This window comes from Domibacillus sp. PGB-M46 (genome assembly GCF_022668875.1).
Lineage (GTDB): Bacteria > Bacillota > Bacilli > Bacillales > Domibacillaceae > Domibacillus.
This window is the reverse complement of sequence record NZ_JAKGCR010000014.1, coordinates 1-57,671: the sequence shown is the minus strand read 5'-3', so window position 1 is coordinate 57,671 and position 57,671 is coordinate 1. Positions and strand designations below refer to the sequence as shown.

General features: G+C 42.0%; 48 protein-coding genes and 5 pseudogenes (1 of these 53 running past the window's edge). 44 read left to right on the top strand and 9 right to left on the bottom strand.

Annotated features, from left to right (window positions below):
• Positions 1 to 263, bottom strand: the 5' portion of a protein-coding gene (locus tag L2D08_RS15540; protein WP_242234963.1) for a very short patch repair endonuclease. The gene continues 154 nt to the left of window position 1, outside the view; 263 of the gene's 417 nt are visible here — the first part of the coding sequence; its start codon is at positions 261 to 263; the stop codon falls past the left edge of the window.
• 90 nt (positions 264 to 353) lie between these two features.
• Here L2D08_RS15540 and L2D08_RS15535 point away from each other — a divergent pair, with 90 nt between their 5' ends.
• The 5 genes and pseudogenes from L2D08_RS15535 (at position 354) to L2D08_RS24310 (ending at position 3,489) form a co-directional block, all read left to right on the top strand.
• Positions 354 to 1,244, top strand: a complete 891-nt coding sequence (locus L2D08_RS15535) for a SinI family restriction endonuclease (protein WP_242234962.1) — start codon at positions 354 to 356, stop codon at positions 1,242 to 1,244.
• A gap of 184 nt (positions 1,245 to 1,428) precedes the next feature.
• A complete protein-coding gene (locus tag L2D08_RS15530; RefSeq protein ID WP_242234960.1) occupies positions 1,429 to 1,788 on the top strand; it encodes a hypothetical protein in 360 nt (119 codons plus the stop codon).
• A gap of 68 nt (positions 1,789 to 1,856) precedes the next feature.
• Positions 1,857 to 2,558 (top strand): annotated as a pseudogene (locus L2D08_RS24315) (JAB domain-containing protein).
• Between the two features lie 107 nt (positions 2,559 to 2,665).
• Positions 2,666 to 2,917, top strand: coding sequence for an ArdC-like ssDNA-binding domain-containing protein (locus L2D08_RS15520; protein ID WP_242234958.1), 252 nt, complete (start codon positions 2,666 to 2,668; stop codon positions 2,915 to 2,917).
• On the top strand, positions 2,899 to 3,489 hold the full coding sequence (locus L2D08_RS24310) for a zincin-like metallopeptidase domain-containing protein (protein WP_242234957.1): 591 nt from the start codon (positions 2,899 to 2,901) through the stop codon (positions 3,487 to 3,489). Before L2D08_RS15520 ends, L2D08_RS24310 begins: the two co-directional genes overlap by 19 nt.
• A gap of 384 nt (positions 3,490 to 3,873) precedes the next feature.
• On the opposite strand, the gene L2D08_RS15510 is transcribed toward L2D08_RS24310, so the two are convergent.
• A complete protein-coding gene (locus tag L2D08_RS15510) occupies positions 3,874 to 5,055 on the bottom strand; it encodes a macrolide family glycosyltransferase (protein ID WP_242234955.1) in 1,182 nt (393 codons plus the stop codon).
• The gene (locus tag L2D08_RS15505) at positions 5,052 to 5,492 is read right to left on the bottom strand and encodes a helix-turn-helix transcriptional regulator (RefSeq protein ID WP_242234953.1); all 441 of its coding nucleotides are present in this window, start codon (positions 5,490 to 5,492) and stop codon (positions 5,052 to 5,054) included. Before L2D08_RS15505 ends, L2D08_RS15510 begins: the two co-directional genes overlap by 4 nt.
• A 711-nt stretch (positions 5,493 to 6,203) precedes the next feature.
• On the opposite strand from L2D08_RS15505, the gene L2D08_RS15500 reads away from it, so the two are divergent.
• The 9 genes from L2D08_RS15500 to L2D08_RS15460 all read left to right on the top strand — a co-directional run bounded on the left by L2D08_RS15500 (position 6,204) and on the right by L2D08_RS15460 (position 22,414).
• Complete coding sequence (locus L2D08_RS15500) at positions 6,204 to 7,964, top strand: sensor histidine kinase (RefSeq protein ID WP_242234951.1); 1,761 nt, start codon at positions 6,204 to 6,206, stop codon at positions 7,962 to 7,964.
• 3 nt (positions 7,965 to 7,967) lie between these two features.
• Positions 7,968 to 9,452 carry a response regulator transcription factor gene (locus tag L2D08_RS15495; RefSeq protein ID WP_242234949.1) on the top strand — a complete coding sequence of 495 codons (1,485 nt, stop codon included), beginning with the start codon at positions 7,968 to 7,970 and terminating at the stop codon, positions 9,450 to 9,452.
• Between the two features lie 135 nt (positions 9,453 to 9,587).
• On the top strand, positions 9,588 to 10,895 hold the full coding sequence (locus tag L2D08_RS15490; RefSeq protein WP_242234947.1) for an ABC transporter substrate-binding protein: 1,308 nt from the start codon (positions 9,588 to 9,590) through the stop codon (positions 10,893 to 10,895).
• A 66-nt stretch (positions 10,896 to 10,961) separates the two neighbouring features.
• Positions 10,962 to 11,828, top strand: a complete 867-nt coding sequence (locus tag L2D08_RS15485) for a carbohydrate ABC transporter permease (RefSeq protein ID WP_242234946.1) — start codon at positions 10,962 to 10,964, stop codon at positions 11,826 to 11,828.
• 8 nt (positions 11,829 to 11,836) lie between these two features.
• Positions 11,837 to 12,721, top strand: a complete 885-nt coding sequence (locus tag L2D08_RS15480) for a carbohydrate ABC transporter permease (RefSeq protein ID WP_242235054.1) — start codon at positions 11,837 to 11,839, stop codon at positions 12,719 to 12,721.
• 124 nt (positions 12,722 to 12,845) lie between these two features.
• Positions 12,846 to 15,722 (top strand): alpha-L-rhamnosidase, encoded by a 2,877-nt coding sequence (locus L2D08_RS15475; protein ID WP_242234944.1) that lies wholly within the window; start codon positions 12,846 to 12,848, stop codon positions 15,720 to 15,722.
• Between the two features lie 129 nt (positions 15,723 to 15,851).
• On the top strand, positions 15,852 to 17,420 hold the full coding sequence (locus L2D08_RS15470; protein WP_242234941.1) for an alpha-L-rhamnosidase-related protein: 1,569 nt from the start codon (positions 15,852 to 15,854) through the stop codon (positions 17,418 to 17,420).
• Positions 17,421 to 17,622: 202 nt separating this feature from the next.
• A complete protein-coding gene (locus tag L2D08_RS15465) occupies positions 17,623 to 18,741 on the top strand; it encodes a response regulator transcription factor (RefSeq protein WP_242234939.1) in 1,119 nt (372 codons plus the stop codon).
• A 274-nt stretch (positions 18,742 to 19,015) separates the two neighbouring features.
• A complete protein-coding gene (locus L2D08_RS15460) occupies positions 19,016 to 22,414 on the top strand; it encodes a glycoside hydrolase family 3 protein (protein WP_242234937.1) in 3,399 nt (1,132 codons plus the stop codon).
• A gap of 84 nt (positions 22,415 to 22,498) precedes the next feature.
• Here the strand turns inward: L2D08_RS15460 and L2D08_RS15455 are convergent, their stop codons facing one another.
• A complete protein-coding gene (locus L2D08_RS15455; protein WP_375337596.1) occupies positions 22,499 to 25,204 on the bottom strand; it encodes a family 78 glycoside hydrolase catalytic domain in 2,706 nt (901 codons plus the stop codon).
• Between the two features lie 138 nt (positions 25,205 to 25,342).
• On the opposite strand from L2D08_RS15455, the gene L2D08_RS15450 reads away from it, so the two are divergent.
• The 13 genes and pseudogenes from L2D08_RS15450 to nikR all read left to right on the top strand — a co-directional run bounded on the left by L2D08_RS15450 (position 25,343) and on the right by nikR (position 38,104).
• A complete protein-coding gene (locus L2D08_RS15450) occupies positions 25,343 to 26,185 on the top strand; it encodes an AraC family transcriptional regulator (protein WP_242234933.1) in 843 nt (280 codons plus the stop codon).
• A 76-nt stretch (positions 26,186 to 26,261) separates the two neighbouring features.
• The gene (locus tag L2D08_RS15445) at positions 26,262 to 26,498 is read left to right on the top strand and encodes a hypothetical protein (RefSeq protein ID WP_242234931.1); all 237 of its coding nucleotides are present in this window, start codon (positions 26,262 to 26,264) and stop codon (positions 26,496 to 26,498) included.
• Between the two features lie 31 nt (positions 26,499 to 26,529).
• On the top strand, positions 26,530 to 26,820 hold the full coding sequence (locus L2D08_RS15440; RefSeq protein WP_309241378.1) for a Fic family protein: 291 nt from the start codon (positions 26,530 to 26,532) through the stop codon (positions 26,818 to 26,820).
• Positions 26,778 to 26,944 (top strand): annotated as a pseudogene (locus tag L2D08_RS15435) (NAD(P)-binding domain-containing protein); the annotation flags it as partial. The gene L2D08_RS15440 and the pseudogene L2D08_RS15435, both read left to right, overlap by 43 nt.
• 184 nt (positions 26,945 to 27,128) lie before the next feature.
• On the top strand, positions 27,129 to 28,127 hold the full coding sequence (locus tag L2D08_RS15430; protein WP_242234930.1) for a TRAP transporter substrate-binding protein: 999 nt from the start codon (positions 27,129 to 27,131) through the stop codon (positions 28,125 to 28,127).
• Positions 28,120 to 28,608: a TRAP transporter small permease gene (locus tag L2D08_RS15425; RefSeq protein ID WP_242234928.1), complete on the top strand. Its 489-nt coding sequence runs from the start codon at positions 28,120 to 28,122 to the stop codon at positions 28,606 to 28,608. The genes L2D08_RS15430 and L2D08_RS15425 overlap by 8 nt, the downstream gene beginning before the upstream one ends.
• Positions 28,605 to 29,900 (top strand): TRAP transporter large permease, encoded by a 1,296-nt coding sequence (locus L2D08_RS15420; RefSeq protein WP_242234925.1) that lies wholly within the window; start codon positions 28,605 to 28,607, stop codon positions 29,898 to 29,900. Before L2D08_RS15425 ends, L2D08_RS15420 begins: the two co-directional genes overlap by 4 nt.
• Positions 29,901 to 30,092: 192 nt before the next feature.
• Positions 30,093 to 32,489 (top strand): glycoside hydrolase family 31 protein, encoded by a 2,397-nt coding sequence (locus L2D08_RS15415; protein WP_242234923.1) that lies wholly within the window; start codon positions 30,093 to 30,095, stop codon positions 32,487 to 32,489.
• A gap of 268 nt (positions 32,490 to 32,757) precedes the next feature.
• The gene (locus L2D08_RS15410; protein ID WP_242234921.1) at positions 32,758 to 33,720 is read left to right on the top strand and encodes an ABC transporter permease; all 963 of its coding nucleotides are present in this window, start codon (positions 32,758 to 32,760) and stop codon (positions 33,718 to 33,720) included.
• Positions 33,720 to 34,574, top strand: a complete 855-nt coding sequence (locus L2D08_RS15405) for an ABC transporter permease (RefSeq protein WP_242234919.1) — start codon at positions 33,720 to 33,722, stop codon at positions 34,572 to 34,574. Before L2D08_RS15410 ends, L2D08_RS15405 begins: the two co-directional genes overlap by 1 nt.
• Positions 34,550 to 36,133, top strand: coding sequence for a nickel ABC transporter ATP-binding protein NikE (gene nikE, locus L2D08_RS15400; protein WP_242234917.1), 1,584 nt, complete (start codon positions 34,550 to 34,552; stop codon positions 36,131 to 36,133). Before L2D08_RS15405 ends, nikE begins: the two co-directional genes overlap by 25 nt.
• Positions 36,120 to 37,691 carry an ABC transporter substrate-binding protein gene (locus L2D08_RS15395; protein WP_242234915.1) on the top strand — a complete coding sequence of 524 codons (1,572 nt, stop codon included), beginning with the start codon at positions 36,120 to 36,122 and terminating at the stop codon, positions 37,689 to 37,691. The genes nikE and L2D08_RS15395 overlap by 14 nt, the downstream gene beginning before the upstream one ends.
• Positions 37,688 to 38,104: a nickel-responsive transcriptional regulator NikR gene (nikR, locus tag L2D08_RS15390; protein ID WP_242234913.1), complete on the top strand. Its 417-nt coding sequence runs from the start codon at positions 37,688 to 37,690 to the stop codon at positions 38,102 to 38,104. Before L2D08_RS15395 ends, nikR begins: the two co-directional genes overlap by 4 nt.
• 115 nt (positions 38,105 to 38,219) lie before the next feature.
• On the opposite strand, the gene L2D08_RS15385 is transcribed toward nikR, so the two are convergent.
• The gene (locus L2D08_RS15385) at positions 38,220 to 39,383 is read right to left on the bottom strand and encodes an ROK family protein (RefSeq protein WP_242234911.1); all 1,164 of its coding nucleotides are present in this window, start codon (positions 39,381 to 39,383) and stop codon (positions 38,220 to 38,222) included.
• Between the two features lie 517 nt (positions 39,384 to 39,900).
• Here L2D08_RS15385 and uxaC point away from each other — a divergent pair.
• The 10 genes and pseudogenes from uxaC (at position 39,901) to L2D08_RS24295 (ending at position 48,865) form a co-directional block, all read left to right on the top strand.
• Positions 39,901 to 41,391, top strand: a complete 1,491-nt coding sequence (gene uxaC / locus L2D08_RS15380; RefSeq protein WP_242234909.1) for a glucuronate isomerase — start codon at positions 39,901 to 39,903, stop codon at positions 41,389 to 41,391.
• The gene (locus tag L2D08_RS15375) at positions 41,318 to 42,586 is read left to right on the top strand and encodes a nickel pincer cofactor-dependent isomerase, group 22 (protein ID WP_242234907.1); all 1,269 of its coding nucleotides are present in this window, start codon (positions 41,318 to 41,320) and stop codon (positions 42,584 to 42,586) included. Before uxaC ends, L2D08_RS15375 begins: the two co-directional genes overlap by 74 nt.
• A gap of 18 nt (positions 42,587 to 42,604) precedes the next feature.
• Positions 42,605 to 43,375, top strand: a complete 771-nt coding sequence (locus tag L2D08_RS15370) for an SDR family oxidoreductase (RefSeq protein ID WP_242234904.1) — start codon at positions 42,605 to 42,607, stop codon at positions 43,373 to 43,375.
• 18 nt (positions 43,376 to 43,393) lie between these two features.
• A complete protein-coding gene (gene larE / locus L2D08_RS15365) occupies positions 43,394 to 44,224 on the top strand; it encodes an ATP-dependent sacrificial sulfur transferase LarE (RefSeq protein ID WP_242234902.1) in 831 nt (276 codons plus the stop codon).
• Positions 44,206 to 45,681 carry a gluconokinase gene (locus L2D08_RS15360; RefSeq protein WP_242234900.1) on the top strand — a complete coding sequence of 492 codons (1,476 nt, stop codon included), beginning with the start codon at positions 44,206 to 44,208 and terminating at the stop codon, positions 45,679 to 45,681. Before larE ends, L2D08_RS15360 begins: the two co-directional genes overlap by 19 nt.
• Positions 45,682 to 45,874: 193 nt before the next feature.
• Complete coding sequence (gene larB / locus L2D08_RS15355; RefSeq protein WP_242234899.1) at positions 45,875 to 46,621, top strand: nickel pincer cofactor biosynthesis protein LarB; 747 nt, start codon at positions 45,875 to 45,877, stop codon at positions 46,619 to 46,621.
• Positions 46,618 to 47,919: pseudogene (gene larC / locus L2D08_RS15350) on the top strand (nickel pincer cofactor biosynthesis protein LarC). The gene larB and the pseudogene larC overlap by 4 nt, the downstream one beginning before the upstream one ends.
• A 283-nt stretch (positions 47,920 to 48,202) precedes the next feature.
• On the top strand, positions 48,203 to 48,391 hold the full coding sequence (locus L2D08_RS24305) for a hypothetical protein (protein ID WP_309241374.1): 189 nt from the start codon (positions 48,203 to 48,205) through the stop codon (positions 48,389 to 48,391).
• Positions 48,364 to 48,738, top strand: a complete 375-nt coding sequence (locus L2D08_RS24300; RefSeq protein ID WP_309241377.1) for an MFS transporter — start codon at positions 48,364 to 48,366, stop codon at positions 48,736 to 48,738. Before L2D08_RS24305 ends, L2D08_RS24300 begins: the two co-directional genes overlap by 28 nt.
• Positions 48,728 to 48,865, top strand: a complete 138-nt coding sequence (locus L2D08_RS24295; protein WP_309241373.1) for a hypothetical protein — start codon at positions 48,728 to 48,730, stop codon at positions 48,863 to 48,865. The genes L2D08_RS24300 and L2D08_RS24295 overlap by 11 nt, the downstream gene beginning before the upstream one ends.
• Here L2D08_RS24295 and L2D08_RS15340 read toward each other — a convergent pair.
• Positions 48,814 to 49,092, bottom strand: a pseudogene (locus L2D08_RS15340) (transposase); the annotation flags it as partial. The gene L2D08_RS24295 and the pseudogene L2D08_RS15340 sit on opposite strands and share 52 nt — an antisense overlap.
• A gap of 166 nt (positions 49,093 to 49,258) precedes the next feature.
• Between L2D08_RS15340 and L2D08_RS15335 the strand changes: the two are divergent.
• Positions 49,259 to 49,588: an MEDS domain-containing protein gene (locus tag L2D08_RS15335; protein WP_242234897.1), complete on the top strand. Its 330-nt coding sequence runs from the start codon at positions 49,259 to 49,261 to the stop codon at positions 49,586 to 49,588.
• 172 nt (positions 49,589 to 49,760) lie between these two features.
• Here L2D08_RS15335 and L2D08_RS15330 read toward each other — a convergent pair whose 3' ends face one another.
• The gene (locus L2D08_RS15330) at positions 49,761 to 49,916 is read right to left on the bottom strand and encodes a hypothetical protein (RefSeq protein ID WP_242234895.1); all 156 of its coding nucleotides are present in this window, start codon (positions 49,914 to 49,916) and stop codon (positions 49,761 to 49,763) included.
• Between the two features lie 144 nt (positions 49,917 to 50,060).
• Here L2D08_RS15330 and L2D08_RS15325 point away from each other — a divergent pair, with 144 nt between their 5' ends.
• The 3 genes from L2D08_RS15325 (at position 50,061) to L2D08_RS15315 (ending at position 52,744) form a co-directional block, all read left to right on the top strand.
• The gene (locus L2D08_RS15325; protein WP_242234893.1) at positions 50,061 to 50,369 is read left to right on the top strand and encodes a hypothetical protein; all 309 of its coding nucleotides are present in this window, start codon (positions 50,061 to 50,063) and stop codon (positions 50,367 to 50,369) included.
• Between the two features lie 134 nt (positions 50,370 to 50,503).
• Positions 50,504 to 51,346 carry an STAS domain-containing protein gene (locus L2D08_RS15320; RefSeq protein ID WP_242234891.1) on the top strand — a complete coding sequence of 281 codons (843 nt, stop codon included), beginning with the start codon at positions 50,504 to 50,506 and terminating at the stop codon, positions 51,344 to 51,346.
• Between the two features lie 375 nt (positions 51,347 to 51,721).
• Positions 51,722 to 52,744, top strand: coding sequence for an STAS domain-containing protein (locus tag L2D08_RS15315; protein WP_242234889.1), 1,023 nt, complete (start codon positions 51,722 to 51,724; stop codon positions 52,742 to 52,744).
• A gap of 400 nt (positions 52,745 to 53,144) precedes the next feature.
• Here the strand turns inward: L2D08_RS15315 and L2D08_RS15310 are convergent, their stop codons facing one another.
• A complete protein-coding gene (locus L2D08_RS15310) occupies positions 53,145 to 53,837 on the bottom strand; it encodes a hypothetical protein (protein WP_242234887.1) in 693 nt (230 codons plus the stop codon).
• A 482-nt stretch (positions 53,838 to 54,319) separates the two neighbouring features.
• On the opposite strand from L2D08_RS15310, the gene L2D08_RS15305 reads away from it, so the two are divergent.
• The 3 genes and pseudogenes from L2D08_RS15305 (at position 54,320) to L2D08_RS15295 (ending at position 56,555) form a co-directional block, all read left to right on the top strand.
• Positions 54,320 to 54,871: a hypothetical protein gene (locus L2D08_RS15305; protein WP_242234885.1), complete on the top strand. Its 552-nt coding sequence runs from the start codon at positions 54,320 to 54,322 to the stop codon at positions 54,869 to 54,871.
• 251 nt (positions 54,872 to 55,122) lie between these two features.
• Positions 55,123 to 55,562 (top strand): annotated as a pseudogene (locus L2D08_RS15300) (NAD(P)-dependent oxidoreductase).
• 42 nt (positions 55,563 to 55,604) lie between these two features.
• Complete coding sequence (locus L2D08_RS15295; protein WP_242234884.1) at positions 55,605 to 56,555, top strand: ribose-phosphate pyrophosphokinase; 951 nt, start codon at positions 55,605 to 55,607, stop codon at positions 56,553 to 56,555.
• A 108-nt stretch (positions 56,556 to 56,663) separates the two neighbouring features.
• Here the strand turns inward: L2D08_RS15295 and tnpB are convergent.
• The coding region (gene tnpB, locus L2D08_RS15290; protein ID WP_242234882.1) for an IS200/IS605 family element RNA-guided endonuclease TnpB at positions 56,664 to 57,671 on the bottom strand (1,008 nt) is incomplete at its 5' end.

Sequence of the window (57,671 nt, the reverse complement as noted above, 5' to 3'; positions counted from 1 at the left end):
TTCCTGCCCAATTTTTTAATCCAAAATTCTTCATTGGTTTTTGGGATTTTTCCATGTATAGGGCAACTGTGCCAGAAGCAGGAGTCAATAAAAATTACAATCTTATACTTTGTAATGGCAATATCAGGTGTGCCAAAAAGTTTGACGTTTTTACGAAACCTAATTCCTTTTTTCCATAATGCCTTTGATACTTTATTTTCAAGCTGTGATTGTGAACGAATATTCTTCATGTGATTGGTATTTTTAGGAGTGCTTTTATCCATCTTTGTCACCCATCCTTTATAATTATCTATACCCATTAGATATAAAGAAAATGATTACTTTAGAAGACTTTAGAAGAGGAGGTAATTGAATTGTCCTTACAACCCGTAAATTTGAATCATCTTTTGGATTCAATCCCTCAAAAAAAAGAAGATATCATTAATGATTTAAAAGAATTTTATGCTGGCGATTTAACTAAAGACCAACAATTAACCTTAAATACTTTAATTGATTGGATAGTAGAGTTTAAATACATCCCGGCGCAAAAGCCGTCAAAAAATATTAGTGAAAAACCTTTGGACGAGCAAGTTTTGCCATTACTTAAGAAATGGTTAAGTAACTATATAAATTCTCTGAAAAATCCTTTGGCTAACCGTAAAGCCAAACCATTATCTGAAAAGGATATTGTGAAGGATCCGGCCCTGGGGTATATGCTGTCACTTTATTATGAAATAGTTAGTGGCCGGCCAGTTGAAGGGGAAGATATTGAACAGGCCTTACAAGCCCACCAAATCTTAATGGCCATTGAGTATGTCCAAGGAAACTTTCTAGAGGGGTATATTGCCAGTGTAATTTGCAAAGATCCATATAACTTTATATGGTGCGACGGGCAAACCCTTAAAGCCGCTGATTTTTGTAAGCGCATTGTTGGGGAGGGTGGGCAGCCTGAATTAAAGCTTATTCAAGTTAAGAATAAACACAATACCGAAAACAGCTCCAGTAAAACAGTAAGAAATAATACGACAATTGAATATTGGTTCAGGCTAGGGAAAAGAACGGGTAAGAACAAAAATAATATACCTGTTTATAAGTGGGATAAACTAAGTAAAATGGTTGAGGATATTACAGGGCACAATCCCAAGCTAAATGAAGAAGACTATATAGGCTTTCTAAAGGACATAATTTCTAAAAACCCCTATGTTCTTTATAATCAAAAAGGTAAAGGTAGGTTCATTAATAAAAATTTAGGAAGTTTCGAATAAATTATTTATTAGATACTAAAAGGAATAAATTGAAAGTTTACGAGTAAAGGGATGGCTGTTAGACAGGTGCAGCAGGCGCCATTAAAACCAGGGTGGTGCGAACTGTTCCATACAAAGGAGGAGTATTCATGTTAAAAAGGATGAATACTGGACATGGAGCACATCGAAAGTACGGTGATCCGTTATGTTAATGGCTGTTCCAAAAATCAAATCTGCAAAGGGTGCGGTCGAGCTTGCTGCGGAAGTTGAGCGCATGGAATCGTCGCTAAAGACACTGAAAGCGGAACTGAAAAGGTTTGTAGACCAGAACGGTGCGATTGAAACGAAAGAAAAAGTGTGGAATTATAATGTGGCGGTCTCCTGGGAGTTTCACGAGTCCGGCCTGAGAGACATGGCAGACCAGTTGGCGATTGAAGGGGTGAACCCGTGGAAGTTCATGACGATCTCTGCGGCAAACCTGAAAAAAATCGGCTGGAGTGAAGAGGTGCTGCGCCAATTTGGGCAAAAAAAAGAGACGAAACGATTTTCGTCCCAAACGAAATAAATAGAGGTAACGACAGTATAACATACAAAAAATAAGCCTTCCACCCCGGGCATATACAAAGCGGTGGCATGAATCCTCGTGCCGCCGCGGCACGGGGGCTCATGGAAAGGAAAAAAATAATGGAGAAAAAATATATTGAAACAGCGCATGAAGTCTTGTCCACTTACGGTTCTGGGCAGGGAGTAGACCTGCAGCATTTGCTGGCGGTTTTAATCGGACCGAAAGCCACGCCGGAGCTGTGCGGCCGTCTTTGTGCCAAAGGGCTTCAAGATCTGGCTGACCTGACAGAGCATGAGCTGCATGAAGAAGGGCTGACCCTTACGCAGGCTCAGCGGGTCATGGCTGGATTTCAAGTCGGCAGAAAGTGGAGTTTCATTTCGGCGGCTGAGCAGCGTTTTCCAGTCCGCAGCCCGGAAGATGCCTACAGCTACCTGCGTGCAAAAATTGCTTATGAAAAGCAGGAAGTGTTTTACATGCTTTATCTAAACACTAAAAACCAGGTGATTTATGAGCGGGCTGTCTTTAAAGGAAGCTTAAATGCTTCGTTAGTGCACCCGAGGGAAACTTAGCGCTTTGCGATCCAGCATGCGGCTGCCAGCATTGTCTGCGCGCACAACCATCCCTCGAATGATCCCACGCCAAGCCGTGAAGATCTTAATATCACCAAGCGGCTGGTGGAATGTGGCAAGCTAATGGGGATTGAAGTTCTTGACCACCTGGTGGTCTGCTCAGAAAAGTATATTTCCCTGAAAGAAAAAGGCTGCCTATAAACCGGCCTTAATTTTATTAAAAACCAACAGCGACCTATTAAAGCCAAATCCATTCTCGGATTTGGCTTTTTGTCTTTTCAAAATTCTACACAAAGGAGTATACAAAAATGAGCGACACAATTTATCAAATGGTTACAAAACGCATTATCGAGCAGCTAGAAAAAGGAGTCGTACCATGGCGCCGCCCGTGGAGTAATGGTACGCCAGTAAATTGGGTAACCCAAAAGCCGTACCGCGGCATTGATTCTCTTCTCTTGGAGCCGGGAGAATATTCGACCTTAAAGCAGATCAGGGAAGCCGGCGGCAAAGTCCGTAAAGGTGAAAAAAAGGACATATCGTCGTGTTCTGGAAGTGGGTAGAGCGCGAAAATGAAGAAACCGGCGAGAAGGAACAGATCCCCTTTCTTCGCTATTACAAAGTGTTTAATGTGATCAAGCAGGCAGAGGGCCTTCAAAGCAAGCGGGAGACAGAAACATTTGACCATGATACGATTGAGTCTGCCCAGCAGATCGTGCGTGGATACAAGGATTCACCTGTTATCCATCATCATTCCGGGCGTGCTGTTTATTTTCCTGGGTTGGATCGTGTCAGCGTGCCACCATTAAAGGACTGTCGCACAGCAGAAGAGTACTACTCGGTCCTGTTTCATGAAATGATCCACAGTACGGGCCATAAAAGCCGCCTTGCCCGCAAAGGGATTACACAAAGCGGCGTGTCGTTTGGAGATGAAGTCTATTCTAAAGAGGAATTGGTTGCGGAAATTGGGGCAGCGATGCTATGCGGGGTAGCAGGCATCGAAAATACGATAATTAAGAACAGTGCGAGCTATGTACAATCCTGGCTTCGTGAGCTTAAAGAAGATTCTAAACTGATTGTGCAGGCAGCAGCACAGGCCCAAAAAGCAGCTGATTATATTAGGCCATCAAAATAAAATCGTGTGTTATTAACGACAATCAAAAAGTTATTAATCATAGGTGTACTTAATCAAAAGTGTACTTTAGCAAAGGTATATGTTTGCTAAAGTACACTTATATTATTAAAAGGTATTCCCGATATTAAGGGAATCAAAAGGTTGGTAATCATAAGTGTACTTAAACAAAAGTATACTTTAGCAAAAGTACACTTTTGTTGTTAATGAGGTATCTGTATCCAAAAGATTTTTTGTAAAGTTATTCCATATCACTACAAACGCTATATTGTAGCCCAGTAGTCCAAAAACAAAGGATATTCTTGTGGTTTATGAAAATTAACCGTGAAAAACGGTTAAGAAGCCGTGCAAGCCTAATAATTGATCCTCAACAAGTTTTTTAGCTCTTCAGGATTTTTCCTCTATTTTATCCAGGATTACATCAACTGCTTCTGCTGCTCCTCCTGCATTTCGAAAGGACTCTGACAGTTTTTGCGCCTTTTCAAGGTAGCTTGGATCTGCTAGTAATTCAGCTGCTGCTTTTCTAATATGTTTAGGCTTGTTTCCTTTTAGTTTGATTCCTGCTCCAAGCTCGGCTGCTCGGTCAGCCACTACTCTTTGTTCGCTATGCAGCGGATATAAAACCAGTGGAACTCCATAATATAGGCTTTCATTTACACTATTCATCCCACAATGGGTAATAAATACGTCAGCCTTCTGTAAAACGGCAATCTGATCTACATAGTTTTTCACTGTGAAGTTGTTCGGTACGCGGCCAAGCGAAGCCATCTCTGTTTTTTCACCAATCGACATTACAATATCATAATCACAGCCAGCGAATGCCTGGATACAACTTTGGTAAAACTCCTTGTTTTGATTGAGTATTGTTCCTAGTGAAATATAAATGACTTTTCTGTCGTTTTTACCAACCTGCACTTCAGGAGACTGTCGGATGGAAGGGCCAACAAAGGCATATCTGTCAGAAAAGGTTTCCGCCAATGGCTGGAACTCTTTTGTCGTATATACAATGGTATCCGTTTCATTATCATTTTGAATAATCGATATGAAACTATCCGCTTCATATCCGTAATCTCTTAACAATTGCATTTTTTTATTAATGCGCCGCATGTCCATGATCATTCGAAACACTTCTCTTATGCCGCGTTTCATCAGTTTTGTTGTATGTTGATTAAATGCAAAGGATGTTGTTGAACAGACATATGGGATGCCTAATTTCTTGGCAAATAATTTCCCCCAAAAGCATAAGGAATCCGATACAATGCAATCCGGCTGAAACCCTCTTAATTCTGTACATACCTTTTCATCTAAAGCAATGGTTGTATCCACAACCATTTCAATCAAAGCCGCAAAATCTTTTCCAGCTTTACGATTTAATTCTTCTTCTGATATCGGGGGCAAGAATTTATCACAGGAAATAAACTTGGCTCCGGTTTCCTCTATTTTTTTCTGGAATTCCGAAAATGAATAGTACCAAACTTTATGGCCTCTTTTTACTAATTCTGATACAACCGGAAGTGTTGGATTGGTGTGGCCATGGGCGGGAATCGAAAAGAACACAATTTTACTCATTCTGGCTCCTCTCCGGCCGATTCGGCGTTACGAATCATATCTGCAAACTCTAAAAAACGATCGCTTTTTAAGATGGCAAGCCCTTTTGCAGCATCGTCCCCCAGCACAACAAGCTTATCACCTGCATGAATCTGATACATTTCCCGTGCCTGTTTTGGAATGACTATTTGTCCCCGCTCGCCTACTTTCACAACACCGAAGAACTGTCTACCCTTGGGACCAAGCTGTTTTACATCTTCTATACTCATATCATCGGATAATTGATCCAATGTTACCTGAAAGATATCAGCTAACATTTTCCCTTTATGTATATCAGGCAGCGCCTCCTCGCTTTCCCATTTTGCGACGGTCTGACGAGATACGTTTACCTTCTCCGCTAACATTTCCTGGCTCATTTTGTGCTTTTTACGTAGAACACGTATATTCATACCAATCATATTTTCACCTCTGTATAGAATTAACTATATAGAAAGAATTGGATAAATTCTATCGACAAACGATAACATTTTATGTTAAAAATTGTGTCAGTAATGTAGAGCCCTCCCTGCTACAGATGCTGTGCGGTGTGACCGGTATTGAGAATGTGACGACCAAAACAGTGACAGCTATATACAGTCCTGGCTGCAGGTACTGAAGGAAGATTCCAAGCTGATTATCCATGTGGAAGCACAGGTTCAAAAGCAACAAATTATATTTAAATCTGGACTTGGGGAAGATCTTTAAAATTAGAGATAAGGCGGATCATGTTCATCGAGCTGTACCGATAAAAGAAGCCTGGCTGGATGAAGTAAAACAATACGATGAATTGGTATTATCAAAACGTTTATCCGCCGAACCAGAGGCTTGGGCTCAGTACTCTGGTTCTTTGTGGATTTCATTTAGGTATATTATACTAGATCATAAAGTTTGATATTTTTATAGTAGTAGGAGGGTACCGGGATATAAAGAAAGCTTACTTAAAAGAAAGGAAAGGGGGTGACGAAGAGCTTTTGCTTTTAGCGAGAAATTTGGCGTTACTTCGCGTGAAGGAATTTTGAATATGCTCATTTGATTGATCTGTAAATACGACATAAATAAATGAGAAACAAGCATTGACAATAGACTGTGAAAAGTGGTCTATTTGTTTTACCATGGGAAGGAGGCTGGTAATGAATATATGGGCTGGATTAATGAAATGGATGGGCCTTAGAAAAATACGGCAGAAATATTTTATTATAATGCTGCTCATCTCTATTTTGCCGATTGCGTTTCTCGGCTTTATTTCCTACAGTATTGCGAAAGATACGCTGGCGGACAACCAGCTTCAGGCGACAGCCGAACATTTGAAAACATCAAGTGAAAGTGCTGACTTACTATTACGAAATGTCATCAATCTAGAGCGTCTCATGTCCTGGAATCCGGATCTTCAAGAAGAGCTGGAAAGAAATGCTGCCAATAATGATATGACAGAAAGTACACTTAATAACGAAGCACTAAATCGAATTGACTCAATTATATACAGCTATTTTATCGATACACAGGATATCGACTCTGTTTGCTTGTTTGATATGCGCCACCGTCCGTATTGTTATGGACAGTCAAACAGCATCGGGATATACGATAATGGCGGTTCATTTCCTGAAATTGTTGGAGAAAAGTGGTATCAACAGGGGATAGATGAAGAAGGGGGCATTTCTTTTTATAGCTGGAATGTCCTCGTTGGCAGCCAATCAGAGGATACTTTTTCGTCTGTGAAGCTTCTTAGAGACGTAGACGGAATTTTTGAAGAACAGAATCTAGGCATGCTGGTCGTTAATGTGAAAAAAACATTGTTTAATAGAGCTATTAATGAAAGCGCCAACAGTCAGACGATAGTGCTCGATGATTATGGCTCTGTCGTCCGCAATGTGTACAGCAACCCGGCAGTCATTGAGCCAGACGCTCGACATTACAATACGATTCAAGGAAAGATAAAAAGTTTAAAAGAAGACGGAAACCTTGTGAGCAGCTACCGGAATGAGACAACTGGCTGGACATTTGTGCACGCCATTCAAGAAGAAATATTACTTGAGCAGTCGACCGGCATTCGAAAGGTGACAGTGTTGCTTGCTATATTAATGGTCATCGTTTCACTGTATTTGTCTTTTTTAGCATCCGGCCGCCTGACACGGCCATTTCTTCAGCTTAAAACACTAACAGCGGACTGGAGTGGACGAAAAGCGGAAGAGGGAAGCAGACCAAGAGATGAGATAACTGAAATAGGTGAAACCTTTAAACGGGTCACGACGGAGAATAAAGAGCTGAGTGCTGAACTGATACGTGCCCAGCTGAAAGAAAGAGAAGCAGAATTAAAGGTGCTTCAGGCACAAATAAAGCCCCACTTTTTATACAATACACTGGACTCCATGTACTGGATGGCCACGATTAATAACAATCCGGATATTGCCAAAATGGCACTTGCTTTGTCTGAGAGCTTTAAAATCAGTTTAAGCAAGGGGAAAGAACAAATTTCAGTTGCAGATGAGTTAACTCATATCCAGCATTATATGACGATTCAAAATTTACGCTTTCAGAACCGGTTTACATATGTGGAAGAGGTGGAACCCGCCATTATGCACAAGCCGATGCTCAAGCTTCTGCTGCAGCCGCTCGTCGAAAATGCGATTTATCATGGCTTGGAGCAAAAAGTGGGAGACGGAACGATCAAGGTAACTGGATGCCAGGAAGAGGAGACGCTTATTTTCACAGTGGAAGATGACGGTGTTGGCATTAAAGATTGGGATAAAACAAACCAAGGGTTTGGCATGGGCAACGTGAAAGAGCGGCTTACGCTGTTTTACGGTCCGGAAAGTACGTTCCATGTGACAAGCGAGGTTGGTAAAGGGACAAAAATTGAACTGCGTTTCCCAGAAAAGAAGGGGGAAGACTAAGGCATGCTGAAAGCGGTCGTATTTGATGATGAGTATATTGTTTTGCAGGGGCTCAAGATGATGATTGACTGGAGCAGATATGGGATTGAGCTAGCTGGCACAGCCTCTGACGGGTTAGAAGCACTGCGCTTATTTAAAGAAGTGCAGCCAGACATCGTCCTCACTGATATTCGGATGCCAGGATTGGACGGTCTAGAGGTGATTGAAAAAATTATGGACGAAGCACCCGGCACTGTTTGTATTGTGTTCAGCGGTTTTAATGAAGTGGAATATTTAAAAAAAGCGATTAAGCTTGGCGTTATAGATTATTTAGAAAAGCCGGTGACACTATCGATGGTCGAAGAGGTTCTTACCAAAACAATTAAAAAAATAAATGAGCAAAAAAGAATGGAAAAGCTACAGGTTGAATGGGAAGGAACAAAAATGGATCGTCTTGAAAAAGCAACACTCGACTTGCTTTTAACAGGTTCAAATGCAGAAGAAAAGTGGAGACAGGAATTTGGACCAAATGTGGACCGCATTAAAGCTGTAACGATACTGGCACTCTCCGATGAATGTACATTTACACCCAATCAGCCGGATTATGAGCTCGTTTATATTCGAAACGGTCATGAGCGGCTCATTGCCGTTTTTCACTATACAGAGAATCCAGAGGAGTTAATTCAGCAGCTGATTTCCTGGCCTGGGAACATCACGATTGGGTCTGGACGTACGTATTCAGAAATCACAAGTGCACCAAGAAGCTACGGAGATGCCCAGCATGCACTTCGGTACGGCTTATTTATGGAAGAGTCAGGATGGATTCGATTCGAAGATATCGGAGAAAATACACGGCTGCCACGCCAGTTATCGCAGTATGAAAAAAATATTATTTTTAACATGCGAACTGGAGACGAGGCAGGTCTGCTTTCAGAACTTGAACAGTTTATCAGAGAGTTGGAATCACAAAAACTGAACCCGGATGTACTAGAAAGTGAGGTGTTAAAATTAATTTATCTGGCGCAGGAAGTCGCAAAAGAAACAGGTGAAGATATTCACCAGCTGAAAGAAGGCGGCTATTTTCCACAGCAGGATATTCGTGCTATTCAAACAAAAGAGCAGCTGTTTCACTGGTTGTATGCGCAAATGAACTTAATCATGCAATGGATTTTGCGTATTCGTACTTCGGAAAAGCAGGGAGCCGTTGAACGAGCCTGCAGCTACATGGAAAGCCGGTTTGACCAGGATATTACACTACAGGAAGTGGCAGAGTACGTTGGGATGAACAGTACGTACTTTAGTCTGCTGTTTAAAGAAAAGGTGGGCAAATCCTATATTAAATACTTAACGCATATTCGGATGGAACGAGCAAAAGAGCTGCTGTTAGCAGGGGGAAAAGTAGCTGAAGTCAGTGAGAGAGTCGGTTATCGCAGCTACCGGCATTTTTCAGAGCTTTTTAGAAAACATACCAGTGTAAATCCAGGTCAGTACAAGGAGCGTTCCACTTAATTGAGTGGAACGCTTTTTTTGTAAAGCTAAAAAAAAAGGACGTCAATACAAATTATGAGTACTTATTTTTTTGTTTGTAAGCACTTACAATAAAGCTATCAAAGAAATACAAACCGATTAAAGGGGGCAGCAAAAATGAGAAAGAAAAAGATCTTTTCGCTTTTAGGAAGCACTGTACTTATGGCTGGTTTACTTTCAGCATGTGGAAGTGAAGAGGGAAGTTCAGCCGGCGGCGGCAGTTCTGAACAGACCACACTTACTCTTTTAAGAGATACGCAGTCTTCCCAAGAAGGAATGAACGCGGTGGCAAAACTCGTTGAAGAAAAGTACGGCATCAAAACAGAATTTGAAACAAGACCCGGCGGTACAGAAGGGGATAATATTGTGAAGACCCGGCTGGCTACAGGGGATATGGCAGATATCGCTTTCTATAATTCAGGATCTTTAATGCAAGCGCTTAACCCGGAGAAGAATTTTGTAGATTTAACGAATGAGCCTTTCATGGAAAATGTAATGGATTCTTTTAAGGAAACCGTGACAGCGAACGGAAAAGTATATGGTGCTCCTGCTCTGCCGGTTTCGGTTGGAGGCTGGTTTTATAACAAAAAAGTTTATAAAGAACTTGGCTTGTCTGTCCCTAAAACATGGGATGAGCTAATGGCGAACAACGAGAAGATTAAAAAATCAGGCAAAACAGCGGTAATTGGTTCTTATAAAGATACATGGACATCACAATTAATTGTTCTCGCCGATAATCATAACGTGATTGCAGAAGATCCATCCTTCCCTGAAGAATACACAGCAAATAAAGCGAAAATGGCGACAACACCGGCTGCGCTGAAAAGCTTTGAAAAATTACAGGAAGTACACGATAAAGGTTATATGAATGAGGACTTTTTAGCCACTACTTATGATAACGCGCTTAAAATGCTGGCTGAAGGAACGGGTGTCCATTATCCAATGCTGTCACAAGTCATTCCTTCTATTGAGAAAAACTATCCTGAGCTGGTGGAAGACATCGGTGTATTCCCACAGCCGGGTGACAGTGCCGAGAAAAATGGTTTCACAGTTTGGATGCCGGCCGCTTTTTATGTCAACAAAAACAGCGAGAATGTAGACGCGGCTAAAAAATGGCTGGAAGTTTACTTATCACAAGAAGGTATTGAAACTTACTTGTCAGCAACTAAACCAGAAGGTCCATTTGCCGTAGAAGGTGTCGAGCTGCCGGATGATGTATATGGAGCTGTAAAAGACATGATGCCATACTTTGATTCTGGAAAAACAACTCCTGCTCTTGAATTCTTGAGTCCGATCAAAGGCCCTAACCTGCAGCAAATTACAACAGAGGTAGGAAGCGGAATTAAATCGGCCAAAGAAGGAGCAAAATCGTACGATACCGATGTTGAAAAACAAGCTAAGCAGCTGGGACTTGAAGGCTGGTAAAAAAAAAGAGACTCTGCCGTATAAGGCAGAGTCTTCTCCAAAACTAAACGAAAGGATGGTAAATCGATGAATACTCTTACGAACCGCTCATATACGAATTTATTTCTGCTGCCAGCAGGGATCGTTTATTTCGTCTTTTTCCTTCTACCAACGATTCTATCCTTCTTTTTCAGTATGACCTGGTGGACCTTAACAGACTGGAAGTTTATTGGGCTCGAAAATTTTAAAACCTTCTTGTCTGAAGAATCCTTAAATATTGGTTTTAAAAATACGATCATTTATGCCGTTGTCACCTGTGCACTTAAAGTTATTCTTGGACTGCTGTTAGGGGTCTTCCTCAGTTCGCGCCTCCGCACAGTTGGCTTTATCCGCTCTATGGTATTTTTTCCAACCCTACTCAGCACTGTTGCAGTAGGCATTGCTTTTTCCACGCTGATGCACCCTTCACAAGGAATGATTAATGCAGCCCTCGCTGCGATTGGTATAGCTGGGCCTGATTGGCTGGGTGATATTCAAATTGCACTTCTTTCTGTTGCACTGGTGGATGTCTGGAAAGGTGTCGGCCTGGCAACCGTCATTTTTATCGCCGGAATCATGTCTATCCCAGAAGACTATTATGAAGCTTTAATGATCGACGGAGGTAACACATGGAACAAGTTTTGGAATATTATCGTACCGCTCAGCAGACCAGCTATGAATACTGTTATTATTCTCGCCTTTATTGGCGGCCTGCGCTCATTTGATTTAGTCTGGGCAATGACTAAAGGCGGCCCAGGATTTTCGACCGATTTGATTGCTTCTATTATCTACAAACAGTATCAGGCCGGGTTTTATGGATTATCTACTGCTGGAAATGTAATTTTATTTATTCTTGTTTCACTGCTGGCTTTTCCGCTTTATGCTTACTTAAATCGAAAAGAGGTGGATTTATAATGAGCAAAATGACAAATTCAGCTTCAACAGTACAGCCGACTTTGCATAAGCATTCTAATCGGCTTGCAGGGAAAAAGGCCAAAAAAGTTTTAGCGGAAATTGTAGCTGTCCTTTTGACAATCATTTTGTTTGGTGTGCCTCTTTATTTCGTGTTTGTCAATGCAGCCAAGGATACACAGGAATCGTCCCTGCTGAATATGTCCTGGCCGACTTCTTTTCAATTAATTGAAAATATACAGGCCGTTTTTTTGGCGGAAAACGGAATGATCATCCGGGCTTTTATGAACAGCATGATCATTACCGGTGCCTCCATTGCTTTATTAATCTTGTTTGGTTCGATGGCTGGCTTTGTTTTACACCGCAAAGTCAGTAAACTCTCTCCATTCTATAACTTTTTAATTTTGGCTGGGTTAATTATTCCGCCAGCGATTGTACCGACGATCTGGGTCCTTGAAAGCATCGGCATGTTTAAAACCCTGCCGGGCATTATTTTGGTTGAGGTTGCGCTTCATCTGCCATTCACCATTCTTTTATATAAGGGTTTTATGGCTACTATTCCTAAACAAATCGATGAGGCTGCTTTAATTGATGGATGTGGAAAATTCAAGTTATTTTTTTCAATCATTTTCCCATTGTTAAAGCCAGTTTCGGCAACGGTAATCGTTCTTACAGCGGTTGGTGTGTATAACGATTTTGTAAATCCGCTGTATTTCTTCCCGGGAGCGGATAATGCGACACTGCAGCTGACACTTTATAACTTTACAAGCTTGTACAGCACACAGTGGAACCTGTTGTTTACGAATATCTTATTAATCTCGCTTCCACCGCTTGTCTTGTTTATTTTCTTTAATAAACAAATTGTAGCTGGAATGACGGCTGGATCGGTAAAGTAAAAGAATACCTCTGTTTAAAACAGAGGTGTTTTTATATGTAAAAAGAGCACTTTCTTATGAGATTGTGTCATTGTTCCTTACGAAAGAAAGCGTTTTAATAAAATGAAGCACATGGAGGGGTCTTATGATTATTTCAAAACTTCGCACAAACCATATCGAAAATCCGATTGGGTTTGAATTAAAAGATGTTCGCTTCTCATGGATTGTAGAGTCGGAAACGGACCAGTACCAGACAGAAGCGCGGCTAGAAGTGGCAAAGGACCAATCGTTCCAGAATATTCTTTTTGACAGCGGCAAACGCAGTGATATTAACAGCTTATCGTTTAGTCCTGAACTCCAGTTAACTCCGCGTACACGATATTTTTGGCGCGTGACGGTATGGGGAGATCAGGGAGGCAAAGCTGTGAGTGAACCGGCCTTTCTTGAAACAGCGAAAATAAATGAGCCTTGGCAGGCAAAATGGATTGCCGCCGACTTCGATAAGGATATTCACCCGCTGCTCCGGAAAGAATTTGATGTTCCAGTTGACTTTGTTTCAGCACGTGCTCATGTTTGCGGGCTTGGGCTTTATGAATTATTCGCAAACGGAAGAAAAGTTGGCGATGAATATTTAGCGCCGGGCTTTCATGCATATGATTTTTGGCAGCAGTACCAGACGTATGACATTACGGATTCCCTGCGGCCTGGGAAAAACGTTATTGGTGTTATGCTTGGAAATGGTATGTATAAAGGGCGCTTTGGCTTTGAGGGAGGATACGAAAATATTTACGGCGATCAGCTGGCGTTTATTGGCGAGATCGTCCTGACGTTAGCTGACGGTTCAGAACTGCGAATTACAACAGATGAAACGTGGCAGTCTGCGCCATCACCGGTCACATTCAGCGGTGTATATGACGGAGAAATATACGATGCAAATAAGGAAATGGAAAACTGGGCTTCTGCGGGGGCAAAAGTTGACTGGCACGGTGTTCAAAAAGTAGAGCTCGACAAAGAGAAGCTGGCGGCCCGCCTCAGCCCGCCGGTGAAAATCATGGAAGAAATCAGGCCGATCGGGATCATCCACACGCCTGCCGGCGAAACAGTGCTGGATATGGGGCAAAATATGACCGGATGGATTCGCTTTAAAACCAATGCACCAGCTGGAACGAAGCTGCACTTGCAGTTCGGCGAAATTTTGCAGGAAGAGAATTTTTACCGGGATAACCTCCGGACAGCGAAAGCAGAGTATACGTATATATCGGATGGGAGCGAGCGGGAAGTTCAGCCGTTTTTCACGTACTTTGGCTTCCGTTATGTGAAAGTGAAGGGCTTTGATCAAGTAAATATCGATGATTTTATTGGCTGCGTTCTTTACAGTGAATTAGAAGAAACAGGCCATATTGAAACATCAAATCCAGATGTGAACCGCTTATTCTTAAATGCGATGTGGGGTCAAAAAGGCAATTTTCTTGATGTGCCGACCGACTGTCCGCAGCGTGATGAGAGAATGGGGTGGACAGGAGATGCACAAATTTTTGCTTCAACAGCCTGCTACAACATGTATTCACCAGCTTTCTACCAAAAATACATGCGGGACCTGCGTGAAGAGCAAGTTCGCTTAAATGGCTCGGTTCCATTCGTTGTGCCGACAATTAAGCCGAAAGACGCTCAAAATATGTTTGCAATGAACGGATCGGCTGCATGGGGAGACGCGGCAACGGTTATTCCTTGGACCCTTTACATGCATTATGGTGACAAGGAGCTGCTTCGCCAGCAGTTTGACACAATGAAAGATTGGGTGGATCACATTAAGCGTGTGGATGATGAATCAGGCGGCAGCCGTCTTTGGAAAGCAGGCTTTCACTTTGGAGACTGGCTGTCACTTGATGTGAAAGATCCATCTATTTTAACAGGCGGTACCGACAGCTATTATATTGCATCTGCTTATTATTGCTACTCTGCCCAGCTGGTCGTAAAAGCAGCCCGGGTACTTGGGTACACAGCGCTGGCAGATGAGTACACAGCGTTAGTTGATGAAATTAAAGAAGCCATTCAAAAGGAATATTTTACGGCCAATGGCCGGTGTGCCATTCCTACTCAGACGGCGAAGATTGTTGCATTGTATATGGATCTGGTTCCAGCATCATACCGCCAGCGTTTGATTGAAGACTTGAAGCTGCAGCTGCGTGACGATGACATGCATTTAACAACAGGATTTGTTGGCACACCATATTTTTGTCCGGTTCTATCGGAAAGCGGTGCCAATGAATATGCATATGAGCTCTTGTTAAATGATGACTATCCGAGCTGGCTGTATGCAGTGAAAATGGGTGCAACAACGATCTGGGAGCGGTGGAATTCAGTGCTTCCAGACGGCAGCATCAGCGACACCGGTATGAACTCATTAAATCATTATGCATACGGCTCGATCGCTGAGTGGATGTACCGCTGTATGTGCGGTATCACACCCATTGAAGACTCGCCTGGCTTTAAACGGTTTGAACTGAAGCCGCAGCCGTTTGGCAGGCTGTCTTACGCAAAGGCATCCTTCCAGTCAGCATCTGGCCTGATTAAAAGCGAATGGAAGATTGAAAAGGATGGCTCTTTGACATTTGGTTTTACCATTCCATTTAATACAAAAGCGAATATTATACTGCCGGATGCAGACCTGCAAACCGTGCAATTAAACGGCCAGCCGCTTTCTGAAGGAAAGCAGGAGGGAACAGCTGTCGCCATCACGCTTGGCGCCGGACATTATGTCTTCACGTATAGGCCAACCAAAACCTATCTGCTTATGTACAGTACAAACGATACGGTGCGGGACTTGCTTGAAAATGAAGATACAAAGGAAGTACTGCTGGGTGTTTTGCCGGAAATCAACGAAAATCCGATGATACTAAAGCAGGTTTTGAAAAAAACGGTGAAAGAAATGCAGGAATCTCCTTTTGTTTCGCATTTAGTAACGGAAGAAAAAATAAAAGCACTTGATGAACAATTAGGCCGTGTTCTTGTCCGCGTTTAAAAAGGAAAGTTGATGAACAACGCATTAACTCATAACATCAGTCGTGAGTTAAGACAAGATTTACCCGCAAATCCGGGCCGAAATTGATGCCCGCTATGCAAAAAAAGATGAAAAAAGGGGAGTAGCTCTATGAATATTCAAAAAATAAAAGAGCATGTAATCGTTCGAAACGAATTGTTTATTGACAAAGCGGAAGAACTAAAACCGGCCCTGCACACGAAAACCATTTATCCTATCTCCCTTGTAGAAGTGATGCAGGATGAAAAAGCGATTCATGGATGGAGTATGGCATTTACGGCTCCCTACTCTTCTTTAAAAGAACAAGCTTTTGGAAAAAAAGAAGCTTTTATTCTGGATTTTGGTGATCATCAGGTTGGCTATTTAGCTTTTGATATTCGTCCGGCAGGCAGCCCTCCTGATGCACCATTAAAACTAAAACTAACTATCGGAGAAATGCCGGTTGAAATGGCAGAGCCTTTTGATTCATATGACGGCTGGCTCGCCAGTTCCTGGCTTCAGGAAGAAACGCTGTTTGTGGATGTTCTGCCAGGTCGAGTGGAGCTGCCACGTCGTTACAGTTTTCGCTATGTGAAAGTAGAAGTGCTTGAAACGTCGCCGAAATACAAAGTGGTATTCGAAAACATTGAATGTTCAGCCGTAACATCGGCTCATTGTGAAAAGGTCGAGCCGCTTGGGCATCAAGATCCTCTTCTTCAAAAAATGGATGATATCAGCATCAAGACACTGGCCGACTGCATGCAGGATGTTTTTGAAGACGGGCCGAAGCGGGACCGTCGCCTCTGGCTTGGTGACCTTCGCCTGCAGGCGCTGGCAAACTATAAAACATTCCAAACCAATGACCTGGTGAAACGCTGCTTGTATTTATTTGCCGGGGTGCCAAACGATAAAGGACAGGTAACAGCGAACGTTTTCGTGAAGCCTGAACTAATCGCGGATGATACACTGCTCTTTGATTATTCCTTGTTTTTTGTCTCTACCCTATATGATTACTATGAAGCAACGAAAGACATGGCAACGTTAATTGACCTTTGGCCGACAGCTCTCCGGCAAGTGGAACTTGGTCTTGAGCGGTTAGACGAACGGCATGTTGTTATAGACTCAGAAGAGTGGTGGTCATTTATTGACTGGCAGGAAGGCTTGAATAAGCAGGCACCGTCACAAGCTGTCTTAATTTATGTTCTGAAACAAGCGATTCACCTGGCCGACGTATTACACACACCTGAAAAACCTATGCTGGCATCACGCCTGAGGGATGCAGTAGAAGCTGCCAAGCAGTTTTTATGGGATGAACAACAGCAGTTTTTCATCAGCGGGGCAGATCGGCAGGTTTCATGGGCGAGCCACGTGTGGATGGTATTAGCGGATATTCTGCCAAAAGAAGAAAACCAGGCATTACTAAACCGGCTGTTAACGGCCGACGAAGCTGTTGGGATGGCTACCCCTTATATGTACCATCATTATGTGGAAGCCCTTCTGCTTTCAGGAGAAAGAGAAAAGGCCATTGAGCAAATGAAAGTGTATTGGGGTGGTATGCTGGAGGATGGAGCGGATACTTTCTGGGAACTGTATGATCCTAATGATAAAAACTTTTCGCCATATGGCAGCCATTTGATCAACAGCTACTGCCATGCGTGGAGCTGTACACCAACCTATTTGATTCGAAAATATAGCCTTTAAAAGCAGAAAAACAGCCGCCTTCAAACGAAAGCGGCTGTTTTCATCACAACAAGAGCTTGAACAAAAATTAGTGCCTAACCCCCACTAAACCAGAGACTTTGAAGGGTAATGCAGAGCTAACTTTTTTTAAAATAAAAAATATTTCTTGTTCATTTAAATAAAAAAAGATTATCAAACTTTTACATAGTGAGGGGATGAGAAAATGTTAAAGGCTGTTGTATTTGACGATAACTTGGCTGTAGTAGAGGGAATGAAACACATCATTAACTGGTCGGAATACGGCATCAAGTTAGTCGGAACTGCTCACGACGGAAAAAGCGCACTTTCTCTTTTCTATTCTTTGAAACCAGATATCATTCTCACAGATATTGAAATGCCTGGAATTACAGGCTTACAACTAATTGAAGAAGTAATGAAAACAGTTCCAAGTACGGTGTGTGTTGTTTTTAGCGGGCATCGAGAATTTGACTATGTAAAACAGGCGTTGAAGCTGGGAGTAACCGATTTCTTAGAAAAGCCTTTGACTATTGCCATGATAGAGGACACCCTTTGCAAAGTAAAGACACGGATAAACAGTCGTGAAGCAACAGATGTACAGAGTATAGAAGGATTAAACATTGCTGACCATAAAGACTTTATAAAATATAAAAGTGCTGCCAGAAATACGGCTGTACCACTGTTTGTTCAAGAGGATGCAATCATACAAGCAATTCAAGGAAGAGACAAATTAAAACTTAATCAGGTGCTTGATCAATACACAAGCTGGTTTGAAAAGGAAGAAATAGACCGAGATGAAATGGAAGGTGAATTATTGAAGCTCGTTTATCGCGGCACAGATGTTGTAGAAAATACATGGGGATTGGACCGTTTATCTACGATGAAAAGGGATTTTCCTCATATAGAAATCCGTCAAATAAAGACGAAGAGTGAAATGGTAAACTGGATTCGTAATCGCTTAAACAGTTTGATAGACTTAATGCCCAACTTGCCATTAAACAGAAAACATACAGCTGTCGAGAAAGCTTGCACATACATTGCTGAGCATTACGACAGGGATATTACTCTTCACGAGGTGGCGGATATCGTCGGTCTAAACCCCAATTATCTTAGCCTTTTATTTAAAGAAGAAATGGGGACCACCTATATAAAATATTTAACGGAGTTAAGAATGGAGAAAGCAAAGCTTATGCTTCAAGATGGGCACAGGGTAATGAAAGTAGGGGAAAAAGTAGGCTATTGCACGTACCGGCACTTCTCTCATCTTTTTAAAAAATATGTTGGGGTTTCTCCAGGACAATTTAAAAAATCATTAGGCAGTTGAAATGGATATTTCGAAAGGAATATCCATTTTTCATGAAAAAGTTACCCGAACAAAACTGAAAAAAACAGACACATATCTGATAAATAGCGCAATTACATAAATATTTGCAAGCGTTTACAATTTAATTAATCAGCGTACTTAAGGATCTGCATTAAAGATAAAAAGGAGGTGCTGGAATTCTCTTATGATTACTTCAATGCAGTTATAGCTGTAATAAAGAACGGAGAATAACACAAGCATTTCATTATTAAAATCAATATAAAAGGAGAAAAAAATGAAGAAAACTCAACGTAAAAAACATCAAAAAAGAAAAGTTGTTTCATGTTTGTTTGTTTTTGGACTCCTGGCGCCCTTGGCCGAACCTGTCGCAATTCCTCAGGCAATAGTAGTACAAGCGGAAGAAGGAACCATTGTTTTCAAGCGGGATGTAACCAATATGCCCATATTTGATGGACAGGCTGATCATCTTGATGAATTTGTAAACCTTATTCTTTCCGAAATGAGCAATGAGGATCTGGCTTACTACGCAGATCAAAAACATGCAACGGCTCCAAGAAAGATAAAAGAAGGCTACACTCTGCCTGCAACAGCTGCAGGTGGGGTTGACAGGGTAATGGGAAGTAGCACTGATTTTCCTTCTTTAATAGGGCTGGGTCAAAGCTGGAACAAAGCGCTTTTAAACCGGGTAGGTACAGTGATTGGCAATGAACGCAGAGGGGAGGTAGAGCTGAATAATCCAAATACGTTAATGTTCTCCGTTGTTGCCGATTTGCGTACCAATCCGTTAAGTGGCCGTTTTGATGAAGGGTATGCAGAAGACCCAGTTCTTACAGGAACGTTAATCAACTCCATGGCCAAAGGAATTACCGGATATGGTGAAAATAATAATGAAACAGGATTTTGGCTGAAAAGCCAATTGGGAACAAAGCATTTTACCAATTATTTGGCTCAGTGGTACCGAATTACCGGCCAATTTTATGCCGGTCCTCGAGCTATAAATGAATATCAAATGAAGAGCTTTCTGTATCCATTAGAATCTGGATTGGTTACAAGTTTCATGACAACTTACGGACGTACAAATGGCATTCCAAACCATATCTCTCCAAACATCATTCGTGGAACCAATGCCAATCCGTATAGCATGATGCCTGTTGGGGATTTTGTGAACGCTGACAGACAAATGACACAGGGGTTTAACAATGGATACCAAAACTATACAGACGCAAATGGAGCAGCTGCCTTATTACTGCTTAGCGGCAATCATGCCAACACCTCTGCAAAGAGCTATGAAAATATCATGAATGCTGTCAATAACGGAATCTACGGTGTTACACGAAAAGAGTTAGAGGATAGTGTGCGCGGGCAACTTGAAATGTGGGTCCGTACAGGCTACTTTAACGAGAAAAATGAGGATGGATCACCAAAAAACTACCCATTTAGTCAGTTAGCAAAAGACCGAAACCCAGTTGATTACAAGAATGAAGAAAATCAATCTGTCGCTCTTCAAGCAGCGAGGGAAGGCATTGTATTGCTCAAAAATGAAAACAATGTCCTTCCTTTGAGCAAAGAAAGCAAGCTGGCAGTGACAGGTATTTTTGCAGATACCCGCTTTAAAGCAACGTACTCTGTCAAAAACACACCAAAAATTGAAGATGCAGGATTGTCCCCTCTTGGTGCGATTCGCAAAGCGGTAGGGAAAGAAAATGTTGACTATGGAACTGGCGCAAAAATCATTGCACTAGAATCAAAGGTGAATCAAAAGGCGGTTACAGCTTCAATAGATGAGACGGGCGGACAGCTTTCTGTTTCTTCACAAAGCGGAGCAGGTAATGAAGGTTACCAGGCTGGAGGAAAAACGTACAGTACCAATGAGGCTTTTGAAGCCTATGCGTGGGGGCAGGGTGGATACAGCTACAAATCACTGGCAAACAATAAATGGCTTGACTTCACGACCACTGGAAGCCGGGCAGTCAGTAATAACAATGCGACAAGTTTAAATTTAACGGAAAATCCTTTTTCAAATGTGGCAGATGCCAGTACGCTTCCAGGACGTTTCCGTCATGAGAAAAATACAGACGGAACGGTTTCATTAATCGCAGATACGTACACGGAAAGCTTTGGCGGAGGATTTGAAACTAGGTATTACAGCAATGGCCGTTTTGTGAAGGTAAATGAAAATCAGGGAGTTGAAGTAGCACCTAACACAATTGGCAATACTGCTGGCGCATCTGCACGGACAAACTCTGAAAAGTTTGACGAAATTGTTTTAAAAGAAGCAGGAGCTGATGCTCAAGTATGGGCTACAAAAAATGATCATGCCGTTGTGGTAGTAGGTGCTCCACCTAGACACAGTGCCGGTGAAGGAGCTGACCGTTCCGACCTTAATCTGGGCAACGATCAATACGAAATTGTCGATAAAGTGGCAAAATCTTTTCCGAAAAAGACGATTGTCGTTGTAAACTCAAATTTTCCAGTGAATATAGAAGCCATTCAAAAAAATGAAAATGTTTCGGCCATTCTCTATCAGCCATACGCCGGACAATATGATAGCAAAGCGTTAGCGGATGTGTTATTTGGAGATGCTGCTCCAACAGGAAGATTAACAACAACCTGGTATTCTGACACAGACTCATTCCCTAAAATGGATAAATATTCTCTTCCTGAAGGAAGCAACCCAACGGCAGTTGAGCAAATTGATCCAAGATTTACTGCCGATATGACAAATGGTGACCCGCAAGATTCAGGTATGACTTATATGTATACGAATGATAAAGTCACATATGAATTTGGCCATGGTTTAAGTTACAGCACCTTCAAATACTCTAACTTGCGCTCGCCGAAAGACGTAACAGGAGGTCAACCGTTTGAAGTGACAGTAGATGTAACCAATACAGGAACGGTTGACACAGAAGAGGTCGTGCAGCTCTACATTAAAAATAATAAACCAGCTTATGGTAAATTCTTGCCAAAACAGCAGCTGGTTTCATATGAAAAAGTTCATGTAGAAGCAGGAAAAACCAAAAAAGTAACCCTTAAAGTAGATCCAGCCGATTTTGCTGTATGGGATGTAAATCAATCAAAACTGGTTACAGAAGGAGGCAGTTATACTTTAATGGCTGGACAATCTTCTAAGAAAACGCTTCTTTCAACGTCTTTTGATTATGATGGAGAAAGTTTGGCAAAATTAGATGCTTCAGTGCAGCCTATTAATGTATACGATTCGACTTTTGCTACTAAGGATGTTGTTTATCGCGAAGTATCCAAGTTACGTACGATGAAAGGTCTTAAACAAGACGAATCCGAACATGGATATTACGCGGTTATGTCGAAGAAAGATGGATCTTGGGCAGCATTAAATGATGTAAAGCTTGCTGGCGTGGAAAGTATCACGATAAAAGCAGCTTCAACAAACGAAGTCTCTTCTATTGAAGTTCGTGCTGATTCTCCTGATGGTCCTAAGCTCGCTGATTTCTCATTTGGAAAAACCCTGAAAGTGTCTCGTAACGCAGAGGGCAGTGAGCGGAAAATTGAAGAGCTCGATTACAGTGAGCTGACAGAGGAAATTAAAACAAAAACTGGCGGCTACCATGATTTATATATTGTATTTAAAGGACCGGATATTCGCATCGACTCTATCCAGCTTAACAAACAAAATAGTAAAAAAGAAAAATAATAGAGTGTATGTGAACCTCTCCCCCTAAATCAAAAGTTTAGAGGGAGAGGTTCATGACATGTCCAGTTCGATCTTGCTTTCCTCTTATCCTCGAAGAAGAATTCCTTCTTTTTTATGCTGGATTGAATAAGAACCCGATCCTACTTCACAAACTAAACCGTCTGGTCCTTCTTTTACCAGTATGTTTTCCACTTCACTTGGTGCGAGGTTATTAATAACGAGTTTATCAGCATTCATATTGTTTAAAATAATTTTAGCTGTTGTATTTGCAGGTATTTTCACATGAATATCTGTGCTTTGGTCACTCTGCTCCCAGGAACAAAGAATAGTGCCGTACGGTGAATCTAAGGAGGCTTTTGCAGAGCTTAAACCATATTGTGAAATATGTGGATGGATTTTTATGACTCGATAAGCAGCTTCCTCAAGATCGATCCCTGCTACATAACGATAAAGCCACTCTCCAATTGCCCCATAGGCGTAATGATTATACGAATTCATATCATCGCTCCAGAAAGAACCATCTTCTTTAATTCCATCCCAGTGTTCCCAGATCGTTGTTGCACCCTGTAAGACGGAAAATAACCAGGATGGGTAACTTTCCTGTAAAAGTAAACGAAGGGCTGTTTCATGATAGCCGTTTTCAGACAAGGCAATACATAAATATGGCGTCCCAACAAAGCCGGTGTCTAAGTGATAGCCATTGTCAATAATGAGCTGGTTCAAGTCAGCAGCAACTTGCTGACGATTCTCCCCTTCTACTAAATCAAATACTAGCGGAAGGATATGAGCCGTTTGTGTATGAGCCTTCATTTTTCCATCTGTCGTCACGTATGTTCGCTGAAATTCCTGGATGATTCCTTTTAATAGTCTTTCATATTTACTTGCATCTTCTATTTTACTCAAGACTTGCGCAGTATCTTTTAGGATACGAGTAGAATAAGCATAGTAAGCGGTTGCCACCAAGTGCTCAGGAGTTGCACCAAAATAGGAATCTTCTTCTGCGTCCAACGCCAGCCAGTCGCCAAAATGGAATCCTGTATTCCAAAGAAACTCATTTGCTCCTTGAGCTCGAATATAGTCTACCCATGCCTTCATGCTTTCATATTGTTCTTCAAGGAGCCTCACGTCCCCGAATGTACGATATATGGTCCATGGACAAATGGTGGCAGCGTCTCCCCATGCCGAAGAAGTATAGTTATTGTCTCCCCACATGGTAGAGATATATTCTTCTAAAGCATCTGGAATAACGAATGGAACGGTTCCATTAGAAGTTTGATCACTTTTAAGGTCTCTAAGCCATTTCGTGAAAAACGGCGCGACTTGATAATTGTAAGCAGCAGTCCGGGCAAAAATTTGAGCATCGCCGGTCCATCCTAAGCGTTCATCTCTTTGTGGGCAGTCTGTAGGGACATCCAAAAAGTTTCCGCGCTGGCCCCATAAAATATTGCTGTATAGTTGATTGACTAATGGGCTTGAACACTCAAAATATCCTGTTTGCGGCATATCAGTATGAATTACTTCTCCCTGAAAGGTCTTCAATAATTCTTCATGAGAAGTGTTCGTTAATCCCTCTACTTTCACATAACGGAAACCTTGAAATGAAAAATGAGGTGCAAAGGAGACAGGGCCTTTTCCGTTGGAAATATACTCCACTTTTTGTTGGGCTTTTCGTAAATTTCCTGTATAAAAGTTTCCTTCGCTATCCAAAACTTCAGCGTGGTATAAAACAACCTTTTGGCCATCCGGAATATCAATATTCATTCGGACCCTGCCAACCATGTTCTGTCCCATATCTAAAACGGTTTCACCTTTAGGCGTCTCAAGAACCGAAATAGGGGAAAGGACTTCTGTTACCTTAGTAGGCCAGTTTTCTTGCGCGACTAATTGATTAAACGAAAGAGCGCATTTTTTGGCGCTTTTCCAGTTTGTATCTTGAAAGTTTCCTGTGCTCCAGCCGTTACACTCTAAGCGGGCATCATATGATTCACCAGCATAAAATTCCGATAGTACAATAGGTCCTATAGAGGTTTTCCAGGATTCATCGGAGACAATCGTGTCTTTCGTTCCATCTTCATACAAAATGTGCATTTGGAGCAGCAGGGCACGGTCTTGCCCATAAATATTTCGTTTAGAAAGCCAAGTTAGTTCGCCTTTGTACCATCCATCTGCTACTGCAGCGCCAATGGCTTGGGTACCTGGGGATAACAAGTCTGTAACATCATAGGTTTGGTATTGATGGTGATGTTTGTAACTTGTCCATCCAGGAGCAAATAGTGCATCTCCTATTTTTTGATCATTGAGATACAGATCATAGATGCCAGCAGCGGTAGCGTGTATACGGGCAGATTTCACTGCTTTTGCAATTGAGAAAGGTTTCCTGAACAATGAAATAGGTTTTGAATCACGATCAAAAAAGTCAGGATGTGGTGTAATCCATTTCGCTTGCCAGTCTTCGGAAGACAGTAAACTAGTTTCCCACCATTGAACACTGCTCCAGTCCGACTCACGTCCGTAGTTATCCCAGACGCGTACACGGTAGTAATAGCGTGTTTTAGAGGCGACACTTGGTCCATCATAAGTAAGATGGATAGATTCGCTGGATTTTTGCTTCCCAGTATCCCATAAAGGGCTTTCAAAATCATCCGCAAACAGGGAAACTTGAATTTGATAACCTTCCTGCACTGTGTGATTTTTATCGGAAGCCAGTTTCCATGAAAACCGCGGGCAAAGAATATCAGTACCTAATAAAAAATCTCTGTATTCGCATGTTAACGTTTTTACTTTCAGCAAAGGTTTCATCCTCCTCTTGTAATATGCTGTAGGTTCATTATAAAATAGTAAGAATGTTTTTTATGTGGGTTTTTAAGTCATTTATATAGGGTGAAAACGACATTTGGGGTGAGTCACTTGGTCGTCAAAAGAAATAATGTGAGAATCTTTCGTGGGGAAAATTATTTTAGAAATGGCTTGCCTATTTGTGTAAATCGAGTAGAAGAATCGTTTGATACTAGTATGCATTTCCACGACTTTTGGGAAATGACTTATATCGCTGAAGGGCAGGGCACACATCATTCAGGCGATGAAATCATGCCTGTATCAAAAGGCAATCTATTTATGGTGCCACTTGGTGTTTCCCATGTATTCCGCCCAATGTCTCTAAACAGTAAGGAACCGTTGATCGTATATAATTTCCTCGTAGACGTAAAAGAATTAAAAAAATTTATACATTCGTTCCCTGGTGGAAACGAGTTGGAAAGCCTGTTAAATTGTAAAGAATTTAAGCGTTATCATGACAATTCGGGAAAATATTATGATTTGTTTCAGCAAATGCACTATGAATTTTCAGCAGATTTACCCGGCAAAGAAGCAAGGCTATACAACGGGCTAATGGAATTGTTGCTATTTTTCTATAGCAGTGAATCACGTACTTATAATGAATCCACTCAAACAGCCGCTTATATACAGAAAGTCTTAGCCATTATGCACGCTGATTATCATCAGCCGCTTCGTGTAAAAGACTTAGCACTAGTAGCAGGGATAGGCGAGCGTCAATTTCAGCGTATTTTTTATATGCAGACAAACATGACATTTAAACAGTATTTACAGGGAATTCGTATGAATCATGCCTGCCGGCTCCTAATGCAGACAGATCGAAAAGTAACCGATATTGCCAATTCTGTTGGTTATCACGACATTCCATATTTTAACAAACTGTTTAAAGAGAAAACCGGTATGTCTCCCCGTGAGTACCGTAATTCTATAAGAGAATAGAGGCTAATATTTTAGAAGAATTGAACTACTGCCCACTTACTACCTGACGGTTGAAGTGGAGGTGTTCTCGCCACAAATGATAACAAATAGAAAGGAAGCGGCTGCATTGTTTCAAAAAGTTGATGACAGGAAGAAACAGTTAGATGCAAAAAGTCCCTTGCCTGCTTTTACATTAAAGAGCTTAAAGGAAAAGTTACTGCTCGAGTGGATCTATCATTCAAATGCGATTGAAGGAAATACCCTTACGTTGAAGGAAACAAAGGTCGTCATTGAAGGCATCACTGTAGGCGACAAAACCATACGGGAGCATTAATCATAGGGAGGCCATTAAGTACGTTGAATAAATCGTAACCAAAGATGAGCCGCTTTCTGAATGGCAAATCAAAAATATTCATCGTCTTGTTTTAAAGGGAATTGATGATGAGTATGCTGGTGTGTACCGTGATCAGCAAGTGTTTATTTCCGGAGCAGAACACACTCCGCCTGGGTCGTTTCTTTTAAAGGAAAAAATGGAAGAGCTCGTTATAGGACATGAAGGAGAGGCACAGCAGCTTCATCCGGTTGGTCGGGGCGCCAAGTTGCATATGCCATCTTTACTGGTACAAGTGTATCCAGCGATGAAGAAGGTGCGCTGAAGGAACCTTCTATTATGCCAGGCGGCCAGCGTGAAGCGTTTGAGCCTGTATATCCAATCTTTGAAGAAAAATAGGCGGCGGTGCATGTACTATATACACCAGCCCATACGGTTCCGGCCAATTCGCATGAAAATGCCCTTAATAAAAAAATGAATACGGTTGCAATTAATAGAAAACTTTGATATAAAATAATTAGTTTGTTTAGTTTACAAATTAAAGAGAAGGAAGGAAATAAACTTACTTTAATTTTGAAAGCGCTTTTGAGATGGCACAAGAATTTTATTAAGGTTAAAAAGGAGGAAAAACAAATGAAGAAAATGATGCTGTCCCTAATAATGCTTGTGATCATATTGGCCGGGTGCCAAAACAGTGTGGATGGAGGTGGCGTGAAAGAATTGCGTCTTGCTCATAACCAGCCTTTAGATCATCCCGTTCATTTATCATTAATGGAATTTGGCCGTCTTGTGGAGGAAAAGTCAAATTATAAAATAAAAGTGAAGATATTTGCCAACGGTCAACTGGGAAGTGAGCGTGAAGTAATTGAACTTACACAAACAGGCGCAGTGGATATTGCTAAAGTGAGTGCCAGCGCATTAGAAGGTTTTGAACCTGATTATTCCATTTTCAGCTTGCCATATGTATTTGAAAGTTATCAAGAGTTCCAGGAAACGATGAGCAAAAAGGAAGTAACGGATAAAGTATACAAGCAGACAGAGGATATTGGTTTCATTGGATTAACTTATTACAATGCTGGGGTGCGTAACCTTTATACAAAGGAAAAAGAAGTAACGACACCGGCAGATATGGCTGGATTAAAAGTTCGTGTTCAGCCAAGCCAAACAAGTGTAAAAATGATTGAAGCGTTAGGTGGAACACCGACACCAATGGCTTACGGTGAAGTATATACGGCACTTCAAGCAGGGGTAATTGATGCGGCAGAAAATAACGAATCCGCATTAGTTAGCAACAATCACGGTGAAGTGGCGAAGTCATATATGTATACCGAACATCAAATTGTACCAGATATCTTGATTATGAATGCAGAAAGACTCGATAAATTTTCAGCAGACGAGCAAGCGGTCATTTATGAAGCAGCAGCGGAGTCTACAAGATACCATGAGGATGTATGGAGCAAAACGATTGAAGAGGTAAAAGATATAGCAGCAAACGAAATGGGCGTTCGTTTTATTGAGGTGGATAAAGAGCCTTTTATAGAAGCTGTGCAGCCACTGCACGAAGAGTATATGGAAAATGAAAAAACAAAAGATATTTATCAACTAATAAAAGGGGCTGAAGAGAATGAGTAGAATAAAAACTCTAATTAATAGATTGCTTCTTTCCGTTTCTACTATTCTATTGATTGCAATGGTCGCACTTTCAACATGGCAGGTTCTCGCTCGTTATGTCTTTAATATTTCATCTCCTGGAACAGAAGAAGCTATACGTTATTTGCTGATCTGGTTTAGTTTGATTTCTGCGGCCTATGTCTTCGGAGAAAAAAAACATATTGCCATTTTGTTTTTTAAGGAAAAATTAGGAGCAAACAGCCAGCGAGTCATGGAACGTATTATAGATGTCATGGTAATAGTTCTGGCAGCGATCTTAATGATTTACGGCGGCTTTAATATTGTGCTTTTGACTATTTCTCAAACGGCTGCTGCGACGGGTATTTCAATGGCTATTGTATACGCAGCTCTTCCTGTGAGCGGCTTGTTCATTATTTTGTATACCATTCTTAACATGGGAACAAACGAGGTAAATGAAGGAGAAGAGGTGATCAAACAATGACGACGTTTGCAGGGATAGTTTTATTTATCAGTTTCTTTTTTCTTATGTTTTTCGGCGCACCAATCGCTTTGGCGATCATCATTAGTTCACTGTTAACGTTTATGCTCATTTTCCCGTTTGATGTGGCCATTTTAACATCTGCACAGCGAATGATAACAGGTATTGATAATTTTACAATGCTGGCTATCCCACTATTTGTTTTGTCAGGGATTATTATGGATAATGGTGGGATTGCATTCCGGCTGATTAATTTTGCAAAGGTTTTGGTTGGGCGCCTGCCTGGTTCTTTAGCTCATACAAATGCTGTTGGAAATATGTTATTTGGTGCGATTTCAGGGTCGAGTGTTGCCTCCGCAGCAGCAATGGGGCGGATTATGACCCCGATGCAAAATGCCCAGGGCTACAAAACAACATATTCAGCAGCAGTGAATATTGCCTCTGCTCCAACTGGCTTGCTTATTCCGCCAAGTTCCCTCTTGATCGTATATTCACTTGTTAGTGGCGGCACATCTGTGGCTGCGCTTTTCATAGCTGGTTACATCCCAGGCATTTTATGGGGAATTGCCGTTATGATCGTTGCGTATCTTATGGCTAAAAAGGAAAAATACGCTGTTTCCAAAATGCCTGGGGTCCGTGATGTACTTTACATTATTTGGAGTGCAGTACCGAGCCTGCTGCTTATTGTCATTGTAATTGGCGGTATTGTAGGCGGTATCTTTACAGCAACAGAGGGAGCTGCGGTAGCTGTTATTTATTCAGTTATTTTGTCACTCTTCTATAAAAATTTGAAGTGGAAAGACATACCGGCTATTTTCAAAGAAACCATCAATATAACTGGGATGATTCTATTTCTCATTACGGCATCTGCTTTGTTTTCGCTTGTTATGTCATACACAGGCCTGCCACAGGCAATGAGTGCTGGATTATTGTCTTTAACAGATAACCAATACGGCATTTTACTCATTATGATTTTCATTTTATTAGTTATTGGGACGTTTATGGATATTACACCTGCTGTCCTTATATTCACGCCTATATTCCTGCCGATTGCTGAAACATTCAGTATGGACCCTATTCATTTCGGAATGATTCTTTGCTTTGCTTTATGTATTGGCAACATGACACCGCCTGTTGGAAGTGTTCTCTTTGTGGGCTGTAGTGTCGCTGGTGTTCGCATTGAACATGTAATCAAAACCCTGCTCCCGTTTTTTGCAGCGGTTATTGTGGTATTGCTGCTTATCACATTTATTCCGCAGATTAGCTTGTTCCTGCCACAGCTGTTTGGACTATAAAGTGAAAGAGGCTGTTCTCGAAGACTAATATGTTCTGGCCTGGAATATTCGGTTATCAGGCCAATTTAAGAAAGATAAGCAGATTAGCAATCTGCTTATCTTCTAATTGAAATAAATCGTATGTAAATGGGAACCGCTTAATTTTTAAATGCAAATTTTCATAATAGAGAATGTAAAGGAAAGGTGAGTTCAATGTCCTTAAGAGAAAATTATCAATTTCAATTCACAGATGAAAAAAGCAATGTTTTAACCTTTCAGTTAGAACATTCAGAGGTTATAGCAAGAGTTTTTGTATTGGAGAATGATATGGTTCGAGTGTTAATGTCAAAAGGTGATCAGCTGGAGGTTAAAAAAACTTGGCTTGTCGCTCCAGGAATGGACGATGTTTCTTTTGAAGGCAGAGATCGCTTGGATTTGTCTCCGTTTTCACTTCCAGCATACAAATTTCAAGATCAAGGCAGTCATTGCACGGTTGAAACGGAAAAGTTAAAACTTCACATTGACTTAAATGGATTTAAAATTACCTGGTTCTCTAAAAACAGTGATGGAAATGAACAGCAAATTGCAGCAGATCGAAATACACAAGCTTATAACTTCGATGGCTCATTAGGGGAAGGGAATTTTCACTATCTTCAGCGTACATTAGATGAACAGTATTTCGGGCTGGGCGAGAAAAGTGGAGAAACAGACCGGCACGGAAAGCGTTACCGGATGTTAAGTATAGATCCAATGGGTTATGATGCTCAGCACACAGATCCATTATATAAACATATTCCTTTTTATATTACGAGAAGTACCCAAACAGGTCTTTCATTCGGCATTTTTTATGATAATATGGCTCAAAGTATTTTTGATATGGGAAATGAAATGGATAATTACCATGGCTGGTATCGATACTATCAATCTATGGCGGGAGATTTAGACTATTATGTGATTTTAGGGCCTGAAGTGAAAGATGTTGTAAAAAAATACTCCTGGCTGACTGGTAAAACAATTTTTGCCCCTAAATGGAGTTTTGGGTATTCCGGCTCAACTATGACGTATACAGATGCTCCTGACGCACAGGATCAATTGAAAAAGTTTATTGAAGAATGTGAAGAACACGATATCCTTTGTGATTCGTTCCAATTATCTTCCGGATATACATCAATTGAAGATAAGCGTTATGTGTTCAACTGGAATACAGATAAGTTTCCGGATGCGAAAGGTTTTATTAATGAGTACCATGAAAAAGGCGTAAGACTTTGTGCGAATATTAAACCGGCATTGCTAAAAGATCACCCGTTGTTTAATGAGTTAAAAGAAGAAAAAATGTTTATTTTAAATGACAAGGGTGAAGTTGAAATGGCTCAATTCTGGGATGAAGTTGGTGCGTATATCGACTTTACAAATGAAGAGTCAATTAAATGGTGGAAACAAAAAGTCACAGAGCAGCTTTTAGAATATGGAATTGATTCTACTTGGAATGATAACAATGAATTTGAAATTTGGGCAAAAAATGCTGTTTGCAGTGGATTTGGTGAGGAAACGAACTTTGAAAACGTACGTGCTCTTCAACCACTTCTAATGATGAAAGCTTCTTATGAAGCACAAAAGGAATTTGCTCCTGAGATTAGACCGTATTTAATTTCTAGATCAGGAAGTCCGGGGATGCAGCGCTATGTTCAAACGTGGTCTGGAGATAACTATACAAGCTGGAAATCATTAAAATACAATATTAAGATGGGAATTGGATTAAGCTTATCCGGTATTTATAACATTGGTCATGATATCGGAGGTTTTTCAGGCCCAGCTCCGGAACCAGAGTTATTAGTCAGATGGATACAAAACGGAATTTTTCATCCGCGTTTTACAATCCATTCATGGAATGATGACAAATCTGTTAATGTTCCTTGGATGTATGAAGAAACCACAGGTCTTATCCGTGATCTCATTAAATTCCGTCATCGTATAATTCCATATCTATATACGGCGTTATACAAAGCGCATGAAAAGTACGAACCGATCATCCGTCCAACTTTTTATGAATTTGAAGCAGATGAAAAAACATTTAAAGAGAATGATGATTTCATGCTGGGTGAATCGATGCTTGTTGCGTCAGTTGTTGAAAAAGGCCAAAGGGAAAGATCCGTATATTTACCGAAATATGAAGGTGGCTGGTACGATTTTCATACTTCCAACTGGTATGAAGGCGGCCAAACCGTTTCTATCCCGGCACCGTTAGAATACAATCCATTGTTAATAAAAGCAGGAAGCATTATTCCTGTCAATGATGCTGATGCTTCATTTACAGATAAAGAAAAGGACGAGCGAGGATTCTTGTTATTTCCGGCTAAAAAATCAGGGAGTACCTCCTACGAGCTTTATGAGGATGATGGTATTTCAGCTAATTACCAGGAAAACCATACCATTATTTCAGTTCAAATGGATGCTGATCAGGAAGCTATAAAAGTAAGTTATAAGGTTGAAGGAGAATACAAACTTTCATACGACACATTACGTTTCTATTTACCTGAAAATGAACAAAGAAAATTATATATAAACGGTGAAGAACTAACAAAGAATAGTAGTTACGTAGTAAAGCTGTAAAAGTTTTTTCTTAGAGAAATGGTTAACGAAACAAACATGGGTACCACACAAGTGGTACCCTATTATTCTGGAGTTGGATCAATAACTTGTGCTGCCTATTTTAAAAGCAGCGCTTTTTTTAATCTTGTGAAGTATTGTGTTAAAACAAAAAAGAAGATTTGCCGATGACGCTTTCTGATAAGTTCCGAAAAAAACTTCCTGCACATTAATGATCGTGCTACGATAGTTAAGTAATGTAACATGATTGCCAGACTGGAAGTGAAGGGTAATGATTTTATTTGTATTAAAGCGCTTTTATGAAGCGTGTCTTGTTCTTTTTATTGGGAGTATTTGCTGCTTTCTTTTTATACGAATGCTTCCGGGAGACCCAGCAGTGGCTGTATATGGAGGAGAGTATCAAAAACTAAGCGAAGCGGAACGGATTCGTATTTCGGAAAATCTCGGGCTGAATGAACCGTTGCCTGCTCAATATATGCAATGGCTTTCACGCGCTGTGCAAGGGGAATGGGGAACTTCATCCAGTACGGGAGAGGATGTAAGAGAAGTCATTGGCCGGACACTGCAGCCGACATTTCTGCTTCTTATCGTTTCTCAGCTGCTTATTTTTCTCTTCTCTTTTTTGCCAGGCATTATTTCAGGGTTGCGGCGGCGGTCGTCTGTTGACTATGTGATAACGGTGGTTAGTTTTCTGTTTATGTCTATTCCGTCGTTCTGGCTGGCGCTTCTTCTTATGCTTTTTTTCTCTGTTAGCCTTGGCCTGCTGCCTACATCCGGAACAGGTACTGGGGGAATCACAGCACAGCTGCCTTATGTGGTCATGCCAGCCTTCATATTAGCGGTTTCACACATTGGCTACTATATCCGGCTTCTGCGAAACCATGTAATGGCTGTAAAGGAACAGCCTTTTATTACGGCCTTACGGGCCAGGGGCATTTCAGAACGGGTTATTTTGTGGCGGCATATCGTTCCAAATGCGTTCATGCCTTATTTCTCCTATGCAGGTGCCTCTCTTGCTTCTGCACTGGCTGGAACGGTTGTGGTTGAAACCATTTTTTCATGGCCTGGTTTAGGGCGTCTAACCCTTGATTCAGCGCTGGATCATGACTATTCGGTTCTAATGGCTGCGATTTTACTGAGCATGACTGCGGTTATTACGGTGAATTTTATCATTGATGTCATAGGGGCAGCGATGAATCCAAGGCTCCGCAGCCAGATAAGAGGGGCGAAATAATGAATAGGACATTAGCTTGGGAGGTTAAACTGGCCTTTTTTTATATGGCGGGCCTTATTTTGTTGACGGCTGCTGCACCTGTTTTATCTGTTTATGATCCGCAGGCTGTTGACATGAACCATGTCCTGGAGCCGCCGAGCCGGACTCATCTGCTGGGAACAGATGAACTTGGACGAGACAGCTGGTCCCGGCTTTTACATGGCGGCCGGGTGTCGCTGCTTGCGGGCACAGCTGCAATGATCGTTTCTGTCATAGCCGGTACATTGTACGGCGCAGTCAGCGGATTTGCAGGCGGGGTTATAGACCGCTTGCTAATGAGAATAGTAGATGCACTCTTAAGTATTCCAGGATTGATATTGATGATTGGCCTTCAGCTGTTAGTAAAACCGGGTATGCTGTCCATTATTTTTGTCATTAGTTTTACAAGCTGGATGGTGGCAGCCCGGCTGATCCGAACCGAAATTATAATGTTAAAAAAAGAGGTCTTTATTCAGGCCTCGACCGTTTTGGGCGCCTCGGCTTTTCACTTATTATTCCGGCATCTTTTGCCGCGGTGCTGGCCGACTATTGCTGTATTGTCTGTCAGCGGCATCAGTCACGCGATTTTAGCAGAAGCCACTCTCAGCTTTTTAGGCATAGGCATCCCTCCGCATGAACCTTCCTGGGGCAACATGCTGATGGGGGCTCAAGGCTTTTTGCTTGGCGGTGCCTGGTGGCTGGCCGTTTTCCCGGGAGTAAGCTTGATGCTGACGATCCTTTCTATCCTTTTTATCGGTGACTGGCTGCAGGATCGTCTGAAAGTACCTCATCTTAGAAAGGAGTCAGCAGGATGGAAACGGTTTGTTTGGAAGTAAAAGAATTGTCTGTCATGCGGCAGAATCATCCTCTTTTGTCATCAGTTTCATTCCAGATACCTGCAAAGAAAATAACCGCACTTATCGGAGAGAGCGGTTCAGGAAAAAGTGTGACCGTCAAAGCCGCTCTAGATTTGCTGCCGGCCGGCATGGAGAAAACAACAGGATCGGTTTTATTCCAGGGAGAAAGGCTTGAGGCCCTTCCTTTACGGGAAAAACAGCTGCTTATTGGAAGAAAGATAGGGGTTGTGTTTCAAGACTCCTGGCAGACGTTTAATCCGATTCGGACAATTGGCAGTCACTTTTTCGATGTTTTGTCCGCTCATACAGCGATGACGAGGAAAGAAATAAAAACTTATGCGATTGAATTGCTTCGCCGTGTTCAGCTGAAAGAGGCCGAAAGGGTGTATGCCTCTTACCCTGATGAACTATCCGGCGGCATGCGGCAGCGTGTGCAGCTGGCGATTGCCCTGTCGCTTAATCCGCAGCTGCTGATTGCCGACGAACCGACAACCGCATTGGATGCCAAAACGCAGTCGGATCTTTTAAAGCTGATGAAAAATTGGCAGCAGAAGTCAGGCGGTACAATACTGCTGATCACACATGATTTCGGTGTCCTGCACGAAATGGCAGACGAGGTCATGGTGATGGAAAAAGGAAGGGTAGCTGAACACGGGACGACCCAAGACATCTTGTACACACCGAAAACAGCCTATACAAAACAGCTGGTGGAGCAGTATAACTGGTTAATAAGTGAAAATAAAGCCCTTCACCCACATAAACAAACGGTGCTTTTAGAAATGGAGCATGCAGATAAAAAGTACATAAAACAAGGGTTGATCCGCCAGACAGCGAATCAGGCGGTCTGTGATGTATCCCTCGTGATACGCAAAGGAGAAATCGTCGGGTTAATCGGCGAAAGCGGCGGCGGAAAAAGCACACTGGCCCGCCTGCTGCTTCAGGTAGAAAAAATGGATGGCGGGCGGTTCGTCTGGCATGGAGATCAGCCAGTTCGCCGGGGCATTCAGTGGGTGAACCAAGATCCATTTGCCTCTTTTAATGCCCAGTGGACTATGAAACAAATTATTGGCGAGGGACTCGATTATTGGAAAGAATACGATAAGAACAAGCGTATTACGGAAGTTCTTCACCAAACGGGGCTCGACCAATCAGTCCTGTCTATGTACCCGCACCAGCTGTCTGGGGGCATGTGCCAACGGGCCGCATTGGCACGGGCGCTGGCAGTAGAACCGGAATTGATTATTTTAGATGAGCCATTTGCGAATCTGGATTTGCAGGCTCAAGCAGCCATGATCGAGCTGATTCAAGAGATTCAAAGAGAAAAAGGGACCGCTTTTTTCTTTATCTCGCACGATATCCGGGCAGCTATTAAAATATGCCATCGTATTCTCGTCATGAAAGACGGGGAGATCCTTGATGAAGTCACTGCCGGACAGTTACTTCATACAGCGCACCCATACACAAAAAAACTGATTGAGTCTGTCCAGTCCTTATATATTACGAAACAGAAAGAGGTAGAAGAATATGCACTGTATTAACCGGAAAGCGGCGGCAATATTAGCCGCTGCCAGTGTCCTGCTGGCGGCTGGCTGTTCTTCGGCCGAAAAAAACGCCTCTTCCTCTGAAGAGAAGAAGCAGCTCGTTTACGGAATGGAAGCAGAAGTGGAACAGGTGAATCCTGTTCTAGATGAAAGCCAGGAGATTGATGCCTTGTTATTTCGCGGTCTGACGAAGCCGACCGAGTCAAATGAAATTGTGCCAGATTTGGCAGAAGATTGGACAGTCTCAGCAGATCAGCTGGTATATACATTTAAAATGAGAGAAGACGCCAATTGGGAAGACGGAAAACCTGTGACAGCTGAGGATGTGGTATTTACACTGGAAAAAATCCTTGATCCGGCTACGAACACGCCGATTGCCGGTGATTTTAGTGAAATTGGATCGGTTGAAGCAGTCGGAGAATATAAAGTGAAAATTACCTTGAAGCACCCTTTCCCGCCGCTGTTAGACAAACTGAAAGTCGGCATTGTGCCCAAGCATTTACTCGAAAATGAAAATATCAATGAAGCGGATTTTAACCAGCAGCCGGTCGGAAATGGTCCCTTTAAGCTGAAAGAATGGAATCCGGATGGAACGATCATTGTTGAACGGAATGACCAGTTTTATGGCACAAAAGCAAAGCTGGATGAAGTGGTGTTTAAGCCGGTGCTCGATTCTAACACCCGGGCGGTTCAGCTTAAAACGGGAGAAATCGATCTGGCACTGCTCGAACCAGGACAGGCAAATGCGGTAAAAGAAAGTGACCCATATACAGTTTATGATATTCCAACGGCCGATTACCGGGCCATTATGTATAACCTTCGAAACCCGCTGTTTAGGGATTCTGCTGTGCGCCAGGCATTAAACTTGGCTGTCAATAGAGAAGATATGATCAAAGGTGTGTTGTTTGGCAAGGGAGAATCAGCATTTGGCCCGCTTCAAAAATCATGGGCAGATGCACCGCAGAAAGACGCGTATACCTATAATCCTAAAAAAGCGGCGGAACTTTTAAGTAAAGCGGGCTGGACGAAGGGAGAAGACGGCATTCTGCAAAAAGACGGGCAGCGCTTTGAGTTTGAGCTTGTTTCACCAATACATGACAAAGTGAGAGTGGCACTGGCAAATGTGGCGGCAGGGCAGTTAAAGCCGCTTGGCATTCACGTTATACCAAAGCCGATGGAAAAACAGTCGATTGATTATACGAGTGTCGACAGCTTTTTAATTGGCTGGGGAAGTGAGTTTGATCCGGACGATCATACGTACCGGATTTTTCACAGCAGCCAAATTGGAGACGGGCTCTATAATTTTGGCGGCTATCAAAATGCAGCAGTGGATGAAATGATCACAAAGGCACGCACAACAGCGGACCAAGAGGAGAGAAACACGTATTATAAAGAATTTCAAGAAGAGCTGGCAGTAAATCCGCCATTTAACTTTCTTGTTTATTTAGAAGCGATGTACGGTGTTAATAAATCTGTTACGGGCATTAAAACGCGAACTCTTGGTCATCATGGGTTTGGAGTAATGTGGAACATAGAAGAGTGGGATAAACAATGAGCCAGTCAGAACTAAAGAGATTCGGGGTTTCAATGGATGAGCAGCTTTTGCGGCGGTTTGATGAATTTATTCGAACAAAAGGATATGAAAACCGGTCAGAAGCGGTACGGGATCTTGCGCGTGAAGCCATGACCGCGCAGTTATGGGAAGAAGGAGAGCAGACAGTGGCTGGAAGCATTCTGCTTTTTTATGATCATCATCAGCGCAACCTGCTTGAGGAAATGACAAGGATTCAGCACAGCATGCATCATGAGATTTTAGCGACTACTCATTTTCATTTAGATCACGATAACTGCCTGGAGCTGATTATTGTCAAAGGACAAGCAAAAAAGCTCCGTGCTTTAAGTGATCAGCTTATTTCATTAAAAGGGGTCAATTATGGGAAATTTACGGTGGCGCCTGTAAAAAATTAGTGTATTAAAAGGACTCTTCCATGTGTGAAGAGTCCTTTTAATATTTAAATATGCTGCTTATTCATCTGCTCTGTGAACCTCTCCAAAAAATTGGGCAACAATTAGTTGGAGGGAGTCACTCGGCTTCAAGTTGAAGAGTGGGAATTTGAAAAAACTGTTTAATGCCAAGTGCACACGCCCCCAGCACACAGGCTTGTTTACCGAGGTTCGATACGTGGAGATGCTTGTAATGGCTGATGTTCGACACTAAATTTTCTTCAATGCGCGCTACCGCTTCCGGATATATGCGCAGCAGTTCACTATTCAGCACGACGACAGCCGGGTTATACAAGTTGATCATGTTGTTTAAGCCGACACTTAAATAAAAAATAAACGAATCTATCATCTCGATAACTGTTTTGTCTTCCTCCTGCAGCCAGTTGCGCACATCGTCATGGTTAACGCGGTCACGGCCTTTTTTCTCGGCGAGTTCATGGTAAAAAGCAGACTCCGAGCCATACTGTTCCCAGCAGCCTTTATTACCGCAGCTGCACGGTTTGCCGTTCGGGACGATAATCATGTGGCCGGGTTCGCCTGCAAAGCCGTCTTCTCCTTTGAAAAAAGACTCATTCATCATAATGCCGAGCCCAATGCCGGAAGAGAGGCTGGCACCGAGCAGGTTTTTCGCGTCATGATGCTCAAACACGCGCTCTGCCAATGAACAGAGATTTGCATTGTTTTCAATCGTTATCGAAAGCCCAGCCGCCCGTTCCAAATCTTCTTTCAGCCGTATATTATTCCAGCCGAATCGGGGGACAAAATGTACTTCTTCCTTAAGGGTGACAAGCCCGTGGACGCCGACTACGACACTGACCAGGCCATAGCGGCTGGAAGAAGCCTGTTCTTGAAAACGGGCAATTTGCTGAGCCGCTGTTTGAATGATATCATCATAATCCATAGATTCAAGCGGCACGGTTTCAAGCGAGATAAGCTTGCCGAGCAAATCGGACAGCGCAAACGTCATGGCTCCGTAATCGAGATCAATGCCAAGTGCAAACCCGGCTTCCCGGTTGATTGACAGCATGATCGGACGCCGGCCGACAGAGTGGTGCTCAAGCTGGGTTTCGACAACCAGCTCATCATCAAGCAAGTCTGCCGCCTGCACAGAGATGGTCGCGCGGGTCAGCGCTGTCAATTTCGATAAATCTGCCCGCGAAATCATTTTTTCTTCAATGATTGTCTGTAAAATCAGCGAGCGGTTAATTTGTTTTATGTAAGCGGCATCGCCGGTTGCAGCCATAAAAAATTCCTCCTTCGTTCACTTAATTATACAGGTTTTACCCGAAAGAAAAGAGTGATTGGCCCGTTAAAAAAGAGATGATACAGTTATTATACAATGGTTAGTTTAGTGAACAAACAAAAATTTTAAAAATATGAAACCGTTTTCCTATAAAGGCGAAGAAAAATTGTTTTTTTACGGGAGTGTCAAACATTGTGTACACTTGGAAAGTATTTGGAGAGCCTAAGAATGCGAAGTGGATGTATGAGCGGAAAAACTCTCAACTAAGGAAGACGGCGTGGTTTGTCATATACATATAGAAATCACGCCGTTGTCTCAATAAACCATGTCGTGTGAGTAATAAAACAGACAGAGAAAGAGTCTTTGTTGATTCTTTGTTGACGAATGAACCGCCTCATGCTAAATTATACACATAAATAATTAATTCGTTTGGTAAACAAATTAAATTAAGAAGTAAAGTTATTAGTTTTGAAAGGGTTTGCAAAATTTCGTATACTCATTTAAGGAGGAAATACTCATGACTTCGTTTTTGACAAAAGACTTCTTGCTATATAACAAAACAGCTGTTGTTCTTTATGAAAAAGCAGCGAAGGACCTGCCAGTTTTTGATTTTCACTGCCATCTTGTTCCAAAAGAGATGTGGGAAAACAAACCGTATAAAAATATTACCCAGCTTTGGCTTGGCGGTGACCATTACAAATGGCGACTGATGCGTATGCATGGCATTGAAGAAGAGCGCATCACAGGAAAAGCAGGTGACTGGGAAAAGTTCGAGGCTTGGGCAGAGACGGTTCCATATTTAATCGGTAATCCACTTTACCATTGGTCACATATGGAACTTAAAAAATATTTCGGAATTGATAAGCTGCTGACACCGGCTACAGCAAAAGAAATTTGGGAAGAATGCAACGAAAAGTTACAGCAGCCAGGCTATTATCCGCGTGACTTTATCAAACGATCCAATGTGGCGTTTGTCGGCACAACGGATGATCCGGTATCAGATTTACGCTATCACAAGCTGCTAGCTGAGGATAAAACGTTCCACACCACCGTTGCACCGACATTCAGGCCGGATGGTGCCTTATTCATTGAACGTCCCGCATTTATGTCATGGATCGCTAAGCTGTCTGACATATCGGGTATTAAAGTAGAATCGTTTGACGATTTTTTAAATGGCTTGCAGCAGCGTGTTGACTTCTTCCACGAACAAGGAGGACGGGCATCCGACCACGACGTGCAAAAAATGGTATACATTGATACAACGAAAGAAACTGCAGAAGTAATCTTTGTCAAACGTCTGAATGACGAAACACTAACGGAAGAAGAGATCTTGCGCTACCGCTCATTCCTTCTGAAAGAGCTTGGCAAAATGTATGCGGCAAAAGAATGGGTGATGCAGCTTCATATAGGTGCAATGCGCAGCAATAACACACCGATGAAAGAAAAGCTTGGACCGGATACAGGGTTTGATTCACCAGGAGACAGCGATGTGGCGGAAGGCTTGTCCCGTTTTCTGGATGCACTTGAAACAGAAGGCAGCCTGCCAAGAACAGTGCTGTTTAACTTAAATCCAAAAGACAACGCAGTGCTGGCAGGCATGACGGGCAATTTTTATGAAGCGGGTGTGCCGGGGAAAATTCAATTCGGTTCCGCTTGGTGGTTTAACGATCATATAGACGGGATGGAGCAGCAAATGAAATCACTGGCGAATGTAGGGATGCTCAGCCATTTTATCGGTATGCTGACGGATTCACGCAGCTTCATTTCGTATGAACGCCATGATTACTTCCGCCGCATTGTATGCAACATACTTGGTGAATGGGCAGAACAGGGTAAAGCAGTGAATGATATTGAATTTTTAGCACAAATGGTCCGCAATATTGGCTATGAAAATGCTAAACGATACTTTTTAACACGCAAAGGAGGAATTGAAAATGGGAATTCTGCAGGAGCTTCTAAAGGACATTCCGGTGCCGAGAATGATGAAAGTAAAACAGCGATTCGATAATGAGAAGATTGAAGATTTGACAGCTGCGTTAAATGAAAAGCTGAATCAGGAAAAAATTACTTCGCTTGTAAAGCCGGGCATGTCGATTGCTGTAGCGGTTGGAAGCCGGGGAGTGGACCGAATTGTTGAAATCACAGCTGCGACGATTGCCTTTTTAAAAGAACTTGGAGCAGAGCCGTTTATTGTGCCAAGCATGGGAAGTCACGGCGGCGCCACCGCAGAAGGGCAGACGGATGTACTTCGCCATCTCGGCGTTACCGAAGAAAGCACAGGTGCACCAATCCGCTCCACCATGGAAGTCGTCAAGCTTGGTGAATTGGAAAATGGATTGCCGGTTTATGTGGACAAGTATGCCTCCGAAGCGGACGGCCTCGTTGTTATTAACCGGATTAAACCGCACACAGCTTTTCGTGGACCGGTAGAGAGCGGCATGATGAAAATGATCAGTATAGGCCTGGGTAAGCAAAAGGGAGCAGAAGCATGCCACCAGATGGGCTTTAAATATATGGCGGAAAACGTACCGGCAATGGCTAAAATTATCATGAACGAGCGGCCGTTCCTTTTCGGGGTGGCGACGGTTGAAAACGCTTTTGATAAAGCGGCCATCGTAGAGGTCATGACGAAGCAGGATATTATTGACTATGAAAAAGACTTGCAGGTAAAAGCGAAAGAAATGCTGCCAAAGCTGTTTTTCGACCAACTCGATGTCTTAGTTATTGATGAAATTGGCAAAAACATTAGCGGCGACGGAATGGATCCGAACATTACCGGCCGGTTTCCAACGCCTTATGCAACAGGCGGGCCGGATGTAAATAAAATGGTCGTACTTGACTTAACGCATGAAACAGAGGGAAATGCGAATGGAGTTGGGACAGCCGATTTCACGACGCAGCGGCTCGTTGACAAAATGGACCGTGAAGTAACGTATGCCAATGGGTTAACTTCAACTGTCTGTGCGCCGACGAAAATTGCCACGACGCTGGCGAATGATCAAGAGGCGATCAAAGCAGCCATTAAAACATGCAATATTTTGGACTTCACAAAGGTCAAAATGGTTCGCATCAAAAATACGCTTGAAATTGCAGAAATTGAAGTATCCGAAGCATTATACGATTATGTAAAAAACCATCCGCAATTGGAGGCTGTAACAGAGCCAGTGGAATGGGCTTTTGACGAAAACGGAAACCTAGCTTAATTATTTGGAGGGAATAGTATGAACACATTATTTGATTTAAGTGGAAAAACAGTGGTAGCCATCGGCGGAAACAGTGTGCTTGGTGCATCCATGGCGAAAGGCCTGGCTGCCCACGGCGCGAAAGTCGCGATTGTCGGACGTAATCTTGAAAAAGCAAAAGCAGTTGTAAACGAAATTCAAGAAGTGGGCGGTGAAGCCAAAGCATTTCAGGCAGATGTTGTCTCACGCGACCAGCTGGAGAAAGCGGCAGCAGATATTGAAGCATGGAATGGCGGCTTTGATATTTTGTTGAACGCGCCCGGGAAAAACAGCACCACACCCTTTTTTGAGTTGGAGATGGACGAGTGGGATGATATTATGGATGTAAATTTAAAGGGAATTGTGGTGACATGCCAAGTATTTGCTAAAAAAATGATTGAGCAAAAACGGACAGGCAGCATTATTAATATCTCGTCTGTTTCCTCAACAACGCCGCTGTCTAAAGTGTTTACGTACTCTGTTTCAAAGGCAGGATTAAATAGTGTAACACAATTTTTGGCGCGTGAATTTGCACCGGAAGGCATTCGTGTAAACGCTATTATACCGGGCTTTTTCCCGGCAGAACAAAACCGGAAGATTCTAAGTGAAGAACGGACAGCATCCATTATGAACCATACACCAATGAAGCGTTTTGGCGACCCGGATGAATTACAGGGAGCAGCTGTCTTCTTGGCATCTGATAAGGCATCCAGCTTTGTGACAGGCACAACAATCCGTGTAGATGGCGGATTTGGCAGCATGACGATTTAACAGGAAGGATGAAACAGCATGGCAGAGGAAAAATACGGGAAACTGCAGGAAATTCTTCGGGATATGGAGTCGGTGGTGGTCGCCTTTTCCGGGGGTGTGGACAGTACGTTTTTATTGAAAGCAGCGATTGATACGCTTGGCAAAAAGAATGTTCTTGCGGTAACGGCAGATTCAGAAACATACCCATCGAGCGAATTGCAGGAAGCAAGGGCGCTTGCGAAGCAAATCGGCGCGCCTCACCTGGTCATTGAGACATCGGAGCTTGCGATTCCAGGCTACACGGAAAACGACCAGAACCGATGCTATTTCTGTAAAAGCAGCTTGTTTGACCACCTTATTCCAGTGCTTGAGAAGCAGGGCTTTCAAAACATCGTGTATGGTGTTATTGCCGACGATATGAATGAATTCCGCCCCGGAATGAAAGCAGCAAAAGAAAAGGGCATTCGCGGTCCTCTTCAGGAAGCCAACCTTTTTAAAGAAGAAATTCGCGTGCTTTCCCGTGAGCGGGGCCTGCCAACGTGGGACAAGCCGTCCTTTGCCTGCTTATCGTCCCGCATTGCTTACGGAGAAACGATTACGAAGGAAAAGCTGACGAAAGTGGAAAAAGCGGAAGCCTATTTGAAGTCTTTATCCATCCGGCAGGTGCGTGTCCGTACACATGGTGAGACTGCAAGAATTGAAGTAGAACCCGGCGACATGCCGCTTGTACTCCAATACCATACAGCGATCGATAAACGGCTCAAGCAGTTTGGCTACAAATATGTGTCACTCGATCTTGCCGGCTACAAAAGCGGAAGCATGAACAAATCGCTCAAAAAGGAAGAGACGGAATGGCTAAAAAGTATATAATTGGACTTGATATTGGAACTACCAGCGTGAAAGCAGTTGTCTTTGACCGCAAAGGAAAAGTCATCGCAGAAACAGAACAGTTAAATACATCGTTTTATCCGGAGCCTGGCTTTGTCGAACAGGATCCGGATGTGATTGTTTCAGCTTCTGTGTTTGTGTTAAAGGCGGTGATGGAGCAGGCGGGTATGACAGCGAAAGACATTATTTCTGTCGGCTTCTCCTGTGCCATGCATTCGCTTATATGCGTAGATGAAAATGGCCATGCCCTCTCCCGGGCCATGACGTGGGCTGACGGAAGAAGCAGCAAACAAGCTGAACAATTGTTAAAAGAGAAGGGTTTGTCATTTTACGAAAAGACCGGTACACCGATTCATCCGATGTCACCACTGACGAAATTTATCTGGATGAAAGAAACGGGATTTGCTCCGTTTGAAGAAGCAGCTTATTTTATGTCGCTGAAAGAGTATCTTGTATTTCACTGGTTTAACGAGCGTATCGTCGATTATTCTATGGCCTCGGCTAGCGGCATGTTTAACGGCGCGCTGCTTGATTGGGATGAAGAGATTCTGGCGCACGTTGGTGTGGTGAAAAAGCAGCTGTCCACCCCTGTGGCGCCAACACATATCCTAAAAGGGCTGAACCCGATCGTAGCAAAATACATTGGCTTGCCGGAAGACCTCCCATTTGTAATCGGTGCAGCGGACGGACAGCTGGCCAATCTCGGCAGTGGTGCGATTTTACCGGGGGAAGTAGCGATTACGGCCGGTACAAGCGGTGCGGTCCGCCAGTGGACTAAATCCTTCCGCCCTAATGAAAAACATGAAACCTTCTGCTATATGTTTACGGGTGATACAGCGATTATTGGCGGTCCGACGAACAACGGCGGCATTGCGCTGGATTGGCTGAAAAAAACCTTGAACTATTCCGGCACGTATGCTGAATTTACAGAAGAAGCAGCACAGGTGGAATTAGGCGCAGACGGCTTACTTTTTCTGCCGTATATTAACGGCGAACGCGCACCACTCTGGAATCAAAAAGCCCGCGGAACATTCTTTGGCCTGTCCATTACACATGAACATCCGCATTTTGTCCGCGCTGTGCTTGAAGGCATTACTTTTAATCTGTATCAAATCGCCGAAACGCTCGAGCGGCTGGCAGGACCATCAGAAAAGATTTACGTCAATGGCGGGCTGGCCCGTTCACCGATTTGGATTCAAATGCTGGCGGACGTGTTCGGTAAAAAGATTTACATGTCTGAAAGCCATCATAGTGCCGCCTGGGGTGCCGCCTGGACCGCGCTTGTGGCACTCGGAGAAGTTTCTTCGTTTGCAGATATTAAAGAAAATGTGCCGCCTGGTGACGTCGTTGAACCGGACATGGCCCGTCATGTGCATTACCAGAAGCTTTATAAAAAATATGCAGCACTGGCAGCGGACATCGCGAAATACTTTGATTAATCCTGTTTGACCGACGACAGTGCACTTTTGCCCGTTTTCGGCGTGATTCCGTTTATATGAAGCATGATTTGTCAGTTGTAGAAGGTATTGCCCCTTCCGTCCGCCAAATCATGCTAGAAAGTAATGAAGAATTTTAGATTAGCATTAGTACATAATCATCCTATTTATATAAAAAAGAATGCAGGTGACTTATATGATTGAAGACATTCTAGCCCGTGTAGAAAAAGGGGAATTAACTGCAGCTGAAGCAAAGGAGCAGCTCGCTTCATATGAGGATCTCGGTTTTGTGAAAATCGATCATCACCGCCGCCAGCGGCAGGGTGTACCGGAAATTATTTTCGGTGAAGGAAAGACGGCCGAGCAGATTTCAGCCATTATCCGGTCATTGAAACAACGCGGCCATGAAGTGCTGGCCACTCGTATTTCCCGGGAGAAAGCGGACCTTATTTTAGCAGAAGTGCCTGATTTGGCTTACAACGAAACAGCCCGCACACTTTCTTTTGTGGCTAAAAAACCGGCAGAGGCAGGCTACATTGCGATTGTATGTGCCGGCACGTCTGACTTGCCAGTGGCTGAAGAAGCGGCAGTGACGGCCGAAACACTGGGGGTGCCAGTCCGTCGTTTTTATGATGTAGGTGTAGCCGGCCTGCACCGTCTGTTAGACCACATTGATGAGATTCGCAGAGCCGACGTCTCTGTGTGCGTGGCCGGAATGGAAGGGGCATTGCCAAGCGTACTTGGCGGGCTCGTGGAAAATCCCATTATTGCTGTACCGACAAGTATCGGTTACGGCGCAAACTTTAACGGCTTATCTGCACTGCTGTCTATGCTGAATTCCTGTGCATCCGGCGTGAGTGTCGTCAATATTGATAATGGGTTTGGCGCAGCATACAACGCCGTGCTCATTCACCGCCTTGCTCATAAAGGAGATGCACAATGACTACCTTATACTTAGACTGTTTTTCAGGCATTAGCGGCGACATGGTCATCGGAGCGTTGCTAGATGCAGGAGCCGATCTAGCCCAGATGGAAGAAGAGCTGAAAAAGTTGAATATTGAAAGTGAATATACGCTTTCCCAACAAAAAGTAAATAAAAACGGTATTACGGCAGTGAAATTCGATGTAAACCTTCTTGGCGAAAAAGAGCATAGCCATGTCCATTCACATAATCATGATCACGACCATGATCATCATCACAGCCATTCACATGATCACGACCACGATCACGGTCATACTCATTCGCATGATCACGATCATCATGATCACCGCGCATATAAACAAATTACAGAAATGATCCAGGCGGCTGGATTCAATGAAGCGGTAACTTCTATGTCCCTTGCGATTTTCAAGAAAATTGGCGAGGCAGAAGGGAAGATTCATGGACTGCCGCTTGAGCGTGTGCATTTTCACGAAGTGGGCGCTGTTGATTCGATTGTAGATATTGTAGGCGCAGCAATTTTACTTGATCAGCTTGGCATTACCAATGTTTACTGCTCCCCTATTCCAACAGGGAGCGGCCATATCCATATCGATCACGGCACGTATCCGGTTCCGGCACCAGCGACGCTTGAAATCTTAAAAGGTGTGCCGATTGCCCAGACGTTGATTAAAGGCGAGCTTGCTACACCGACAGGCGCAGCAATTGCAGCTGTTTCAGCAGACTCTTTTGGCACAATGCCATCGATGACAGTCGAAAAAATCGGCTACGGGGCTGGAACGAAAACATTTAAAGACCACCCAAATGTTCTTCGCGTAGTGATCGGAAAGGAGTAAAGCGCAATGAAGCCGCCGAATGCAGAACACATTGACCGTGACATGATTAAAATGGAAGTCAACTTGGATGACATACCGGGGGAGTGGCTCGGCTATGTGATGGACTGTTTATTTGAAGCAGGCGCCAATGACGTTTTTTACACTCCGATTTACATGAAGAAAAACCGACCGGGCGTGCTTCTGCAGCTTCTTTGTCCGGTGGGCGCCGCACCTGAGATGGAGCGCATTTTGTTCCGTGAAACAACCACACTCGGCGTCCGTTATTATCCCTTAACTGTTCACCGTCTTGAGCGCGAGTTTAAGCAGGTGGAAACGCCGTGGGGGCCGGTTACGGTAAAGTACGGACTGATTGAAGGTAAAGTTGTTCAGCGGGCACCGGAATACGAAGAATGCAGAACCATTGCAGAGAAATTCAGTGTGCCATTGAAAGAGGTATATGAAAAAGTATGGAAAAGCTGGCCCTAATTCTTCTGGGGCCAGCTTTTTCTAATTATAGACGAGTGTTATCCCACCAGGAAAAATGAGAAAAAAAGCGGAATTTTGATCCCATTAGGAAAAGGAATGGTTAGAAGGAAAAGATTTTCCAAAAGGATGATCTTTTTTTAATGATTAATTTTCAGCAAGCGTTAGAAATATTCAATAAATGCAAAAACAGTCCTTTTTAATTGTTCCTTTATAATTATAATTAGATTGTAAGCACTTATAAACACGTGTGAGTAGGGTTGAAGGAAAAATGGGGGAGAATGAAATGGGAGAAGCAAAACAGAAATTCGATATGCCGCCCCGCGCTGAAAGAAATAAAAGCGCTCCATTTGGAATGAAGGACAAACTTGGATATTTGTTTGGTGATTTTGGGAGCGATTTCTTTTTTATGCTTGTCAGCACTTTTTTGATGGTTTCTACACAGACATTTCTCATATTAGTGCCTCAACAGTAGGGATATTGTTTCTAGTAGCCCGTCTATGGGATGCGGTTGCTGATTTTGCCTGGGTCCGTTTTATTGATATACGAAAACCAACCCCCCAGGGCAAATTCAAACCGTGGATTTTGCGGGTGTCATTCCCGCTTGTGTTAACAGGTGTGCTTATGTTTGTTCAGATACCTGAAATGTCTGATGGTTTTTATCTGGCATGGGCGTTTGTTACATATATTGTATGGGGCACACTTTACAGCACAGTGAATATTCCATACGGGTCCATGGCTCCAGTCATTACAGACAATCCTGTCGGCCCCCCTTTCAACGTGGAGAACAATGGGAGCGATGCTTGCGAACTTGATTATTAATGTGCTTGGTCCATTGCTTGTATTCGTTGGTAATAAGATCAACGCAGATCGCATGCTGATGGCAGCTGTGCTGTTCGGGGTATTAGTCACATCTGTAAACGTTTTTTGGCAGTCTTTACAGCGATAACGCTGTTTCATACCCAATTTAACAGCGTATTTGCCAAAGCGAACCGTTTGTTTCGAATGACAATGTGTACAGGTGTAACTTTCTTTATGCTTTTGTTCTGAAACCTCTTTAAAAACAGGCTCACCTGCAACATAAGAAGCAAAAGATGTAGCAAAGAATTCTTTCAAGCGGTGTTGGTCGGCTTTATTTAATTTTTCAATCTCTTGGATAATCCCCTTTAATGCTATTCAAAACTCCCTCTCTGCCGTTCTTTTCCTCTGCTATAGAACGTTTGTTTGTGAGGGGAAAATATCAACAGAATTATTTAACAGAGCTTATTGATTACAAATACGAGACTGTTTCCGGCCATTCAGCAAGAGCTAAAAGCTGTTTTAAGTAAAGAACAGCTGTCTAATGTCCATTCAAAAAAACAACTTTGATTTCTATTTTTTAAAGGGAACATTCAATTCTGCTGTGGTATTTAATCATTCTGTTCAATCTGTAGAATCTCATATGAAAGATAATGTCTCCATTCGAACGTGGGGCAATGTGGAATGGAGCAGCATGAAAGATGCACACCGAGAAGTAGAACAGTATGAAAATAACATACATGAACTGATCACCTTAAAGAATCTTACGTCTGTGTGTGCGTATAGCACAGAACGAATGACCAATGAATTCAAGAATGCCTTGCTGAGGTGCCACGATTTTTTCATGACAGACAATGAACTGATTAAAATTTAAAGTGGGAACTTAAAGAATGTAGCCCGTATGCAGGCTGCTTTTTTGTATGGCTGTTTATTAAATTCCACTTTAAATGAAAGCAGTGTTAATTTGCAGATAAAAGAATATGTGGTTGTTGAAAAAAATAGTAAGTATTGTACAAAATGAATAAAAAAGAACAGCCAACATCTTTTTATGTTGGTTGTTCCTCTAGACATAATAATATTGCCTCATTTAAAAGTTTAATATCATCTTTAACCTGTTTTCTGATTTTCGGATTTTGACAGTTATAATAGTCCGTTATTAAACGACCCACTTCATTATGTAAGATAATTGTTACCTCTTTCAAAACTATACCTCCTTTATAGAGAAAAGGATCACATAAGATTCATTATAAATATATGTTTAATTAATATTCTATAAAAACTTTAAAAATTCGAAATATGTACACATTTTAAGAGAAGTCATTACGTGAGTCATCATGTAATGTGATATGGCACAGGATTTAAAAACCTTACAGCAACCATCTGTTTTAGATCAGAAAAAAGCAAGAGTTTGTTTAATAGAATGTCTAAAAAATCGTCTGAAAAGGGAGGTTTTATCCCTGGCAGTACTGGGTCTTAGATGTGACAGTACCATTATGACCCGCCATACAAAATTTAAAGCAAAAAAAGAAGAAAAACCATTAAACATCCTCACTGCACAATTCTTAGAAAGCTTGTATGATGTCTTTAAAGAACACTGCGATGAGTTGGAGCTTTTCTTTAGTGGAGTCATTTATCTCCTTATACAACGCGAATAACGATTAATAAAAAACGGCGAAAGATCCATAAAACGTAGACATAAGAAAGGAAGTGAAAATAGCCTTTACACTTGGTTTATTTTAAAATAATAATAAAAGGTTAAATCTTTTAGAAGAGCCAGGGGGAAGAAAAATTGTCGAAATATACAGAACTTTATAACTACCTGATGAATCGAACTGAACAGTTAACAGAGGAATGGTATAAAACAATAGAAAAAGAACATTCTTCTGGGGTTTATGTATCTTCAAATACAGAAGAAATCCGGCTCGTGAAAGAACAGAATAATGCATTTCACAAACAGTTTTTCCAAGTGTTTTTACAGGATGAAATGGCCGCTATCAAGCAATTTGAAGAGTGGATTGTAAAAGTTGCCAGTGATCAGAATCACCTTCTCACTCCTGCACATCAAATACTGAAGGAGTATTATAGAACGCGGGATCAATACGTAGAATTGATAGAGGAATTTGTCTCTCTACATAAAGGGAAGTATTCTCAGGCAGACATCAATTCGTGGAATAAGAAGATTAACAAGATAATGGATAAAGTAACTGTCTGGTTTATGGAAGAGCATAATAAATATTTGATAAAGAGGCTGCAGGATCACCAGGAACTGATTTATGAACTAAGCTCACCTGTCATTAACCTGAATGATCATATCGGGATACTTCCGATAATTGGGGATATTGATACGACCCGTGCAAAGTTGATACTTGAAAATACGTTGGAACAATGTGCTGAAAAGGGGCTGGACGTTCTTTATATCGATTTATCTGGAGTGGTGGCAATCGATACGATGGTAGCCCACCAAATTTTTCAGCTGCATAACGCTTTGAGCTTAATTGGTGTAAAGGTAACGCTGTCAGGAATCCGTCCAGAAATTGCCCAAACTGCTATTCAGCTTGGCCTCTCTTTCGATAAGATACCGGTTACTTCTTCTTTATCAAGAGCCCTGCATTATAACCCAGAATCTGTTTAAAGACATGCAAATGACCGCAACATCATTTATGGTTCTTTTCTTTGGATGAAGATGGAATAGGATGTATTTGCAGAAAATCCGCTGACATTTTAAACATCAGCGGGTTTCATTTTTTGTGCAAAGCTTTCTCATAGCTGTTCTCTTGATAAGCATCTGGATAAATTCCTTATCCAGATTCAAATAAGTAAATCTGAGAGAAACCAGACCAAGATGAATTGTTTACTGTACATGTACAGAAGATCAGCACCATCTTTTTTTTCTATGTTAGAAGATGATACTGGTTTCTAGTTATACCAACAGATATTTCCAGTGGGGGGTGGTAAACCGTTTTCTGTTATAGTATAAAAACAAGTCATAATATTACAGGTGAGAGAAATGGAAAAACCAAATTTAAGAATTCGAGTAAACAAAAATGAAATTGTCTGGAATGAGGAAAGAGGGTTATTTACTTTTGATGGTGCACCAGCACTCTTGTTATGGGATTCTGCCGTTGAACTGTTTTTAAATACAATCGAAGAGGTTTCTGGTACTGAGGTATCCAAGGCTGTATATGAAGCAACCTTTTATAGAATGGGACATCTAGTGAGTTCATATTACCAGGAAAGTAAAGACATTGAACAGCTTCTTGCAGAATACAGCGATATTTACAAAACAGCCGGCTGGGGAAGTTTCACGATTGCGTATTACTCTTTCGAGGAAAAAAGAGCCGTTGTTCAATTAAAAGATAGTTGGGCGCAAAGAATCTTTAAAAATCCTAATAGAAAAAATACGGAAGTCTTATTGCCAAGTCATTGGTCTGGTGTCTTTGCAGGACTCTTTCAACAAGATATGTGGTATAAGGTGAATAAGAGTCAGGCAGAAGGTGAAGAATTTGATGAAATTGAGATAACTCCTTCGAGCATTACGCCATCAAAAAATATTCATGAATTAGCGAGACAAAAAGAACAGCAAAGTATTAAGGAATTAGAGGAAAAGGTAGAGGAACGCACCGAGGAATTATCGGCCTTGGTCAAGGAGTTGTCTTCTCCTATTATACCGGTTTTGAAGGGCATTCTTGTTATACCTTTGATCGGCAAGTACAATCAAGAACGGATTTCGGATTTGCTTGAGAATGCTCTAATTGAAATATCCCGTCAGAAGGCAAATTACCTTCTGATAGACGTAACTGCCATTAATAGCGTTGACGAATTTACGATGTTTGGAATTCAAAAATTAATCGAATCTGTTCGCTTACTAGGGGCTGAGTGTTTCATGGTGGGAATTTCCTCAAAGTTTGCTATTGAAATTACAAATACTAAATTAAAAATGAGTGAAGTTCGTACTTTTTCAACCCTCCAAAAGGGAGTTGAGGCTGCAATTGAATTAAGTGGTTTTGAATTACTGGAGAAGAAAAAGTAAAGTTTTTTTAATCAATTAAGTTAGCTAGTATTTTTAGATTTTCATATAAGCCCCTAGAGAGATAGGTCTTTTATATTTTGAATGGAAAACCCGCTTGGACAGGTTATAAAGATATGTATAGCCAGTTTTAACACCATACACTATATGAAAAATTCACAAACAAAATAAAAAAATATGACTAAGTAACTCCCCCATATGTAAGAAGGTTGGTAAAAACCTATTTAAATTATCACTAAATACGCTATTTTGGTGAGTTTATAAAACAACTTTGACCTTTCATCAAGTTTTCACTCTTGAACAGAAATTAGCGCCTAACCCCCACTAAATCAAAGATTTTGAAGGGAAATGTGGCGCTAATTTTTTATTCAATTCATATATCAAACCCCTGCAATTGTTTTATTTATTTAGAATCTTCGTTCCTCATTGCATCTTCCATAATCGGCGTTTCTGTTTTGCCAAGATATTTACCGTTACGGGGGTCATAATAAATTTCTACATAATGGCCATCCGCTTGACTTCTGACAGCTAAAAAAATGTTTTTTGCATCTCTTAGAAGACGGAAATGATAACCGTGCAGGCTAACATCATCTTTAGGCTCAGGTTTTAAATGAAACTGTTTAATTGCTTTTTTGACAGCCTGGTCACTGTCCAATTGAATGTCCGAATCCTTAATTCTGTGTTCAGTGGAAGCAGTTATGATTGTATATTCTTTTAATTTTCCTCTTTCGATCACGAAAACCATATCGTGATTTCTGTTTGGCATAGCAAAAACCCCCTGCCAGTTTCTTCTTTTTCCGTTTTCTCCATCTGCTCTTTTATCATCCACGCTATTCAAATATAATAGCTGCGGTTCTTTGTCATACTTTTTTGCCTCGTTTAGACCGGTTTTGTAGGCTTCTATAAGCGTGAGCTTGGTGTCTGGCAGTGTCGTGAAAGATTTTACATTAAATGACTGATTGTTTCTGATCTCTTGTTTGGCATAAATGACAGGGTCTTTTGTAGTGCTTACGCGTGAGGAATCATTAGATTTCATAACCCAAAATGGGATGAGTATTAAAAAAAGTGTGAAAGCAAATAAAAAAGTTTTTTTCAAATAACCTCGCCTCCACTTATTAATTATTTTGAAAACGTTCGATAAATATTATTGTTATTTTTAATAATTAATTCCTATAAGGAAAGTTTTTGATACCGATTAGTGTTACCGGAATAATGTAGACGAGGATCCGCAAAAAAATTCTATTTTAAATGACCTTTTTATCCAAGAACCCGGTACGTATAGTGGTCTTTTTTATTTTGAGTGGAGAATACGGTTAGGTTACAAACAAATATAAGAATATTTAACATAATACATTATGTGTAAAATTCAAAATAAATACTAAAACAAATATTATTAAAAAGCGCATACAAAGAACTAGAAAAGCTATTTAAAACACATTTAAATTTCTGCCAAAAAGTTAGTGGTTCCAAAAACAATTTTTTTCTTTCACCAAACTTTCACTCTTAAAGAGTAAAGTAGCAGTTGTACCAAGGAGGTACACACAAAACGAAATGAAACTTTTTAGGAGGAATTTACATATGAAAATAAAAAATAAATTATTTGGATTAGCAATGGCAGGCATGATTGGACTCAGCTCTTTAGGTACCGTTTCCACTTATGCAGCCACAGACACAACAACAAGCACAGCAGCCGTCCATGAAGAAACAGCGAAAAATGCAAAAGCCACATTAGATGCAGCCTCTCAAGAAAAAGTACAGGCGATCATGGATAAGCTGACAACGGGGTTACAAAACCTTGGCGTTATATTGCCGGAAAAAGGGGATAAAACAGATTTGTTTGCGGATCTAGATGCCGACACAAAAGCAAAAGCGGAAGTCATTATGGTTAAAATGAAGGCTGACACAATCACGTTTGATGAAGCACAGACTCAGCTGAAAGAACTTGGTGTGACGCTTCCAGGCAAAGCAGATAAAGCTGCTGGCCAAGTAGCAGAACTGTTAGCAGGGCTGGATGCTGATACAAAAGCGAAAGCACAGAAGCTGATTGATCAAGCTGAAACACATCTGGCTGAGTACGATATTGATCATCTGCCTCTGCATGGATTCAACAAGGTAACTAAAGCAGAATAAGCATACGGTTTTTATCTCCTCATAAAAAGTATAAAAGGCACTGCAATTCCATTGGAGTGCCTAGCAGCGGTGGCCAATAAAAAGTATAATTTTTATCTTGCTAACCTTGCAGAAAACCCGAAAGTCTACAACTGAGAAAAAATGTAAGGTTTTTGAAGACAAGATGAGTTTTTTTATAATTAAATTGAAGGAAATTACCACCCCCTTTGCTATAATTATAGAAACCTAAAATTTTTAAAAGTAGTTTTTAGATATTAAAGTATGAAAAAGAACAAGAGCTTGGTATACGCTATGCGGAGCTAAACGATTTATTGCAACAATCTGATTATGTTTGTCTCCTTCTTCCGTATAGTCCAGAGGTAAATTATATGATTGGCCAAGATGAGTTATCTCTCATGAAAAGCACTGTTATACTCGTAAACACTCTAGGGGTGGAATTATAGATGAAGATGCATTATATCATGCGTTGAAGGATGGGAAGATTTGGGCAGCTGAACTGGATGTTTTTGAGCAAGAGCCTAGAGTAGATCAACCTATACTTTCCATGCCTAACGTTGTCACTTTACCCCATATAGGGAGTGCTAGTGTGAAAACGAGAATGCAAATGGCCCATTTAGCTGCTGTCAATTTAGTGAGTATATTAGAAAGTGCAGAACCAATTCTGATAAATAAGGTTTCAAGTAATGGTTAAAATCAATCGATAAATACAACATGGTGGAGGCTATAATTTAAGATGACTTATCAATTAAGAGACTGCTTCAAAATGTTTGCATTAAATTCAAATCAGAAGCTGGCAGGTGAGATTGCCCAGCATTTAGGTTGTGAGTTGGGAAAAAGTTCTGTAACCCGATTTAGTGATGGTGAAATACAAATTAATATAGAAGAAAGTGTACGAGGATGCGAGGTCTTTTTAGTTCAATCCACTTCATATCCCGGGGCTGAACACGTTATGGAGCTTCTAATCATGATTGATGCCTTGAAAAGGGCTTCAGCCGAAAAAATTAACGTTGTAATACCTTACTACGGCTTTGCACGTCAAGACAGGAAAGCCCGGTCTCGAGAGCCAATCACAGCAAAACTGATTGCAAACCTTTTGGAAAAAGCGGGAGCAACGAGGGTGATCTCAATTGACCTTCATACTCCGCAAATTCAAGGCTTTTTTGATATCCCTGTTGACCAGCTAATGGGTGTTCCTATCCTTTCAGAGTATTATCAAAATACAGCATTGGAAGATATTGTTGTTGTTACGCCGAATCATGGCGGTGTAGCGAGAGCCAGAAAAATGGCAAGCAAATTAAATGCCCCGATTGCCTTAATTGATATACGCCGTCCTCAGCTAGGTGAAGACGAAGTTACCAATGTAATAGGCAGTGTAGAAGGGAGAAATGCCATTATTATTGATGGTGTAATTGATACAGCTACAACCATGACTCTAGCCGCCAACGCTTTAGTCGAAGCGGGAGCAAAATCAGTACGTGCCTGCTGCACCCACGCGATCCTTTCCGGATCTGCTGCCAGCAGAATCGAATCATCACCAATTAAAGAATTAGTGGTGACGAACACGATTGAGCTTGCAGAGAAAAAACTTGTCGATAATATTACATCTCTATCCGTTGCACCATTGCTTGCTAATGCGATTGACCGAATCCATAATGAAATAGCAGTAAGTCCATTATTTGATTGAACTACCACCCACTTACCTGACGGTTGAAGTGGGGGATTCCTGGGCAAGGGGATCTTCGACCCCCAGTAATCAGGCTAACCCCGTATCCCAACGGTTGTATGACCAATCTTAACTAGACTGAAGTGAAAGAAGCCGAAGGGCTTCTCTTTTAATATTCAGGCTCGCATTCAGGTCCCGGTCGTGACGCACGCCGCAGAACGGGCATTCCCACACCCGGACAGCAAGACTTTTTACATCCTTGTGCTGGTAGCCACACCCGGAACAGAGCTGGCTTGATGGGAAGAACGGATCGACTTTTATGATCGTCCGTCCGTACCACTTCGCTTTGTATGCGAGCATTTCGTTGAATCTCGACCATGACGCATCGTGAATCCCCTTGCTTAGTTTTTTGTTTTGGACGAGATTCTTCACTGACAAATTCTCCACTGCGATCACTTGGTTTTCATGAACGAGCCTGGTCGTCAGCTTGTGAAGAAAATCGTCTCTTGTGTGTTTGATTTTTTCGTGCAGTTTAGCAATCTGGGCTTTATTTTTTCCCCACGATTTCGACCCTTCTTTTTTACGTGCAAACGCACGCTGAAGAAAGGCTAACCGTTTTTCGTATTTTTGATAGTATTTCGGGTTGGCAATGGATTCACCGTTGGAGAGCACGGCAAACTCTTTTAAACCCAGGTCAATGCCAACGGCATCGTCAGTGCTTGGCTTATAGGGGGAATATGGCATTTCACAGATAACCGAAATCGAATACCGGCCGGTGCTGCTTCGGCGCACGGTGACACGCTTAATGTCGCCTTCAATGTTTCGGGACTTAGAAAAACGAATCCAGCCGAGTTTCGGCAGCTGAATGTGGTTGTCTATCATTTTAATATTGTTGTTTGTCATTTTGGTCGTATAGCTTTGGACCGGGTTTTTCTTGCTTTTGAATGTCGGATGACCCTTAAAGTCATACGCCGTTGGCGTATAGCCTTCTGCGCATTTTTTTGCGGCTCGTTTTTTTAATTCTTTTTTTGGCTGATCCTTATATTTTTTGAATCCTTCGTACTGATATTCGATGCTTGCCTGAAGAGCAATACTGTCTGGATCAGCTAACCATTTGAAGGTTTCTTTTAGCCGAGG

What these genes read in the sequence shown, in the direction of transcription:
- larB (WP_242234899.1), top strand. Translation starts at nt 45,875, where the DNA reads ATGATTGAAGACATTCTAGCCCGTGTAGAAAAAGGGGAATTAACTGCA.
- L2D08_RS15325 (WP_242234893.1), top strand. Translation starts at nt 50,061, where the DNA reads ATGGCACAGGATTTAAAAACCTTACAGCAACCATCTGTTTTAGATCAG.
- L2D08_RS15480 (WP_242235054.1), top strand. Translation starts at nt 11,837, where the DNA reads ATGACAAATTCAGCTTCAACAGTACAGCCGACTTTGCATAAGCATTCT.
- L2D08_RS15315 (WP_242234889.1), top strand. Translation starts at nt 51,722, where the DNA reads ATGGAAAAACCAAATTTAAGAATTCGAGTAAACAAAAATGAAATTGTC.
- L2D08_RS15295 (WP_242234884.1), top strand. Translation starts at nt 55,605, where the DNA reads ATGACTTATCAATTAAGAGACTGCTTCAAAATGTTTGCATTAAATTCA.
- larE (WP_242234902.1), top strand. Translation starts at nt 43,394, where the DNA reads ATGGCAGAGGAAAAATACGGGAAACTGCAGGAAATTCTTCGGGATATG.
- L2D08_RS15510 (WP_242234955.1), bottom strand. Translation starts at nt 5,055, where the DNA reads ATGAGTAAAATTGTGTTCTTTTCGATTCCCGCCCATGGCCACACCAAT.
- L2D08_RS15530 (WP_242234960.1), top strand. Translation starts at nt 1,429, where the DNA reads ATGTTAATGGCTGTTCCAAAAATCAAATCTGCAAAGGGTGCGGTCGAG.
- L2D08_RS15460 (WP_242234937.1), top strand. Translation starts at nt 19,016, where the DNA reads ATGAAGAAAACTCAACGTAAAAAACATCAAAAAAGAAAAGTTGTTTCA.
- L2D08_RS15445 (WP_242234931.1), top strand. Translation starts at nt 26,262, where the DNA reads ATGATAACAAATAGAAAGGAAGCGGCTGCATTGTTTCAAAAAGTTGAT.
- nikR (WP_242234913.1), top strand. Translation starts at nt 37,688, where the DNA reads ATGAGCCAGTCAGAACTAAAGAGATTCGGGGTTTCAATGGATGAGCAG.
- L2D08_RS15475 (WP_242234944.1), top strand. Translation starts at nt 12,846, where the DNA reads ATGATTATTTCAAAACTTCGCACAAACCATATCGAAAATCCGATTGGG.
- L2D08_RS15335 (WP_242234897.1), top strand. Translation starts at nt 49,259, where the DNA reads ATGTCCATTCAAAAAAACAACTTTGATTTCTATTTTTTAAAGGGAACA.
- L2D08_RS15385 (WP_242234911.1), bottom strand. Translation starts at nt 39,383, where the DNA reads ATGGCTGCAACCGGCGATGCCGCTTACATAAAACAAATTAACCGCTCG.
- L2D08_RS15420 (WP_242234925.1), top strand. Translation starts at nt 28,605, where the DNA reads ATGACGACGTTTGCAGGGATAGTTTTATTTATCAGTTTCTTTTTTCTT.
- L2D08_RS15495 (WP_242234949.1), top strand. Translation starts at nt 7,968, where the DNA reads ATGCTGAAAGCGGTCGTATTTGATGATGAGTATATTGTTTTGCAGGGG.
- L2D08_RS15405 (WP_242234919.1), top strand. Translation starts at nt 33,720, where the DNA reads ATGAATAGGACATTAGCTTGGGAGGTTAAACTGGCCTTTTTTTATATG.
- L2D08_RS15465 (WP_242234939.1), top strand. Translation starts at nt 17,623, where the DNA reads ATGTTAAAGGCTGTTGTATTTGACGATAACTTGGCTGTAGTAGAGGGA.
- L2D08_RS15415 (WP_242234923.1), top strand. Translation starts at nt 30,093, where the DNA reads ATGTCCTTAAGAGAAAATTATCAATTTCAATTCACAGATGAAAAAAGC.
- L2D08_RS15395 (WP_242234915.1), top strand. Translation starts at nt 36,120, where the DNA reads ATGCACTGTATTAACCGGAAAGCGGCGGCAATATTAGCCGCTGCCAGT.
- L2D08_RS15430 (WP_242234930.1), top strand. Translation starts at nt 27,129, where the DNA reads ATGAAGAAAATGATGCTGTCCCTAATAATGCTTGTGATCATATTGGCC.
- L2D08_RS15485 (WP_242234946.1), top strand. Translation starts at nt 10,962, where the DNA reads ATGAATACTCTTACGAACCGCTCATATACGAATTTATTTCTGCTGCCA.
- nikE (WP_242234917.1), top strand. Translation starts at nt 34,550, where the DNA reads ATGGAAACGGTTTGTTTGGAAGTAAAAGAATTGTCTGTCATGCGGCAG.
- L2D08_RS15305 (WP_242234885.1), top strand. Translation starts at nt 54,320, where the DNA reads ATGAAAATAAAAAATAAATTATTTGGATTAGCAATGGCAGGCATGATT.
- uxaC (WP_242234909.1), top strand. Translation starts at nt 39,901, where the DNA reads ATGACTTCGTTTTTGACAAAAGACTTCTTGCTATATAACAAAACAGCT.
- L2D08_RS15425 (WP_242234928.1), top strand. Translation starts at nt 28,120, where the DNA reads ATGAGTAGAATAAAAACTCTAATTAATAGATTGCTTCTTTCCGTTTCT.
- L2D08_RS15490 (WP_242234947.1), top strand. Translation starts at nt 9,588, where the DNA reads ATGAGAAAGAAAAAGATCTTTTCGCTTTTAGGAAGCACTGTACTTATG.
- L2D08_RS24305 (WP_309241374.1), top strand. Translation starts at nt 48,203, where the DNA reads ATGGGAGAAGCAAAACAGAAATTCGATATGCCGCCCCGCGCTGAAAGA.
- L2D08_RS15370 (WP_242234904.1), top strand. Translation starts at nt 42,605, where the DNA reads ATGAACACATTATTTGATTTAAGTGGAAAAACAGTGGTAGCCATCGGC.
- L2D08_RS15505 (WP_242234953.1), bottom strand. Translation starts at nt 5,492, where the DNA reads ATGATTGGTATGAATATACGTGTTCTACGTAAAAAGCACAAAATGAGC.
- L2D08_RS15360 (WP_242234900.1), top strand. Translation starts at nt 44,206, where the DNA reads ATGGCTAAAAAGTATATAATTGGACTTGATATTGGAACTACCAGCGTG.
- L2D08_RS15410 (WP_242234921.1), top strand. Translation starts at nt 32,758, where the DNA reads ATGATTTTATTTGTATTAAAGCGCTTTTATGAAGCGTGTCTTGTTCTT.
- L2D08_RS15500 (WP_242234951.1), top strand. Translation starts at nt 6,204, where the DNA reads ATGAATATATGGGCTGGATTAATGAAATGGATGGGCCTTAGAAAAATA.
- L2D08_RS15520 (WP_242234958.1), top strand. Translation starts at nt 2,666, where the DNA reads ATGAGCGACACAATTTATCAAATGGTTACAAAACGCATTATCGAGCAG.
- L2D08_RS15470 (WP_242234941.1), top strand. Translation starts at nt 15,852, where the DNA reads ATGAATATTCAAAAAATAAAAGAGCATGTAATCGTTCGAAACGAATTG.
- L2D08_RS15375 (WP_242234907.1), top strand. Translation starts at nt 41,318, where the DNA reads ATGGGAATTCTGCAGGAGCTTCTAAAGGACATTCCGGTGCCGAGAATG.